The sequence below is a fragment of the Vibrio sp. YT-16 genome, assembly GCF_033337405.1.
GTDB lineage: Bacteria > Pseudomonadota > Gammaproteobacteria > Enterobacterales > Vibrionaceae > Vibrio > Vibrio alginolyticus.
Genome location: NZ_JAWOQQ010000024.1, coordinates 1 through 48,913, shown reverse-complemented (window position 1 = coordinate 48,913; position 48,913 = coordinate 1). Strand labels below are relative to the sequence as shown.

At 45.9% G+C, this 48,913-nt stretch carries 46 protein-coding genes; 34 read left to right on the top strand and 12 right to left on the bottom strand.

What is annotated here, in order from left to right; genetic code table 11:
* Window positions 1-696: 696 nt before the first annotated feature.
* Entirely contained in the window at window positions 697-1,824 is a 1,128-nt protein-coding gene (gene queG / locus R7F07_RS23235; RefSeq protein ID WP_017633726.1) for a tRNA epoxyqueuosine(34) reductase QueG, read from the bottom strand.
* A 276-nt stretch (window positions 1,825-2,100) separates the two neighbouring features.
* Here queG and tsaE point away from each other — a divergent pair, with 276 nt between their 5' ends.
* The 8 genes from tsaE to hflC all read left to right on the top strand — a co-directional run bounded on the left by tsaE (window position 2,101) and on the right by hflC (window position 11,248).
* Window positions 2,101-2,565 carry a tRNA (adenosine(37)-N6)-threonylcarbamoyltransferase complex ATPase subunit type 1 TsaE gene (tsaE, locus tag R7F07_RS23230; protein WP_005381372.1) on the top strand — a complete coding sequence of 155 codons (465 nt, stop codon included), beginning with the start codon at window positions 2,101-2,103 and terminating at the stop codon, window positions 2,563-2,565.
* Window positions 2,559-4,268, top strand: coding sequence for an N-acetylmuramoyl-L-alanine amidase (locus R7F07_RS23225; protein ID WP_005381374.1), 1,710 nt, complete (start codon window positions 2,559-2,561; stop codon window positions 4,266-4,268). Before tsaE ends, R7F07_RS23225 begins: the two co-directional genes overlap by 7 nt.
* 18 nt (window positions 4,269-4,286) lie before the next feature.
* Window positions 4,287-6,299 (top strand): DNA mismatch repair endonuclease MutL, encoded by a 2,013-nt coding sequence (gene mutL, locus R7F07_RS23220; RefSeq protein ID WP_171343383.1) that lies wholly within the window; start codon window positions 4,287-4,289, stop codon window positions 6,297-6,299.
* Window positions 6,296-7,228, top strand: a complete 933-nt coding sequence (gene miaA / locus R7F07_RS23215) for a tRNA (adenosine(37)-N6)-dimethylallyltransferase MiaA (protein ID WP_054577180.1) — start codon at window positions 6,296-6,298, stop codon at window positions 7,226-7,228. The genes mutL and miaA overlap by 4 nt, the downstream gene beginning before the upstream one ends.
* A gap of 194 nt (window positions 7,229-7,422) precedes the next feature.
* Entirely contained in the window at window positions 7,423-7,686 is a 264-nt protein-coding gene (gene hfq / locus R7F07_RS23210; protein ID WP_005381379.1) for an RNA chaperone Hfq, read from the top strand.
* 38 nt (window positions 7,687-7,724) lie between these two features.
* Window positions 7,725-9,014, top strand: coding sequence for a ribosome rescue GTPase HflX (gene hflX, locus R7F07_RS23205; protein WP_005381380.1), 1,290 nt, complete (start codon window positions 7,725-7,727; stop codon window positions 9,012-9,014).
* Between the two features lie 45 nt (window positions 9,015-9,059).
* Complete coding sequence (gene hflK, locus R7F07_RS23200; RefSeq protein WP_017633728.1) at window positions 9,060-10,265, top strand: FtsH protease activity modulator HflK; 1,206 nt, start codon at window positions 9,060-9,062, stop codon at window positions 10,263-10,265.
* A gap of 2 nt (window positions 10,266-10,267) precedes the next feature.
* The gene (gene hflC, locus R7F07_RS23195) at window positions 10,268-11,248 is read left to right on the top strand and encodes a protease modulator HflC (RefSeq protein WP_005381382.1); all 981 of its coding nucleotides are present in this window, start codon (window positions 10,268-10,270) and stop codon (window positions 11,246-11,248) included.
* A gap of 63 nt (window positions 11,249-11,311) precedes the next feature.
* On the opposite strand, the gene R7F07_RS23190 is transcribed toward hflC, so the two are convergent.
* On the bottom strand, window positions 11,312-11,497 hold the full coding sequence (locus R7F07_RS23190) for a DUF2065 domain-containing protein (protein ID WP_005381383.1): 186 nt from the start codon (window positions 11,495-11,497) through the stop codon (window positions 11,312-11,314).
* Between the two features lie 172 nt (window positions 11,498-11,669).
* On the opposite strand from R7F07_RS23190, the gene R7F07_RS23185 reads away from it, so the two are divergent.
* Both R7F07_RS23185 and motX read left to right on the top strand, forming a co-directional pair.
* Window positions 11,670-12,986, top strand: a complete 1,317-nt coding sequence (locus tag R7F07_RS23185) for an adenylosuccinate synthase (RefSeq protein WP_005381385.1) — start codon at window positions 11,670-11,672, stop codon at window positions 12,984-12,986.
* A 216-nt stretch (window positions 12,987-13,202) separates the two neighbouring features.
* Window positions 13,203-13,838 carry a flagellar protein MotX gene (gene motX, locus R7F07_RS23180; RefSeq protein ID WP_005381388.1) on the top strand — a complete coding sequence of 212 codons (636 nt, stop codon included), beginning with the start codon at window positions 13,203-13,205 and terminating at the stop codon, window positions 13,836-13,838.
* A gap of 80 nt (window positions 13,839-13,918) precedes the next feature.
* On the opposite strand, the gene hmpA is transcribed toward motX, so the two are convergent.
* The gene (gene hmpA / locus R7F07_RS23175) at window positions 13,919-15,103 is read right to left on the bottom strand and encodes an NO-inducible flavohemoprotein (RefSeq protein WP_054730009.1); all 1,185 of its coding nucleotides are present in this window, start codon (window positions 15,101-15,103) and stop codon (window positions 13,919-13,921) included.
* Window positions 15,104-15,260: 157 nt separating this feature from the next.
* Here hmpA and nsrR point away from each other — a divergent pair, with 157 nt between their 5' ends.
* From nsrR to trpS, 5 genes are all read left to right on the top strand, one after another.
* The gene (gene nsrR / locus R7F07_RS23170) at window positions 15,261-15,686 is read left to right on the top strand and encodes a nitric oxide-sensing transcriptional repressor NsrR (RefSeq protein WP_005381392.1); all 426 of its coding nucleotides are present in this window, start codon (window positions 15,261-15,263) and stop codon (window positions 15,684-15,686) included.
* Window positions 15,687-15,801: 115 nt separating this feature from the next.
* Window positions 15,802-18,309 (top strand): ribonuclease R, encoded by a 2,508-nt coding sequence (gene rnr, locus R7F07_RS23165; RefSeq protein WP_017821742.1) that lies wholly within the window; start codon window positions 15,802-15,804, stop codon window positions 18,307-18,309.
* Window positions 18,310-18,379: 70 nt separating this feature from the next.
* Complete coding sequence (gene rlmB, locus R7F07_RS23160) at window positions 18,380-19,123, top strand: 23S rRNA (guanosine(2251)-2'-O)-methyltransferase RlmB (RefSeq protein ID WP_005381395.1); 744 nt, start codon at window positions 18,380-18,382, stop codon at window positions 19,121-19,123.
* 122 nt (window positions 19,124-19,245) lie between these two features.
* A complete protein-coding gene (locus R7F07_RS23155; RefSeq protein WP_017633734.1) occupies window positions 19,246-19,932 on the top strand; it encodes a phosphoglycolate phosphatase in 687 nt (228 codons plus the stop codon).
* A 116-nt stretch (window positions 19,933-20,048) separates the two neighbouring features.
* Entirely contained in the window at window positions 20,049-21,065 is a 1,017-nt protein-coding gene (gene trpS / locus R7F07_RS23150) for a tryptophan--tRNA ligase (protein ID WP_005381398.1), read from the top strand.
* Window positions 21,066-21,122: 57 nt separating this feature from the next.
* Here the strand turns inward: trpS and R7F07_RS23145 are convergent, their stop codons facing one another.
* Window positions 21,123-21,497, bottom strand: coding sequence for a hypothetical protein (locus R7F07_RS23145; protein ID WP_005381401.1), 375 nt, complete (start codon window positions 21,495-21,497; stop codon window positions 21,123-21,125).
* Window positions 21,498-22,041: 544 nt separating this feature from the next.
* Between R7F07_RS23145 and R7F07_RS23140 the strand changes: the two genes are divergently transcribed.
* The 6 genes from R7F07_RS23140 (at window position 22,042) to R7F07_RS23115 (ending at window position 31,001) form a co-directional block, all read left to right on the top strand.
* Window positions 22,042-24,996, top strand: coding sequence for an ExeM/NucH family extracellular endonuclease (locus R7F07_RS23140; RefSeq protein ID WP_171343384.1), 2,955 nt, complete (start codon window positions 22,042-22,044; stop codon window positions 24,994-24,996).
* 189 nt (window positions 24,997-25,185) lie between these two features.
* Window positions 25,186-25,773, top strand: a complete 588-nt coding sequence (locus R7F07_RS23135) for an aminodeoxychorismate/anthranilate synthase component II (protein ID WP_031780782.1) — start codon at window positions 25,186-25,188, stop codon at window positions 25,771-25,773.
* A gap of 361 nt (window positions 25,774-26,134) precedes the next feature.
* On the top strand, window positions 26,135-27,346 hold the full coding sequence (locus tag R7F07_RS23130) for an aspartate aminotransferase family protein (RefSeq protein WP_171343385.1): 1,212 nt from the start codon (window positions 26,135-26,137) through the stop codon (window positions 27,344-27,346).
* 109 nt (window positions 27,347-27,455) lie between these two features.
* Window positions 27,456-28,475, top strand: coding sequence for an arginine N-succinyltransferase (gene astA / locus R7F07_RS23125; RefSeq protein ID WP_005381422.1), 1,020 nt, complete (start codon window positions 27,456-27,458; stop codon window positions 28,473-28,475).
* A gap of 28 nt (window positions 28,476-28,503) precedes the next feature.
* Complete coding sequence (astD, locus tag R7F07_RS23120) at window positions 28,504-29,961, top strand: succinylglutamate-semialdehyde dehydrogenase (protein ID WP_171343386.1); 1,458 nt, start codon at window positions 28,504-28,506, stop codon at window positions 29,959-29,961.
* Between the two features lie 248 nt (window positions 29,962-30,209).
* Window positions 30,210-31,001 (top strand): DUF1338 domain-containing protein, encoded by a 792-nt coding sequence (locus R7F07_RS23115; RefSeq protein ID WP_005381426.1) that lies wholly within the window; start codon window positions 30,210-30,212, stop codon window positions 30,999-31,001.
* A 136-nt stretch (window positions 31,002-31,137) separates the two neighbouring features.
* On the opposite strand, the gene crp is transcribed toward R7F07_RS23115, so the two are convergent.
* The 6 genes from crp to R7F07_RS23085 form a co-directional block, all read right to left on the bottom strand.
* Entirely contained in the window at window positions 31,138-31,770 is a 633-nt protein-coding gene (gene crp / locus R7F07_RS23110; RefSeq protein WP_005381432.1) for a cAMP-activated global transcriptional regulator CRP, read from the bottom strand.
* A gap of 240 nt (window positions 31,771-32,010) precedes the next feature.
* On the bottom strand, window positions 32,011-32,880 hold the full coding sequence (locus tag R7F07_RS23105) for a phosphoribulokinase (RefSeq protein ID WP_005381434.1): 870 nt from the start codon (window positions 32,878-32,880) through the stop codon (window positions 32,011-32,013).
* Window positions 32,881-33,005: 125 nt separating this feature from the next.
* Window positions 33,006-33,218, bottom strand: a complete 213-nt coding sequence (locus R7F07_RS23100) for a YheU family protein (RefSeq protein ID WP_005382815.1) — start codon at window positions 33,216-33,218, stop codon at window positions 33,006-33,008.
* Window positions 33,219-33,251: 33 nt separating this feature from the next.
* Entirely contained in the window at window positions 33,252-34,259 is a 1,008-nt protein-coding gene (locus R7F07_RS23095; RefSeq protein WP_033907159.1) for a hydrolase, read from the bottom strand.
* Between the two features lie 87 nt (window positions 34,260-34,346).
* On the bottom strand, window positions 34,347-34,835 hold the full coding sequence (locus R7F07_RS23090; RefSeq protein WP_033907158.1) for a TIGR02444 family protein: 489 nt from the start codon (window positions 34,833-34,835) through the stop codon (window positions 34,347-34,349).
* The gene (locus R7F07_RS23085) at window positions 34,832-36,751 is read right to left on the bottom strand and encodes an ABC transporter ATP-binding protein (RefSeq protein ID WP_042523641.1); all 1,920 of its coding nucleotides are present in this window, start codon (window positions 36,749-36,751) and stop codon (window positions 34,832-34,834) included. Before R7F07_RS23085 ends, R7F07_RS23090 begins: the two co-directional genes overlap by 4 nt.
* A 209-nt stretch (window positions 36,752-36,960) precedes the next feature.
* Here R7F07_RS23085 and kefG point away from each other — a divergent pair, with 209 nt between their 5' ends.
* From kefG to R7F07_RS23060, 5 genes are all read left to right on the top strand, one after another.
* Entirely contained in the window at window positions 36,961-37,554 is a 594-nt protein-coding gene (gene kefG, locus R7F07_RS23080; protein WP_005381444.1) for a glutathione-regulated potassium-efflux system ancillary protein KefG, read from the top strand.
* Window positions 37,538-39,334, top strand: coding sequence for a glutathione-regulated potassium-efflux system protein KefB (gene kefB / locus R7F07_RS23075; protein WP_053307379.1), 1,797 nt, complete (start codon window positions 37,538-37,540; stop codon window positions 39,332-39,334). The genes kefG and kefB overlap by 17 nt, the downstream gene beginning before the upstream one ends.
* Before the next feature lie 33 nt (window positions 39,335-39,367).
* Window positions 39,368-39,568 carry a YheV family putative zinc ribbon protein gene (locus R7F07_RS23070; RefSeq protein WP_005381449.1) on the top strand — a complete coding sequence of 67 codons (201 nt, stop codon included), beginning with the start codon at window positions 39,368-39,370 and terminating at the stop codon, window positions 39,566-39,568.
* Between the two features lie 92 nt (window positions 39,569-39,660).
* Window positions 39,661-40,212 carry a peptidylprolyl isomerase gene (gene slyD / locus R7F07_RS23065; protein ID WP_005381451.1) on the top strand — a complete coding sequence of 184 codons (552 nt, stop codon included), beginning with the start codon at window positions 39,661-39,663 and terminating at the stop codon, window positions 40,210-40,212.
* A gap of 130 nt (window positions 40,213-40,342) precedes the next feature.
* Window positions 40,343-41,284, top strand: coding sequence for an isoaspartyl peptidase/L-asparaginase family protein (locus tag R7F07_RS23060; protein ID WP_053307404.1), 942 nt, complete (start codon window positions 40,343-40,345; stop codon window positions 41,282-41,284).
* 83 nt (window positions 41,285-41,367) lie between these two features.
* Here the strand turns inward: R7F07_RS23060 and R7F07_RS23055 are convergent, their stop codons facing one another.
* Together R7F07_RS23055 and R7F07_RS23050 are read right to left on the bottom strand one after the other, a co-directional pair.
* Window positions 41,368-41,595 carry a SlyX family protein gene (locus R7F07_RS23055; protein WP_005381455.1) on the bottom strand — a complete coding sequence of 76 codons (228 nt, stop codon included), beginning with the start codon at window positions 41,593-41,595 and terminating at the stop codon, window positions 41,368-41,370.
* On the bottom strand, window positions 41,592-42,578 hold the full coding sequence (locus R7F07_RS23050; protein WP_005381457.1) for a WD40 repeat domain-containing protein: 987 nt from the start codon (window positions 42,576-42,578) through the stop codon (window positions 41,592-41,594). Before R7F07_RS23050 ends, R7F07_RS23055 begins: the two co-directional genes overlap by 4 nt.
* Before the next feature lie 128 nt (window positions 42,579-42,706).
* On the opposite strand from R7F07_RS23050, the gene fkpA reads away from it, so the two are divergent.
* The 8 genes from fkpA to fusA all read left to right on the top strand — a co-directional run bounded on the left by fkpA (window position 42,707) and on the right by fusA (window position 48,682).
* On the top strand, window positions 42,707-43,489 hold the full coding sequence (gene fkpA / locus R7F07_RS23045) for an FKBP-type peptidyl-prolyl cis-trans isomerase (RefSeq protein WP_017821751.1): 783 nt from the start codon (window positions 42,707-42,709) through the stop codon (window positions 43,487-43,489).
* Between the two features lie 143 nt (window positions 43,490-43,632).
* Entirely contained in the window at window positions 43,633-44,355 is a 723-nt protein-coding gene (locus tag R7F07_RS23040; RefSeq protein WP_005382804.1) for a transcriptional regulator, read from the top strand.
* Window positions 44,352-44,747, top strand: a complete 396-nt coding sequence (tusD, locus tag R7F07_RS23035; protein ID WP_017821752.1) for a sulfurtransferase complex subunit TusD — start codon at window positions 44,352-44,354, stop codon at window positions 44,745-44,747. The genes R7F07_RS23040 and tusD overlap by 4 nt, the downstream gene beginning before the upstream one ends.
* Window positions 44,744-45,100, top strand: coding sequence for a sulfurtransferase complex subunit TusC (gene tusC / locus R7F07_RS23030; RefSeq protein ID WP_053307378.1), 357 nt, complete (start codon window positions 44,744-44,746; stop codon window positions 45,098-45,100). Before tusD ends, tusC begins: the two co-directional genes overlap by 4 nt.
* 7 nt (window positions 45,101-45,107) lie before the next feature.
* On the top strand, window positions 45,108-45,383 hold the full coding sequence (gene tusB, locus R7F07_RS23025) for a sulfurtransferase complex subunit TusB (RefSeq protein ID WP_005382799.1): 276 nt from the start codon (window positions 45,108-45,110) through the stop codon (window positions 45,381-45,383).
* A 177-nt stretch (window positions 45,384-45,560) separates the two neighbouring features.
* Window positions 45,561-45,935, top strand: a complete 375-nt coding sequence (gene rpsL, locus R7F07_RS23020; protein ID WP_004399892.1) for a 30S ribosomal protein S12 — start codon at window positions 45,561-45,563, stop codon at window positions 45,933-45,935.
* A gap of 101 nt (window positions 45,936-46,036) precedes the next feature.
* Window positions 46,037-46,507 (top strand): 30S ribosomal protein S7, encoded by a 471-nt coding sequence (rpsG, locus tag R7F07_RS23015; RefSeq protein ID WP_005382796.1) that lies wholly within the window; start codon window positions 46,037-46,039, stop codon window positions 46,505-46,507.
* A 75-nt stretch (window positions 46,508-46,582) separates the two neighbouring features.
* Complete coding sequence (fusA, locus tag R7F07_RS23010; protein ID WP_005382794.1) at window positions 46,583-48,682, top strand: elongation factor G; 2,100 nt, start codon at window positions 46,583-46,585, stop codon at window positions 48,680-48,682.
* Window positions 48,683-48,913: the final 231 nt, after the last annotated feature.

Here is a 48,913-nt window from a genome sequence, read left to right as displayed (position 1 = left end):
GCGGGGTGGAGCAGCTTGGTAGCTCGTCGGGCTCATAACCCGAAGGTCGTCGGTTCAAATCCGGCCCCCGCAACCAAATACAAGACGATAGATTGAGTACTTATTTAGTATACAATTGTTAAGTCGTCTACGGATGCGCCGCTTGATTCAACGCCTGCTTCTCGCAACCAATCACATCGCTCTTTTCATAATGCTGCGAAGCATGAATCCCCAAAAGCTAAACTTTTATCCGCATCATATGATGTCGGACGATTTCGTTTGTGTTTAAAACACGATATGAATCGGCTGACGTACAAGTATGATGAGGCTTCGCGTGTTTTATCTACTTTAATTAACAGAGTTATCCACATACGTCGTTCTGTGGATAAGTTGGTTGATAAAGTGTTTTTAGCTTGACTTTTTATGATGGGGAAGAAAGATCTTTTCTCTAAAGTGAAGTGGAAACAACAAAGAAACATCAATTAAATCTTTGTTATATAAAGAAAAAATAAGTTTTTTGTCGGATCGAGTACGTTAAAATACGATCATTAACTGGTATTTTTTTGATCCTAGTCATTTCTCCGAACTGTGTTTAACTTTTTTCTGCTAGCTTGTTTTTCTTGAATCTCAAATTTTTTTCCACATTACAAAATTGAGAACAAGGTCATGAATTGAACATGCAAAAGTACTTTCAATCTCTTGCATATAGACTACGCTCTATGCGTCTCTCGGCAGTCCCTTCTCGACTATCCTTATTAAGCGTTGCTTTTTCGTCTCTATAGATGAATTACTCTCAGTGGGGAGTTGATTCAGTTGCTCTGTCAAAGCCCATTTAATGTGCTCATCAAGTAATTTATTTTCACCTTGCCGACTTTCCAGCGCATCTATGATTCGCTGACTATATTCTGCATTACCAAGTGCGACAGCGATGTTACGTAGCCACTGTATATGACCAATACGACGGATAGCGGAGCCTTCCATATTTTTTAGAAAAGTCGCTTCATCCCAGTTAAACATGTCGACGAGGTCAGGGTTTTTGAAACTGTCACGACGGTGGAAATCATCTTGTTCCGTTATGTCGGCGTAGCGGTTCCATGGGCAAACCAATTGACAGTCGTCACAACCATAAATGCGGTTACCCATTGGCTTTCGAAACTCTTCAGGAATCACGCCATCGAACTCGATGGTGAGATAAGAGATACAACGCCGGGCATCGACAACTTTGTCTTCAATGATGGCTTGTGTTGGGCATGATGTAATGCATGCTTTGCATTTACCGCACTGATCAACGCTTGGCTCATCAACGGGTAGTGGTAAGTCGATAAGTAGTTCACCTAAAAAGAACCACGATCCACAGTCTTGATCTAAAATCAGGGAATGTTTCCCGGTCCAACCTAAGCCCGCTTTTTGGGCGAGAGGTCGCTCTAATATTGGTGCGGAATCAACGAAAGGTCGGTAACCATATTGACCAACCTCTTGTTCAATAAGTTTGCCGAGCTTATTTAGCTGCTTTCTGACGAGCTTGTGATAATCGCGCCCTAGTGCGTAGCGGCTAATATAGGCATGACTTTTATTCGCGAGGTTCGAAGCGAATTGAGCCTCTGGTGGCAGATAGTCCATCCGGACGCTGATAACACGAACGGTTCCCGGGAGTAGCTCATGGGGTCTAGCACGCATCATACCGTGACGAGCCATCCAATCCATTGAGCCGTGATAGCCTGCATCAAGCCATTTTTGTAGTGCTGCTTCATGTTCACTCAGATCAACGTCGCAGATCCCAACTTTTTGGAAGCCGAGTTCTTTTCCCCAAACTTTGATTTGTTGTGCGAGTTGTTCGTAGTTCATATTAACCACCGGAATAAAGGGGGGCGGATCTTAACGGATCTCTGGCTTTGGTGCTACCCAGTTAGGTACGTTTTTGATGTTGTGAATACTGCTTATTGAAGTCATTTGCATATATTCTAAATCTAGGTCGATACTAAGATGATTAAGATACCGTTTATTGGATACTTTTTTCGCACATATGACATTTGAAAGCTTGTCTCTCAAAACCAACACGGTTTACTATTCCTGTTCTTTTGATTTTTATATAGTCAACGATCATTAGTTAGAGAAGCATCAATGAGCACGAAACAATTCAATTTAAAAGATGAGCATGAAACGGTTGCACTAGGCACCGCTTTGGCTCAGCTTTGTTCCCAGCAAACCACAATTTATCTGCATGGTGATTTGGGTGCAGGTAAAACAACCTTTAGTCGTGGTTTTGTCCGTGCTCTTGGTCACCAAGGTAACGTGAAAAGTCCAACTTATACTCTAGTCGAACCGTACCAGTTGGATCAGTGGCAAGTATATCACTTCGACCTTTATCGTCTTGCGGATCCTGAAGAGCTTGAGTTTATGGGGATTCGAGACTATTTCACAGACGATGCGATTTGCTTGGTTGAATGGCCTGAAAAAGGGCATGGCTTACTGCCACAACCGGATCTTGATGTAAACATTCGCTACCAAGGTGAGCAACGTGTAGCCGAACTAACAGCTAATAATGATTATGGTGTGCAGTTACTCAGTCGATTGGAGCTATGTTGAGTTTTTCTAATTTTAGAGTAGTGGCGACGTTTGTCGCCACTTTTCTCCTTCTCATCCCCAATTTAGCATTTGCTAACGTCGTTAAGAGTTTTCGAGTTTGGCCCTCACCTGATGAAACACGTGTTGTCATCGATTTAGGCTCGGAAGCTGACTATTCCTATTTCTCTTTATCAGGGCCGGATCGCCTTGTCGTGGATTTAAAAAGCACGACGATGCAGGCCAAACTGCCTGTTACTGTTACGGATAGCCCTGTTTTAAAACTGGTACGAAAAAGCTCGCCTCCAGAGAAGGGCACTTATCGTTTGGTGTTTGAACTAAAAAAGAGCGTTCAAGCGGAATTATTTAAATTAAGCCCAACACCAGGTGGGCAGTATGGTCACCGCTTGGTGATTGATTTACCGCACGGTAAGAAGGCATCGACCTCTAAACCGAGTAAGCCAGCGGCGGCCAGCAAAGACATGAGTTCAGTTCAACGAGCTCAAGAAGTGTTAATTGTTATCGACCCTGGTCACGGTGGGGAAGACCCTGGCTCTATTGGCCCTTCACGTCGTAAGTACGAGAAAGATGCGGTATTGAGTATCTCAAGAAAAATTGCTGCTCAGCTCGATGCGACTCCTGGTATTAAAACGCGCATGACTCGTACGGGAGATTACTTTGTAAACTTAAACCGTCGTGTCGCGATTGCTCGTGAAAATGATGCACACTTACTGATCTCCATTCACGCTGATGCGTTTACCTCACCGAAGCCTCGCGGTGGTTCGGTCTTCGTACTAAATACTCGTCGTGCAAATACCGAAATTGCTCGTTGGGTCGAGAACCATGAGAAACAGTCTGAGTTATTGGGCGGCTCGGGTAATGCGTTCTTCACGAAGACAAAAGATCGTAACGTGAACCAAACTTTGTTGGACTTGCAGTTTAGTCATTCACAAAAAGAAGGCTATAAACTGGCAACAGAAATCCTAGGTGAGATGGGACGTGTTGCGCACCTGCATAACACCAAACCGATCAACACCAGCCTTGCGGTTTTACGCTCTCCACAGATTCCGTCTGTGCTAGTGGAAACGGGCTTTATTTCTAACCCAACAGAAGAGCGTTTACTGTTTCAACGAGCGCACCAAGATAAGTTAGCTCAGGCTATCACTAAGGCGGTCGTCAAGTACTTAAAAGATAACCCACCAGAGGGTACGGTGTTCTCGCCTTCAGCGAAGCCAATGGTACATATTGTAAAGCGTGGCGAGTCATTATCGGTGATCGCGAACAAATATGGGCTTAGCTCTAAAGCGCTGATGTCGGCAAACAACTTGAAGTCGACAGGCTTGGCAATTGGTCAGAAGCTCAACATTCCTTCTGCTGGTACGATTAAAGTGCCAAGTAAACCGATTACTGTTGAGACAGAAACCATTACGCACAAGGTTAAGTCTGGTGAGTTCTTAGGTAAGATTGCGAATCACTATAAAGTGAAGGTTTCAGATATCCGCCGAGAGAATAACTTGAAGTCAGATACCTTGTGGGTAGGGCAAAAGTTGAAGATAACGGTCGCGGTAAAAGATAAACCGATTCGTAAGCACAAGGTTTCTCGGGGTGAGTTCCTTGGCAAAATAGCGTCCAAATACGGCGTTAGCGTATCGAGCATTCGTAAAGCGAATAACTTACGCTCTGATCAGCTAGCGGTTGGGCAAGTCCTGATCATTCCAAACAAGTAGGTGAGCTTCTAACTCATTATGACGATTAAAATTTTGCCAGCCAGACTTGCAAACCAAATCGCCGCAGGGGAAGTGGTCGAAAGACCTGCTTCTGTGATTAAAGAGCTGGTTGAAAATAGTCTTGATTCTGGCGCAACTCGAATCGATATCGATATCGAGAAAGGAGGCGCAAAGCTGATTCGTGTTCGTGATAACGGAAAAGGTATCGCGAAAGATGAACTCGGCTTAGCGCTCAGTCGTCATGCGACATCTAAGATACATACCTTAGATGATCTCGAAGCCATTATGAGTCTAGGTTTTCGCGGTGAAGCGTTAGCCAGTATTAGCTCAGTCTCGCGTTTGACGCTCACGTCGCGTCCTGCGGCACAAGAAGAAGCCTGGAGTGCCTACTCCGAAGGGCGTGATATGCAGGTGAAGCTTAAGCCAGCAGCGCACCCGATTGGCACTACCGTTGAGGTGTTGGACTTATTTTTTAATACTCCAGCGCGTCGCAAGTTTCTTCGTACGGAGAAAACCGAATTTGCTCATATTGATGAGTTATTGAAACGCATTGCGTTAAGCCGCTTTGATGTCACCATCAATGTGCGTCATAACGGCAAGATCATCCGTCAATATCGCGCGGCGAAAAATCAGCTTCAAACCGAAAAGCGTATTGCTGCTGTCTGCGGTAATGCGTTTGTGCGGCATATGCTCAGAATCGAGCTTGAGCATCAAGGGTTAAAGTTACATGGGTGGATTACCACACCAGAGGGAGCAAGGCAGCAAAGCGATTTACAATATTGTTATGTGAATGGCCGAATGATGCGTGACAAATTAATCAATCACGCGATTCGTCAAAGCTATGAAATGAGCTTAAAGCCAGATCAGTTTGCTGCGTATGTGCTCTTTATTGAGCTAGATCCGCACCAAGTAGATGTGAATGTTCACCCTGCTAAGCATGAAGTGCGTTTCCACCAAGCTCGTTTGGTGCATGATTTCATCTATCAAGCTTTGACGGATGCACTTTCACAAAGCGCCGTGATTGATAAACCACAGGTGAATGAATCGGCATTTCATCGCGTGGAACCGACTGAATCTGAAGAGATTGAGCATTCGCCAGAGCCTGAAAAAGTACAAGAGCCAGCATCTTCACCAGTACCAGAACGGGTTTATCAAGCGATAGAGAGTACACCGGCTTATCCTGGACGCAGTGATTATGAAGTGAAGCCTCGTAATAGCGGTCCTAGTGAAACCTCCGTGCGAGAGGCGCGCGTAGTGGAGTCATTCAAACGTAATGATTGGGTGGAATCCAAACCCGCACCAAAGCCAAGTCACAGTAAAGAGCGCCACGTAGAACCAGCGCCAACTAAACAAGAAGTACGCGCTTATCACGAGCTGTTGAAAACGCCAGAGTTTGAGGCTCAGGCAGTCACTCCAATAGCGCCCCAAACGATAACTTCGCACACATCAATGCCATCGATTACTGCATTAGGCAAAGCGCTGATGGTGGTCGATGAACAATTTGTTTTGATGAGCAGTGACAGTGGGGCGGCGTTAGTCTCGTTACCTAGAGCAGAATTTTATCGTGTAAAAGGCCAGCTCACTCCAAGCGATGGTGCACTCAAGGCACAACCTCTGCTTGTTCCTCTATCTATTAAGTTAGAGGCCGAATTAGTGAGACTGGCCCAAGATTATCAACAAGATTTGGCATTGCTTGGTATTCAATTGAAAGCGAGAAACGAGCACGCCTTAATGGTGATGGGCGTCCCAGCTCCGCTGCGTCAACAAAACTTACAAAATTTAGTACCAGATCTGTTATCTTACGCGCAATCTTGTGTGAACGAAGGTATAGCAGCGGCTCAGATGCTGTCTGAGTTGATAGATTGGCTCGCATTACAGGTCACGACAGTGAAGAGTCACTATACTTTTTCTGAAGCCATTCAAATTATTGCGGAACTTGAACAGCTAAGACATGGTCAATTGCCATTAGAAGATACAAAATTCGTATCCGCTGTTGATTTCTCTGCCACGATAGCCAAATTAAAACCATGACAGATAAACTACCTTTGGCGCTATTTTTAATGGGGCCAACTGCATCAGGCAAAACTGAGCTGGCGATTCGTCTTCGTCAAAAATTTCCGGTTGAGATCATCAGTGTTGATTCTGCTTTGATCTACAAAGGGATGGATATCGGTACGGCGAAACCGGATGAAAAAGAGTTAAGTTTGGCGCCTCATCGCTTGATAGATATTTTGGACCCAAGTGAATCTTACTCTGTCGCCGACTTTCGTCGAGATGCATTGAGAGCGATGGATGATATTGTTGCAGAAGGAAAAATTCCACTTCTTGTGGGTGGAACAATGCTGTATTACAAGGCGTTACTTGAAGGTTTATCACCACTTCCTGCTGCAAATCCTGAAATTCGTCAGCAAATTGAACAAGAGGCATTGACTAAAGGTTGGTCAGTGTTGCACGATGAACTCAAAGAGGTTGATCCTGTGTCAGCCGCGAGAATCCATCCCAATGATCCCCAACGTTTATCTCGGGCATTGGAAGTTTTTCGCATTTCAGGTAAAACTTTGACTGAATTGACTCAAACGAAAGGTGAAAGCCTACCATACCGAGTCAAGCAGTTTGCAATAGCTCCCAAGGATAGGGCAGAACTTCACCGTCGGATTGAACTCCGTTTCGAGAAGATGATGGAAGCGGGCTTTGAAGAAGAAATGAAAGCGTTACATTCGCGAAAAGATCTTCACCCCGATCTTCCTTCCATACGATGCGTCGGTTACCGACAGATGTGGGAGTATTTAGATGGGGAGTGTACACGTGACGAAGCGGTATTTCGTGGCGTATGCGCGACTCGTCAATTGGCCAAGCGTCAAATCACCTGGTTACGCAGCTGGGATGATTTAACTTGGTTGGATAGCGAGAACATTGAACAGGCATTAGAAACGATGTCGGAAGCAATAGCATCTGATTGACATAGCTGTGTATAATGTGATCGTTTTTGCGTGAACGCACTCTCAAAGGATCTGTTGTTGGCGGTTTTTATACTATGCTGCTAATTACTTAGAGTGCATTTTTGATTCGTTTAGCTCAGATGCAAAAGCCGTATCTTTTGCATTGCACCACTAGCTAAATAATTACAACTACAAATTAAATAAGGAAAATAAAAATGGCTAAGGGGCAATCTCTACAAGACCCATTTCTAAACGCGCTACGTCGTGAGCGTATCCCGGTATCTATCTACCTTGTGAATGGTATTAAACTACAAGGTCAGATCGAATCATTCGATCAATTTGTGATCCTGCTGAAGAATACTGTTAACCAAATGGTGTACAAGCACGCGATCTCAACAGTTGTGCCGGCTCGTCCAGTGAGCCATCACAGCGGTGAACGTCCACAAGGTGAGCGTCCACAAGAGAAATCTGAAGATTAATTCTTCATCGAGTATTTTTAAAATAAGGAGTTGATTGCTTGTTTGACCGTTATGAATCCGGTGAGCGAGCCGTACTTGTTCATATCAACTTCACGCAAGAAGGTGAATGGGAAGATCTGGCTGAGTTCGAAATGCTGGTTTCTTCTGCTGGGGTAGAGGCGCTACAAGTGGTAACTGGTAGTCGTCAATCCCCACACCCGAAATACTATGTCGGAGAGGGTAAGGCCCAAGAGATTGCTACAGCGGTACAATCAACGGGTGCCGAAATTGTGATTTTTAATCACGCCCTCTCTCCTGCCCAAGAACGTAACCTCGAAGCACTGTGCCAATGTCGAGTTCTCGACCGCACTGGTCTTATTCTCGATATCTTTGCTCAACGAGCTCGAACACACGAAGGTAAGCTACAGGTAGAGCTGGCTCAACTTCGTCATATCTCTACTCGTTTGATTCGTGGTTGGACACACCTTGAAAGGCAGAAAGGTGGTATCGGTTTACGTGGCCCGGGTGAAACCCAGCTGGAAACCGACCGTCGCTTATTGCGTGACAGAATCAAAGCCATCCTGCGACGCTTAGACAAAGTAGCGAAGCAGCGTGAACAAGGGCGCCGCGCCCGAAATCGAGCTGAAATCCCAACGGTTTCACTTGTGGGTTACACCAACGCGGGTAAGTCGACACTCTTCAACCGTATTACAGAAGCTGGCGTGTACGCGGCTGATCAATTATTTGCTACTTTGGACCCGACTTTACGTAAGATAGAGTTAGCAGATGTTGGTCCTGCCATCTTGGCAGACACGGTTGGTTTTATTCGACATTTGCCACACGACTTGGTTGCGGCCTTCAAGGCAACCTTGCAGGAAACGCAAGAAGCTGACATTTTGTTACATGTTGTTGATGCCAGTGATGAGCGTTTTCGTGAGAATATTCAAGCTGTTCATGAAGTACTAGAAGAGATCGACGCGCATGAAGTGCCGACTCTGGTTGTCATGAACAAAATCGACAATCTAGATTCGCAGAAACCACGTATAGAACGAGACGAGGAAGGCGTACCTCGCGCAGTTTGGGTTTCAGCAATGGATGGGTTGGGCATTGATGTCCTGTTTGAGGCTCTGACGGAACGTCTGGCGTCACAAATGGTCGAGCATCAGTTGCGAATTCCTCCACAGTATCAAGGACGATTCCGTAGTACCTTCTTCCAAATGAAGTGTATTCAACGTGAGGAATATGACCAGGATGGTAACTTGTTGATCGATATTCGAATGCAGCAAGTAGATTGGTCTAGACTTGAAAAAAGAGAAGGGGCAGTTTTGACTGGCTTTATAGTCACTTAAAGGACTGCTACAGTATAACGTCATATCAAATGATGGAGCTTTCTAATGGCGTGGAATGAGCCTGGAAATAACAACGGCAACAATGGCCGCGATAATGACCCTTGGGGTAATAATAATCGTGGTGGCCAGCGTCCTGGTGGCCGAGATCAAGGTCCGCCAGATTTAGATGAAGTGTTCAACAAACTGAGTCAAAAGCTGGGCGGCAAGTTTGGTAAAAAAGGCGGCGGTGGTTCTCCAATCGGCGGCGGTGGTGGTAGTGCAATTGGCTTTGGCGTGATTGCTCTGATTGCTGTTGCGGTTTGGTTTTTCGCTGGTTTTTACACCATCGGTGAAGCAGAGCGTGGTGTTGTACTGCGTTTAGGTAAATACGATCGTATCGTAGACCCAGGTCTTAACTGGCGTCCTCGCTTTATTGATGAGTACGAAGCGGTAAACGTACAAGCGATTCGTTCACTACGTGCATCTGGTCTAATGCTGACCAAAGATGAAAACGTTGTAACAGTTGCGATGGATGTTCAGTACCGAGTGACTGACCCATACAAATACTTGTACCGTGTAACCAATGCAGACGACAGCTTGCGTCAAGCAACGGATTCTGCACTACGTGCAGTAATTGGTGACTCATTGATGGATAGCATTCTAACCAGTGGTCGTCAGCAAATTCGTCAAACTACGCAAGAAACACTGAACCAAATCATTGATAGCTATGATATGGGTCTGGTACTTGTTGATGTGAACTTCCAGTCTGCTCGTCCACCAGAGCAAGTGAAAGATGCGTTTGATGATGCAATCGCAGCACGTGAGGATGAAGAGCGTTTCATTCGTGAAGCTGAAGCATACAAGAACGAAATCTTGCCTAAGGCAACGGGTCGTGCAGAGCGTTTGAAGAAAGAAGCACAAGGTTACAATGAGCGTGTCACTAACGAGGCTCTTGGTCAGGTAGCACAGTTCGAAAAACTACTACCAGAATACCAAGCAGCGCCTGGTGTAACGCGTGATCGTCTGTACATCGACGCAATGGAAGAGGTGTACTCAAGCACTTCGAAAGTGTTGATTGACTCGGAATCAAGCGGCAATCTTCTTTACCTTCCAATCGATAAGTTGGCGGGACAAGAGGGCAAAGCAGATACCAAACGTAAATCGAAGTCATCTTCAACCTATGATCAAATTCAACTTGAGTCAGATCGTACACAAGAAGACACTTCGAACACGCAGTCTCGTTCAACAGGTTCACGTCAAGGGAGATACTAAGAATGCGTAAGTTAATGATCCCTGTACTGGTAATCGCACTGGCATTAATGTTGATGTCTTTGTTTGTGATTCCTGAAGGTGAGCGCGGTATCGTGGTTCGATTTGGTCGTGTCTTGAAAGACAATAACGACATCACTCGAATTTACGAGCCTGGTCTGCATTTCAAGATGCCTTTGTTTGACCGTGTTAAACAACTTGATGCACGTATCCAAACAATGGATGGTCGTGCCGACCGTTTCGTAACGTCCGAGAAAAAAGACGTTATCATTGATACCTACGTGAAGTGGCGTATTGAAGATTTTGGTCGCTACTACCTCGCGACAGGCGGTGGTAACTCGCTAACGGCAGAGGCACTACTTGAGCGTAAAGTGACGGACGTGCTTCGTTCTGAAATCGGTGCTCGTGAAATCAAACAGATCGTATCTGGTCCACGTAACGATGATGTGCTACCAGAAGACGCAAGTGCTGATGTTGTCGCAACTGAAGCGGCTCGTGAAGCGCTTGAGATTGATGGTGAACGCGACCTAATCATGTCTGAAGTATTGAAAGACACGCGTGAAAGCGCAATGAAAGACTTGGGGGTTCGTGTCGTTGATTTCCGAATGAAGAAAATCAACCTGCCTGATGAAATCAGTGAGTCTATCTACCGTCGTATGCGTGCGGAGCGTGAGTCTGTTGCTCGTAAGCACCGTTCTCAAGGTCGTGAAAAGGCGGAAGTTATTCGTGCTCAAGCAGAACTAGAAGTAGCAACTATTCTAGCTGAAGCTGATAAAACTGCGCGTGTGACACGAGGTGAAGCGGATGCTGAGGCTGCGAAGATTTATGCTGAAGCGTACAACAAAGACCCTGAGTTCTTTAGCTTCCTACGCTCGCTACGTGCGTATGAGAAGTCCTTCAGCTCTAAGAGCGATATTCTGGTGCTTGATCCGAAGAGTGAGTTCTTCCAATACATGAACCAGTCGAAGGGCAGCATGGAGAAATAATCTCCGCGTCTCATTGAAATAAAAGGCTCCTTAGGGAGCCTTTTTTGTATCTGATGCTAAGTGCTAGCTCATCATGATGGCGATGACGGCTCCAGCAACTACTAGGCAGCCACCGATGCGTCGTAGCTGATTGTTGGGTTGTTCACTTAATTGAGCCACCATATTCCGCCAACCGTTAGGAGCAATCAGTGGCCCAATGCCTTCCACGATCAAGACGAGCCCAATCGCCAACCATATGGATTCAGACATAGCGCTTTCCAGTCGAATAGAGAAAGCTAAATACTATCAGTGATATGCTGATTTCAAAATGAACAAAGCGGCAAGATGACATTCTGGTAGCAACTCTGTGAACAAAAAATGACTGCAAGAAGCGTGATTCGGTGCTAGAATCCATTTTTAACTAGCAATCAGACTTGGAAAGATGGGAAATAACGTAGTCGTTCTAGGCACCCAATGGGGTGACGAAGGTAAAGGTAAAATCGTAGACCTTTTAACTGAAGATGCAAAATACGTGGTACGCTACCAAGGCGGTCACAACGCAGGTCACACTCTCGTAATTGACGGTGAAAAAACCGTTCTTCACTTAATTCCATCAGGTATCCTTCGCGATAACGTAAAATGTGTTATCGGTAACGGTGTTGTACTATCACCTGAAGCTCTACTTAAAGAAATGAAGCCTCTTGAAGAGCGCGGTATTCCAGTACGCGAGCGTCTTTTCATTTCTGAAGCATGTCCGCTAATTCTTCCTTACCACGTTGCAATGGACCAAGCTCGCGAAATCGCTCGCGGTAAAAAAGCTATCGGTACTACTGGTCGTGGTATCGGTCCAGCATACGAAGATAAAGTTGCTCGTCGTGGTCTACGCGTTGGCGACCTATTCGATATGGCGACTTTCGCAGAGAAGCTAAAAGAAGTCATGGAGTTCCATAACTTCCAACTAGTTAACTTCTACAAAGCGGAGCCAGTAAGCTACGAAGAAGTACTTGAGCAAGCTAAAGGCTACGCTGAACTACTAACGTCAATGGTTATCGACGTAACTGACGAACTAGACGCAGCACGTAAGCGCGGCGACAAGATCATGTTCGAAGGTGCACAAGGTACACTACTTGATATCGACCACGGTACTTACCCGTACGTAACGTCTTCTAACACGACTGCTGGTGGTGTTGCTGCAGGTTCTGGTTTTGGTCCTCGTCACATCGGTTACATCTTGGGTATCGCGAAAGCGTACTGTACTCGCGTTGGTGCTGGTCCATTCCCGACTGAACTATACGACGGTTTAGATAAGCAAGATCCAATTGGTAAGCACTTAGGTGAAGTTGGCCACGAGTTCGGTGCGACAACTGGTCGTCTACGTCGTACAGGTTGGTTCGATGCTGTTGCTATGCGTCGTGCAATCCAAATCAACTCTGTATCTGGTTTCTGTCTAACTAAACTAGACGTACTAGATGGTCTAGAAGAGCTAAAAATCTGTACTGGTTACAAGATGGAAGATGGCTCTGTGCTAGAAGTTTCTCCGATGGCTGCTGAAGCATTCGAAAAAGCAACGCCAATCTACGAAACAATGCCTGGTTGGTCTGAGAACACATTTGGTGCTAAGTCACTAGATGCTCTACCACAAGCCGCTCTTGACTACATCAAGCGTATTGAAGAGCTAACTGGCGTTCCAGTAGACATCATCTCTACAGGTCCTGACCGTAACGAAACTATCATCAAAGTTCACCCATTCGAAGCTTAATTGATAGCCGTTAAAGATTGCAAAAGCCGACCTTCTGGTCGGCTTTTTTGTATCTGAACAAAAACAGCGTGACTCTCATATGGCAAGCTTTTGCCGCTGAGCCTAAATCAGAGGCAAAAATTGTCTAAAGCTTAGCTGTTTTTTGCCGATAAGGTTATCAAGCAGAGGAGATCCTTCACCGATCTTTGGTTTCTTAGATACCTTAAGGGTACGTTTATGAAGTTACGAACAGTGGCTGCTTCACTGTTGTTGACCTTGGTTGCTACCACAGTGAAAGCCAATGTTGCTGATGTGGGGGCACCAGTTCCGATCTATACCGAAGCAGAGCTGATAAAGCTTATTGAGCAAAATAAGCACTTACAACGTGTGCGCGCTGATAACTGCCAGCTGGTGGAGGATATCGTAGCTCGTGCGACTCGAATTAACTTACCCGCTTATGAATTTCTGTACGGAGATATGTTGGCTTGGGGGGTGTGTGTCGAGCAAGATGTCGAACTGGGTCTTTACTACATCGAAAATGCAGCGCATCAGGGGTTACCAGCTGCACTAGAGCAGATTGGCCGATACTATTCGCGTGGCACTTTAGTACAGCAAGATAAAGAACGTGCAATTCCATATTTGCGAGAAGCTGCGTCAATGGGAAACCTAAACGCGCGTATTCATCTGGCCGAGTTGCTTTTACGTGATTATGGCAGTCCACTCGATTACGAAGATGCGTATCGTTGGTTATATAACTCTGTCACAGCAGATAAGCGGCAGCATAAGCGCATAACTGTATTGAGAAACGGCCTTGAACAGCGCATGCCACAAAACGTTATTGCTCGAGCTAAACGGCGAGACACCTTTTGGTAACGCTTCAATATTGCAAACAACTTCATACAACAAAGCCCACGTCACGTGGGCTTTGTTGTTTTCCCGATAGTTGGTAGCGCTTAAACCACTTTGTGTGGACCGAAGCATTCGTAATGGAATTGCTCTTCTGGTACGCCAAGTTCTAATAGCTGTTTCGCTACGTGCTGCATAAATCCTACAGGACCACAGAAGTATACCTGCACGTTATATTGCTTTAATGCAGCTTCAATTTCATACAGATTGACAAAGCCCGTGAAGTGGAAGTCTTCGCCTAGCTTGTCTTCTGCCGTTGGTTGGTTATACCAAACGAGCGCGTTCATATTTTCTTTTTCTGCAACGAGTTGGTTTACGTGTTGCTTGAAAGCATGCTGTTGGCCATTTTCGGTTGCATGAACCCAAGTTACAGGTGCTTGATGTGCTGAGAGACTTTCTAGCATTGACAGCGTTGGAGTAAGTCCCACACCAGCAGAAATTAGAACAACGGGTGTTTGTGGTTCGGCATCCATAAAGAAATCACCGGCAGGGGCTGCAAGCTGCACTTTTTCGCCAATGTTCAGGCTATCGTGCAGGTAGTTCGACACTTTTCCGCCTTCTTCACGTTTTACTGAGATACGGTAGGTGTTCTCTTGGACCGCAGAAGACAGGCTATATTGGCGAATTTCTTGGTTTTCTAACTGGTCACTGTTGATGTAGATGCCAAGGTATTGTCCCGGTTTATACGGCGCCACTTTTTGGCCATCGGTTGGCTTGAACACAAAGCTGCAAATGTGTTTGCTCTCAATCTTTTTATCGACTAATTCAAATTCGCGTAGACCGCGCCAGCCGCCTTCCGAAGCTTCATTTTGTTGGTAAATTTGTTCTTCGCGCTGAATAAATACATTCGCAAGTACGCCGTAAGCCTCAGCCCAAGCATCCAACACCTCTTGACCTGGATTAAAAAGCTCATCGATTGTCGCAAGTAAATGCTTACCAACGATTTGGTACTGATCTTCTGTGATCAAAAAGCTCGTGTGCTTATGCGCAATTTTCTCTACTGCGCCAAGCAGAGCTGGCAAATTTTCAATATTGGCAGCATAGGCACAGATAGCGTTGAATAATGCTTCACGCTGATCGCCGTTACGCTGGTTACTCATGTTAAAAATATCTTTCAACTCAGGGTTATGAGTAAACATACGCTCGTAAAAGTGCGCGGTCAGTTTTGGTCCTGTTTCGGCGATGAGTGGTGCGGTCGCTTTGACGATCTCGATAGTTTGATTGCTGAGCATAAGGGCTTCCTACTTTAAGTTGTATTTATAATGCATGTTTAAAGTTGTATCTCAAATGTATCTTTCGATCAAGAAAAGATTTACACTTTTATCGATAGCTCAAGTTTGGGGTTTTAGCACCACCAGCGGGTTATTGAGTCGCACTTTGGGAGAGAATATGCAGTTAACTAGTTTCACTGATTATGCGTTGAGAACCTTAATTTTCTTGGCTTCGTTGCCGGAAGATGAGTTAACCAGCATTACCGAAGTGACGGATTTATTTGGTGTGTCGCGCAACCATATGGTTAAAGTTATCAATCGGTTAGGGCAGTTGGGTTATGTCCATACCGTGCGCGGAAAAAACGGTGGTATCCGGCTGATGAAGCCAGCGTCTGAAATCACAGTCGGTGGTGTTGTGCGCGATTTAGAGCCGTTAGATTTAGTCAACTGTGGTGTGGATTTTTGCCATATTACCCCTGCTTGCCGCCTCAAAGATAAATTGGCGAAAGCAAAAAGTGCCTTCCTGGCGGAGTTGGATGATTGCACGATTGAATCCTTGCTCAGTGACAATTCTGAACTTTTGATCTTGCTGGCTCGTCCTTAACTCATTTGCATGCCTAGAGTCGATCTCGATCATTCTTTTTTCAAAGCAATTCTGTAGCTTATCGAGAGACTCAGATATACTAGCCATATACCTTCCTTGCTAGATAGGCGTGCCTATGTCAGACAATATTCCAAACGATCCTTTTGCAGATCGTGAATCCAAAAATTACGAAAATCCAATTCCAAGCCGAGAGTTTATCATCGAGTTTCTAGAGCAAGCGGGCGTTCCAATGAATCGTAACGACTTGTTTGAGGCACTAAAGCTTGAGGGCGAAGAGCAATACGAAGGGTTGCGTCGTCGGCTACGTGCGATGGAGCGAGATGGCCAACTGGTGTTTACCCGCCGTCAGTGCTATGCATTGCCTGAAAAACTTGAAATGGTGAAAGGTTACGTGATTGGTCATCGTGATGGCCATGGTTGGGTACGTCCAGAAGGCAGCGTCGGCAAGGATGATGATATTCTGTTACCGCACCATCAGATGAAGAACATCATCCACGGTGATTTTGTCTTAGTGCAACCTACAGACAACAGCAAGCGCGGCCGCCGTGAAGGACGTTTGGTGCGTGTGCTAGAGGAGCGTAATGATCAAATCGTCGGTCGTTTCTTCCTTGAATATGGATACTCCTACGTTGTCCCAGATGACTCGCGTATCAGCCAAGATATCCTGATCCCAAATGAGCACAAAGCGGGTGCACGCATGGGTAACGTAGTCGTAATTGAAATTACTGATCGTGGCTCACGCTCACGCGGCATGATGGGTAAAGTGGTTGAAGTCCTTGGTGAAAACATGGCACCAGGTATGGAAACACAAATTGCGATTCGTACACACCAAATCCCTCACGAATGGCCAGAAGCCGTCGATAAACAAATCGAAAACTTAGGCGAAGAAGTACCAGAAGAAGCGAAAGTTGGTCGTGTGGATCTACGTGATTTGCCACTAGTGACTATTGACGGCGAAGACGCACGAGACTTTGATGATGCCGTTTACTGTGAAAAGAACAAAGAAGGTGGTTGGCGTTTATGGGTAGCGATTGCTGACGTCAGTTACTACGTTCGTCCTGACTCTGCGTTGGATAAAGAAGCGATCAATCGTGGTAACTCAGTATATTTCCCTTCGCAAGTTGTGCCAATGTTGCCAGAAGTACTGTCGAACGGTCTATGTTCGCTTAACCCGCAAGTAGATCGCTTGTGTATGGTGTGCGAAATGACCATTTCCGATACAGGTAAGCTGTCTGGTTACAAGCATTACGAGGCGGTGATGAACTCGCACGCTCGTCTCACATATAGCAAAGTGAGCGCGATTCTAGAAGGGGATGAAGAACTACGTGAGCGCTACCAGCCGCTTGTTTCTCATCTAGAAGAGTTGCACAAGATGTACAAAGTGCTGAAAGAAGCACGAGATCAACGCGGTGCAATCGAATTTGAAACCGTTGAAACCAAATTTATTTTCAATGCGGAACGTAAAATCGAAAGCATTGAGCCAGTAATTCGTAATGACGCGCATAAGATCATCGAAGAATGTATGATTTTAGCCAACATTGCTTCGGCATCGCTGGTAGAAAAAGCGAAAGAGCCCGCGCTTTATCGTATCCACGAATCTCCAGGTGAATTACGCCTGCAAGGTTTCCGTGACTTCTTAAGTGAACTTGGTCTTGAGCTAAAAGGTGGTTTAGAGCCTTCACCAACGGACTATGCTGATCTCGCACGTCAAATCTCCGGGCGTCAAGATCAAGAGTTGATTCAGACCATGCTGCTACGCTCAATGAAGCAAGCGGTATACAACGCAGATAACGCGGGGCACTTTGGGTTGGCATTGAAACGCTATGCGCACTTTACGTCGCCAATTCGTCGTTACCCTGACTTGTTACTTCACCGTGCAATCAAGTATCTGATTGCTAAAGAAGAAGGTCGTAATCAAGATCGCTGGACACCAACAGGTGGCTATCATTACTCGTTTGACGACATGGATTTTTACGGCGAACAATGTTCGATGACAGAGCGCCGTGCTGATGATGCAACACGTGATGTTGCGGATTGGCTGAAGTGTGAATATATGCAAGACCACGTCGGTGACGAACTAGACGGTGTTATTGCTAATGTCACTAGCTTTGGCTTCTTTGTACGTTTAACGGATTTGCACATCGATGGTTTGGTACATATTTCTACCCTTGCGAACGACTACTATCAATTTGACCCGATTGGTCAACGACTTATTGGTGAAAGTTTCGGTAACATCTACCGCTTAGGTGATGCAGTAAAAGTAAAAGTACTGGCTGTTAACCTCGATGATAAGCAAATTGACTTTGAATTGGTCGAAACAAGTCGTAAGCTACGCGGCGAAGGTAAGACTGCGAAGAAACGCGCAGCGGAAGCAAAGCGCAAAGCGAAAGATAAAAAACGCGCTGCGACTCGCTCTTCATCGAAGGAAGGTGGCGCGGCTCGTGCAGTTCCTGCGATAGAGCCAACTAAACGCCCAGAAGAAACGGGCGCAACGAGTAAGCGTAATGGCCCAAAACGTGGTGACGCCGAAGGCAACGAGAAGCCTAAAGTGAAAAAAGCACGTAAAAAGAAGCCGCACAGTAAGCCGAAGAAAACCAAGCGCACTAAAAAAGAAGCGCAGTAGTAGGTTGAAGCGCCAACTTAGTTCAAACTTGGTTGGCGCAGGCAATACGACCAGAACAACAGGTTAAACAATGAGTAACGAATTTATCTACGGCATTCACGCAGTGAAGGCGGTATTGGAGCGCGAACCAGAGCGTTTTATCGAGGCGTACGTTTTAAAAGGTCGTCAAGATGATCGCCTAATGCCAATCCTAAATGATCTTCAGGTTTGTGGTGTTTCTATTCAGCAGATGACACGTAAAACTTTGGATGACAAAGCGCGCGGTGCAAATCACCAAGGCATCATCGCTCGTGTGAAACCAGCGAAGCAGCTGAATGAGAACGATATAGATGACATCCTGGCGCAGCACGAATCACCACTGCTATTAGTGTTAGACGGAGTGACCGATCCACACAATCTTGGTGCGTGTTTACGTAACGCAGATGCGGCAGGTGCTGCGGCGATCATCGTACCGAAAGATCGTTCTGCGCCAATGAATGCGACGGTAAGTAAAGTCGCTTGTGGTGCAGCTGAAGTCGTACCATTGATCCGAGTAACGAACTTGGCTCGTACTATGCGTACATTGCAAGAGAAAGGCATCTGGTTTGTTGGTACTGCGGGTGAAGCAACGCACGACATCTACCAAGCCAAACTGACTGGACCCCTTGCTATCGTAATGGGGGCAGAAGGTGACGGTATGCGTCGTCTGACTCGTGAAACCTGCGACGATTTGATTAAGATCCCAATGGCTGGTAGCGTTTCAAGCTTGAACGTATCTGTGGCATCCGGCATCTGTTTGTTTGAGGCAGTTCGTCAGCGTATTGCTGCAAAGTAAGTGCTAAATAAGTTAATAAACAAACAGTTACTGCAAAGTTAGACATAATGATAAAAACAAAGGATGGGGTGCCATCCTTTGTCGTTTTCACCGATTTATAAATAAAAATCCTCAGGGAAGTTATGACTCAACAAGACATTAAATTCATCGCCTTCGATCTAGATGGTACTTTGCTTGATAGCGTGCCAGATCTAGCTGTCGCGGCAGACCAAGCAGTACAGGCGCTTGGCTTTCCATCGGTTTCAGAAGAACAAGTTCGTGATTACGTGGGTAACGGTGCAGACGTGCTTATTGGTCGCTCATTAAGCCAAAGCCTGACCATCAACCCGGAGCTGAGTGAAGAGCTTCGTGCTAAAGCGCGTGTATTGTTTGATGATTACTACGAGCAAAGCGGTCACAAGCTAAGTCATCTTTACCCAACGGTAAAAGAGACACTAGCAGAGCTGCACAAAGCGGGCTTTGTTATGGCGTTGGTGACCAACAAACCTTCAAAGTTTGTGCCTGACGTTTTGGAAAAGCACGACATCGCAAAATACTTCGTTGATGTCCTTGGCGGTGATGCATTCCCAGAGAAAAAACCAAACCCAGTAGCATTGAACTGGTTGATGGAAAAGCACCAAACCCAACCAAGTGAAATGCTGATGGTTGGCGACTCGAAAAACGATATTCTCGCAGCAAAGAATGCAGGCTGTGCCTCATTTGGTCTGACATATGGTTACAACCACGGTGAACCTATTTCAGCATCAAATCCAGATTTCGTCGCTGACAGTTTGGCAGAATTATTGGACGTTGTAGCGGTTTCTGCATAACGGCTACAAAAGAGCTTCCAAAATACTCGTTAATGAGTACACTGAGTAAACCGTGCACCTATTACTGCACGGTTTTTTTCATTTAATTAGATTAAGAAGTCAAAGGAATCATTCTAATGAGCAAACCCATTGTATTGAGTGGTGTTCAACCTTCAGGTGAACTAAGTATCGGTAACTACTTGGGTGCTCTACGTCAATGGCAGCAGATGCAAGACGATTATGATTGCCAATATTGTGTGGTAGACCTTCACGCGATTACGGTTCGTCAGGACCCTAAAGCGCTGCATGAAGCAACTCTAGACGCACTGGCAATTTGTCTGGCAGTTGGTGTTGACCCGAAGAAGAGCACGCTATTTGTTCAGTCACATGTACCAGAGCATGCTCAATTAGGTTGGCTTCTTAACTGCTACACTCAAATGGGTGAGCTGAGCCGTATGACTCAGTTTAAAGACAAATCGGCACGTTACGCGAATGACGTAAACGTCGGCCTATTTGACTACCCGGTGTTGATGGCGGCTGACATTTTGCTTTACGGTGCACACCAAGTACCTGTAGGCAGTGACCAGAAGCAACATCTAGAATTAGCGCGCGATATCGCAACGCGTTTCAACAATATTTACTCGCCAGAGCAGCCAATCTTCCAAGTTCCAGAGCCTTACATTCCGACAGTAAATGCGCGTGTAATGAGCCTTCAAGACGCAACGAAGAAGATGTCTAAATCTGATGACAACCGTAAGAACGTTATCACGCTGCTGGAAGAGCCTAAGTCGATCCTTAAGAAGATCAACAAAGCGCAAACCGATACCGAAACGCCACCAAGTATCCGTCATGATATCGAGAACAAGGCGGGCATTGCTAACCTAATGGGTCTGTACTCTGCGGCGACAGGCATGAGCTTCGAAGAGATTGAAGCGAAGTACCAAGGCGTAGAAATGTATGGCCCATTTAAGAAAGATGTTGGTGAGGCAGTTGTAGCAATGCTTGAGCCAATTCAAGCAGAATATCACCGTATTCGCGCTGATCGTGCTTACATGGACGAGGTAATGCAGCAAGGCGCTGAGAAAGCCTCGGCACGAGCGGCTGAAACGCTTAAGAAAGCATACGAAGCAGTAGGTTTTGTAGCTCGCCCATAGTTGCTAAGAACGAATACGAAAAAGCTCCACTTTGGTGGAGCTTTTTTTATGCCTGTATTACTGAAATGGTGTGTCTTTCATACAGCGTTCCATGTCGTAATATTCAACACGTCCTCGAGCCCCTAGAAAGGCAGACTTCACAACCATGCCTCTATCAATGAAGTAACTAAGCTGTACGCATGATATATCGTAGCTGAGTTCTTTAATTCTCGCTGGAATCCAGTAGGTTCCTGGCGTTCTTAGACGCTGAGTAAAGGTAATAACACCCTCGTCACTGACTTCTAGCTCTTCAATACCATCCAGTTCATTTTTGGCTGATTCGATGATGTCTTGATTCGCCGTAGGTTGAAGTGGCTCACTGGCGGTCAACTGACACCCCGCTATCAAGCCAAGTAGGGAGAGAGCTAGCACACTGCGTTGAATTTTTTTCATTTGTCGTTCCTGGGTTTACAGCTAATGAGATCTTATTGTCTCGCGCAGGTGTTATATCTTTTGTGTATGTTTTTGGCTAGTGAGTAATGAAAAGTTATTGAATAAATCATGAAAACTTTGAAGTATGAGAGGCCTGTATAAGAGAGAACGAAGCGAGTAATAGATTCTTGGGCTTGAACAGTGATACAAGTGAAAATTAAAGCATTCTAAATTAGTGACTAATTATATTTTTTATTTGTAACAGGAACGGTTGGGTTAATAAGCAACTCAACAAGTGATGTATTTTCTACTCCTTAACATGAATTGAAAAAGTAAACTGAGTAATCAATCTAAATTCTGATTTGTTTATCAATAGCGCTCTGTATTTATTACAAAAAATGTTTGAATGGGATGCTCTGGCATATTTTCTTATATTCACATGTGATTCATTTCACGGCTTTAATTACTCATTCTTATTTATTTCATAAATAAACCTGATATTAGACGCAAATGGCAGGCTCTAACCAGAGCTAAGTTTGCATTTACATAAATATCAGGTATGACAATGGACACGTTAATCAAACCCTCAATACTCGCATTAACCATCGCCAGTGCACTTAGTGCAAACGCGAACGCAGAGATTATTATTTCCCAATACGTAGAAGGCGGCGCTTATAATAAAGCGGTAGAGATCGCTAATACGGGTGATACTGCGGTGACACTCACTGGCTACGAGTTGGCGAAATCATCAAACGGTGGTGGTACTTGGGGTAGCACATTCGACCTTAGCCAAGTGATGCTACAAGCTAACCAAGTGTATGTACTGGCGCATGGTGACGCGAGCGATACCATCAAAGCTATCGCGGATATTACAGATAAAAGCGTCGCGAACTTTAACGGTGATGACCCGATCGCACTGCTTAAAGATGGTGAAGTACACGACATCATCGGTGTGATGGGTGACGTAGATTTTGGTAAAGACACCACATTAGTTCGTAACAGTGATGCACTAACCCCTTCTGCTACTTATGATGCATCTCAGTGGACGGCATTTGAGAAAGACAACATTGACGGCCTTGGTGAGCTAAATGCGACTGAGCCACCAGCACCATTCGCTTGTGAAGTAGACGGTCAGCAACCTAACTTCACTACCATCCAAGATATTCAAGGTGAAGGCGATACGTCTCCATTCATTGATGGTTACCCATACATTACTGACGAAGATCATTTCGTAACTGGTGTCGTGACTGCTGTTACCACTGGCCTAACCAAAGGTTTCTACCTACAAGCACTAGAAAGTGATAACAACGACAAGACCTCAGAAGGTTTGTTCATTCATACCGATGCGGCAGACACGGAGCTAAAAGCTGGTGACGTTGTTTGTGTGAAAGGTAAAGTTCAAGAGTACTACAGCAATACTCAGCTAGCTTCTGATGCTAACAGCTATGTGAAAACAGGCACCTCTGAAACCCCTCGAGTTACCGATCTTGTTATCAAAGAAGGTGAGACACTACGTGATGCGCTAGAGCGTCATGAAGGCATGCAAGTTGAGTTGACCTCGGCAAGTGACTTGTTTGTAACTCGAAACTTCTCTTACGACTACGATTCACGTCGTAACAATATGATGCTCTCTCATGAAGCGCCATTGTTAAAGCCGACTCAATTACACGCGGCAGAGAGCGATGCAGCCGTTGAGCTAGCAAAAGACAACGCAGCGAACCGCGTATACCTAGAATCAGATGGCAAAGCACCAAACGGCCAAGTCCCATACTACCCAGATTTTGCTAAAGATGCAGATCAAGATGGCTCTTCAGAGCAGCACATTCGCCTTGGTTCTCGAGTAGAAGGTCTACAGGGTGTCGTGGCTTACAGCTACAACGAATACCGCCTGATTGCGACAAATGAAGTCAATAACACCAACTTCGTGACTTCAGGTGAAGGCTTCGACGTGGCTCGTAAAGATGCCCCAGCGATTGCGGACTCAGATTTGCGTATTGCAAGCTTCAACGTACTGAACTACTTCAACTCCGTGGCTGACAGTGGTCATGAAAACCCAACCGGACAAAACCGTGGTGCGACTAATCTAGACGAATTCCTGATCCAGCAAGCGAAAATCGTTGCGGCGATGAACAAGATGGACGCAGACGTTATTGGTTTGATGGAAGTCGAGAACAATGGCTTTGGTGATGGCAGTGCTATCCAAAACTTAGTTGATGCCCTAAATGCTGAGATTGATGACGCTGAAGATCATTACACGTATGTCGAAATCGAAGAGCAAGACAAATACCAAGACGAATACTTTGGCAGTGATGCGATCATGGTGGCGATTTTATATCGTGCTAACGCAGTAACGCCAAAAGACGCTGCAAAAGTGATCATCACGCCAGAGCAGCACATTGCAGAAAACACAATTACTCGTAAAGAGGGCACAGAAAGTAACCCTGCTTACGATAAGTACCAACGACACAGTCTACTTCAGACCTTTACGGTGAAAGAGACGGGTGAAGATTTGTCTATTGTCGTAAACCACTTTAAGTCGAAAGGCTCTGAGTGTATTGAAGAGTGGATTGCTGGTGTAGAAGATTCTGAGCCAGCGGATCTGCAAGGCAACTGTAACAACTTCCGCGTTTCTGCTGCGCACGCAGTGGGTGAAGCGTTGAAAGAGGTGAAAGGCGATGTATTGCTCATGGGCGATCTCAATGCTTATGGCATGGAAGACCCACTTCTGACACTGACTGATTACTCGAAAGAGAAATACGGCCGTGACATTTATACTGCTGCTTACACAACCATTGGTGATGGTGAACTTCAAGTAGAGAAGACCAAAATTGAAAAAGGTTACGGTCTGCACAATTTAAACACGTTGCTGCACGGCACTGATACGTTTTCTTACACCTATTCGGGCGAGCTGGGTAATTTGGACCACGCATTGGCAAGCAGTAACCTAGCGCAAAAAGTGGTAGCAATTGAAGATTGGCACATCAACTCACTAGAGAGTAACTTGTTCGAATACAGCAGCAAGTACACCGGTGATATGCCGAAGTACAAAGATGCGTTCTCTGCCTCTGATCACGATCCAGTGATCATCGCGATTGATTTACCAGATGATGACATCGATTTACCGAAAGCAGGTGACAACTTAGCCGTCGATGTCCGTTTACCACCAACGGCGGTTGTAGGTGATATTGTTACGGTGAACTTAACGCCATCCACACAAGCGGCTGCGGCAAGCAGCGATACGAAAGCTTACTCGGCTAGCCAAACCTTAGTTCAAGCTGATATTGATGCGCGTAGCGTGAATATTGAGTTTGAACAAACGCCAGAGCAAGGTAATTATCAGTTAGAAGAGAAAGTGACTGACTCGACAGGTAATATCGTGAAGTTTAGCTCTGTTCGTGATGTTTCAATGACGCAAACTGAAACTGGAACAGAAGGGTCGAAGGATTCAGATGGTGGTTCGTTTGGTTTTGGCGCGCTATTTGCGCTGCTAGGTCTCGGCTTATTCCGCCGTCGCCGCTAAGCGAATTTATTTCCTGATAAACCTTTCCTAAATAGCTGTAAAGACCAAAGGCCAGCCTATGCTGGCCTTTTTATTCAGCAAAAACTTGCCTTTCTTGCTTGGTATAGCAAAATACCGCCCTTGATTGTCACGAACGTGGCGATTCACTACGTAAGCATTGCCAAAACGGATTGGAGCAACCGACCCTTTATGTTGTTGATCATCGATAACTACGACTCTTTTACCTACAACCTTTACCAATACTTCTGCGAGCTTGGTGCAGACGTAAAGGTGGTGCGTAACGATGAAATCGATATCCAAGGCATTGAGGCGCTCAACCCAACTCATTTGGTGATCTCGCCAGGGCCATGTACGCCGAACGAAGCAGGTATTTCACTGAAAGCGATAGAACACTTCGCTGGTAAGCTTCCAATATTGGGTGTTTGCCTTGGCCATCAAGCGATAGCGCAAGTGTTTGGGGGTGAAGTGGTACGTGCACGACAAGTGATGCACGGTAAGACCTCACCGATTCGTCATAACGGTCGTAGTGTGTTTAAAAATCTGAATAACCCACTCACGGTAACCCGTTATCACTCTCTTGTGGTGAAAAACGGTACTTTACCCGACGTGTTTGAACTGACTGCATGGACAGAACTGCCGGACGGAAGCATGGATGAAATAATGGGTTACCAACATAAAGCCTTGCCAATTGATGCGGTGCAGTTCCACCCAGAATCAATCAAAACTGAGCAAGGTCACGAGTTGCTTGCGAACTTTTTAGCACGCAAAGCGATCTGATCGCGATCACTTTTCTTAACAAATCATTCATCTTTTTGCTGAGGTGAGCGGATTGCAAAACTATGCGATTCTCTCGAGTCTCTTTGTCTATTCATGTCTTTTTAAACCTTCTATCCCCTGTATTACATAACATTTATAAAAAATCACTTCTCTATTTTACTTTCTTGATGCATAAATAGTCATAAGCAGTGATTAATGGAAGTTGCTTTCGAGAACGAAAAGAATAAATCACTATTGAAATGGTTAATTAAATGTAAATACAATGCCGCAATAGCTTAAATGCAAAACATTATTTGCTGGCAAAGAGAGCCGGTTAAATTCGCTTATCTGCTACGCATGCGGTATCAAGAAGGAATGTGCAATGACAACGGAAATTAAAGTAGAGCGCGGTTTATTCGATGAGGTAATGGTACCTTGCTATAACCCGATGGAAATGATCCCTGTTAAAGGTGAAGGTTCACGTGTTTGGGATCAGGAAGGTAATGAATACATCGACTTTGCTGGTGGTATTGCAGTGAGCTGTCTTGGCCATTGTCATCCAGTAATGGTAAACGCACTAACAGAGCAAGCTAACAAGCTTTGGCACTTAAGTAACGTTATGACGAACGAACCAGCCCTTCGTCTGGCGAAAAAGCTAACAGAAGTGAGTTTTGCTGAGCGTGTGTTCTTTGCTAACTCTGGCGCAGAAGCAAACGAAGCCGCTTTGAAGCTGGCACGTCGTTATGCAGCAGACGTTCATGGCACTGAGAAATCTGAAATCATTGCATTCAAACAAGGTTTCCACGGTCGTACATTCTTTACCGTAACGGTTGGTGGCCAAGCGGCATACTCTGACGGCTTCGGTCCTAAGCCAGGCGACGTGACACACCTTCCTTACAACGATATCGAAGCTTTACAAGCACACATGTCTGATCGTACTTGTGCGGTCATGATGGAGCCACTACAAGGTGAAGGCGGCATCGTGCCACCAACGCCTGAGTTCGCTCAAGCGGTTCGCGAGCTGTGTGACAAACACAACGCCTTACTGATCTTCGATGAAGTGCAAACTGGTAATGGCCGAACAGGTAACTTCTACGCTTACCAAGGTTTAGGTATCACGCCAGATATTCTAAGTACTGCGAAATCACTTGGTGGCGGTTTCCCAATCGGTGCAATGCTAACGACAGCAAAATTGGCAGAGCACATGAAAGTGGGCACTCACGGTTCTACATATGGCGGTAACCCACTAGCGTGTGCGGTTGCAGAAGCGGTTGTAAATGAAGTCACTAAGTCAGAGGTTTTGGCTGGTGTACTAGAACGCGAAGCAATGTTCCGTGAAGGTCTAGAGAAGATCAACGCGAAGTACAACATCTTCTCAGAAGTGCGCGGTCAAGGCCTATTACTTGGCGCTGCACTAAATGAAGAATGGCAAGGCCGTGCGCGTGACGTGCTGGTTGCTGCAGGTAAACAAGGTCTCATGGTATTGGTTGCGGGTGCCAATGTCGTACGTTTCACACCATCACTCGTTATCACACAACAAGAAATTGAAGAAGGCTTGGCGAAACTGGATAAAGCGATCGCGACTTTAGTTTAAGCGCGATATCAGTTTAAACGTCAACGCAGACACCCCCGTCAAGGATCTCTGATGGGGGAATTGTTCCTACAATATAGTTAGGATCTTCTTGCATCTGGAGGGAGTATTGATGCTAGTAGTTCGCCCTATCGCGATGTCGGATTACGACGCACTGCACACTTGTGCGGTGGAGTCTGGTCACGGATTTACATCTCTACCGGTTAACGAAGAACTGTTAACCAATCGAATCAAACATTCAGAGTACAGCTTTGGTAAGCCAGATGTGGCAGAACCAGGCGATGAAGGCTACCTGATGGTTGGCTTTGACTCTGAAACGGGTGAGGTTGCGGGTACCACCGGAATCGAAGCATCTATCGGCTGGGATGTCCCATTTTACTCATATCACATTAGTAAAGTTGTGCACTCGTCGCCAAAGCTTGGCGTTAACAACGTCGTTAAACTGCTTACTTTTGGTAATAACTACACTGGTAACAGCGAAATTTGTACCTTGTTCTTGCGTGAGAAATTCCGCCAAGGTCTGAATGGTCGTCTAATGTCGAAGTGTCGTTTCCTAATGATGGCAGAGCACCCAGAGCGCTTCTCTGAAACGATCTTTGCGGAGATGCGTGGCGTTTCAGACGACGAGGGTAATTCACCATTCTGGCAATGGCTTCAAGAGCATTTCTTCTCTATCGATTTCACGCTTGCAGATTACCTGACAGGTATCGGCAAGAAAGGCTTTATCGCCGACTTGATGCCGAAACTGCCTATTTACATCAATCTGCTCAGCCCAGAAGCGCAAGCCGTGATTGGTCAAGTACATGACAACACGCGTCCTGCGCTGAAGCTGCTTGAGCGTGAAGGTTTTACCAACCGAGGCTACGTCGACATCTTCGATGGTGGCCCAACGGTTGAGTGTGATCTGCGTAATATTGAGTCGGTACGTCATTCATTCCGCGCGCAAGTCAAAATCTCTGAACATTCCAGCACACAAGACTTCTTGATGTGTAATTCATCTTTCGAGAACTTCCGTGCGACAGTCACTAAGGCGGCGTATGACGCAGAGACACAGAGCGTAATGATCGCACCAGACGTTGCGGATGCACTTTCGGTTGAAGAAGGGGATTTCGTTCGCCTTCTTCCGCAGTAACAGACGACAGAATTTAAGGATAGAAACAATGACACATTGGATTGCAGGTGAATGGGTACAAGGTCAGGGTGAAGCATTTACGTCTCTGTCGCCGTACAACCAAGAAGTGATCTGGCAAGGCAAAGGTGCAACGGCAGAGCAGGTGAACCAGGCGGTATCTGCAGCGCGTGAAGCGTTTATTGACTGGAAAAAGCGCCCATTTTCAGAGCGTGAGGCAATCGTGTTGGCTTTTGCGGAGAAAGTAAAAGAGAACAGCGAAAAAATCGCCGAAGTCATTGCCAAAGAAACCGGTAAGCCAATTTGGGAAACGCGCACTGAAGCAGCAGCCATGGCAGGTAAAATTGCCATTTCGATTCGCGCTTATCATGACCGTACTGGTGAGGCGAGCCGTGAAGCAGCAGGCAACCAAATCGTATTGCGCCACCGCCCATTGGGCGTGATGGCGGTGTTTGGTCCTTACAACTTCCCAGGCCACCTACCAAATGGTCACATTGTGCCAGCGCTACTGGCTGGTAACACGGTAGTCTTCAAACCGTCTGAGCAAACGCCATGGACGGGTGAATTGGCAATGAAGCTATGGGAAGAAGCCGGTCTGCCGAAAGGCGTGATTAACCTTGTTCAAGGCGCGAAAGAAACTGGTATCGCCCTCGCTGACGCTAAAGGCATTGATGGCGTACTGTTTACGGGTAGCGCGAATACGGGGCATGTATTACACCGTCAATTTGCTGGTCAACCGGGCAAGATGCTCGCACTAGAAATGGGTGGTAATAACCCGATGGTGATCTCTGATAAATATGGTGATTTGGATGCCACGGTTTACACCATCATCCAGTCAGCGTTTATCAGTGCTGGGCAGCGTTGTACGTGTGCTCGTCGTTTGTATGTGCCATTGGGTGAAAAAGGCGATGCGCTTATCACTAAGCTCGTCGAAGCGACACGCAATATTCGCGTAGACCAACCATTTGCAGAACCTGCGCCATTTATGGGACCGCAAATTTCGGTCGCGGCAGCCAAGTTTATTCTTGATGCACAAGCTAATCTACAGTCTCTTGGCGGTGAAAGCTTGATTGAAGCGAAAGCAGGAGAGGCGGCGTTTGTTTCTCCTGGCATCATTGATGTAACGAACATTGCTGAGTTACCAGATGAAGAATACTTCGGCCCACTTCTGCAAGTGGTGCGTTACGAAGGGTTAGGCAAAGCCGTGGCGCTAGCAAACGATACGCGCTTTGGCTTATCTGCTGGTTTGGTCTCAACCGACGACCAAGAATGGGAATACTTCGTTGACCACATTCGTGCAGGTATCGTGAACCGTAACCGCCAGCTCACTGGTGCAAGTGGTGATGCGCCATTTGGTGGTCCGGGAGCGTCGGGTAACTTGCGCCCAAGCGCTTACTACGCAGCAGATTACTGTGCGTACCCAATGGCATCAATGGAAGGTCAAGAGACTGTCTTGCCTGCAACATTGAGTCCAGGTGTAGCGCTATAAGTTTTAATAATAGAGTCGCAACTATGCATTGCGGCTCACCTTGCCGGCGCATCATTTAGGTATGGGTTGTAGTGATCGTTGGCAGAACACGAAAAGTGAGCAAAGACTCGGAAAAGCGTGTTGACTGACTGGCATTTACCGTCACAGGTTGATGGTTGCTCGTTCATTATTCTGGACAACTTTTGTTGTGAACGAGCAGCCAACTTCCGCTTACCTTTAAACTCTACATCTCGTAACAAGGAGTCGTTATGACGCCCGATGTGTTATTTGAATCGCTATGGCAAGATTACATTCAACGTCTTTGCCCTTCGGCTGCTAAAGTGCATCAGCTGCTTCAAGAAGATGAGCCTCTGATTAATGATCATATAGCTTTACGTACCTTCAATATCGCGCCTCTTGGTATTGAAACTCTAGCTAAGCCATTTGTAGCTATTGGTTACAAGGCGTGTGGTGATTACGTTTTCGAAAGCAAAAAGCTGGTTGCTAAGCACTATGAGCACCCAGATCCGAAGCAACCTAAAGTCTTTATTAGTGAGCTAAAAGTTGAAGAGTGCTCGTCTGAGCTACAAGAGATTGTGAAAAATTTGGTGGCACAAGTCGATGCTGACAAGCTGAACGATAGCGCATTCTTACATGGTGGACGCTTGTGGGATTTAAGCTTTGCTGATTACCAAACGTTGGCTAAAGAAAGTGAGTACGCATCTTGGCTTGCGGCGCATGGTTACGGAGCAAACCACTTCACGGTGAGCGTTAACCAGCTCAATGAATATGAAGAAGTGAAGCAGGTAAACGATCATCTGCGTACCGCTGGGTTTACCATTAATGAAAATGGTGGTGAAGTGAAGGGCACTCCTGAGGTGTTGCTAGAGCAGTCATCGACCATGGCAGATAAAGTAGCGGTTCGTTTTAGCGAAGGCACTGAAATTATCCCTGGCGGGTTTTATGAATTTGCTAAGCGCTATCCGATGGAAAATGGTGATTTGTACCCAGGTTTCGTGGCCGCTTCAGCTGACAAAATCTTTGAAAGTACGAATGGCTAAGTTTTAGGGTTAACCTGTTAAGCTTACTCATTAGTGTTCGCTGCACCCTATCTCATTTGGTCATGAGCAAATAAAAAGCCACCAATGTTGCCATTGGTGGCTTTTATAATTTTGTTCGTGTCACTCTAGTTTGAGATTAACGAGTACCGTAAACCACGATGGTTTTACCGTGAGCAGAGATTAGGTTCTGCTCTTCTAGCATCTTCAAGATACGACCTACTGTCTCACGAGAACAGCCAACAATTTGACCGATTTCTTGACGAGTGATCTTGATTTGCATGCCGTCTGGGTGAGTCATTGCGTCTGGTTGTTTTGCAAGGTTCAGAAGCGTCTGAGCGATACGACCAGTTACGTCTAGGAACGCCAGGTCACCCACTTTTTGGCTAGTTACTTGAAGACGACGAGCCATCTGCGCAGAAAGACGCATTAGGATGTCTGGGTTTACTTGGATAAGCTGACGGAACTTCTTGAAAGAAATTTCAGCAACTTCACAAGGAGATTTAGCACGAACCCAAGCTGTGCGCTCTTGGTCTTCCTCGAATAGACCAAGTTCACCAATAAAGTCTCCTTGGTTTAGGTAAGAAAGGATCATCTCCTTACCTTCTTCGTCTTTGATAAGAACCGCAACAGAACCTTTAACGATGTAGTACAAAGTTTCTGCCTTTTCGCCCGCGTGAATTAGCGTGCTCTTTGAAGGGTACTTATGAATATGACAGTGTGAAAGAAACCACTCTAATGTTGGGTCGGTTTGAGGTTTACCTAGAACCATAATATCTCACTTCCTCTGCAGGGTACGCTTGCGCTATCCATATTTTAGCTAAGCCTGAATTAGGCCTACTAGAATAAGAGCACTTTTTATATGCTGCAAGCTCTCTTGTGTTTCGGTAAGAAATAGTATCCTTTTTCGAAAACGATTTCTTGATTTTAATCGTGCCATGATTGAGATTTTGTAAGCAAAACTGTGCACATGATCACGGTATGAAAAGTAAACATCTTCGCAGGCAGGTTTTTAGCCAATTTTCCCTGTTTCGATGAGCTGTTGTAGGATAGGCCGAACTATGAGCTCCATTGCAAAGCTCATCTTACCGCCGGGTACGACAATCGTGTTGTGGCGTGACATGAATGAGCCATCAATCATGGCCAGCAGATATGGGAAGTCGACATTCTTGATACCGCGTAGGCGAATCACCACAAAACTCTCATCCAAACTAGGGATGCCTTTTGCATTAAGTGGGTTGGAAGTATCAACGGTCGGTACGCGCTGGAAGTTGATGTGAGTACGAGAAAACTGCGGAGTGATATAGTTGAGGTAATCGTCCATGGATCGCACGATTGAGTCCATTACCGCTTCACGCGAATGGCCGCGATCGCGAGTGTCACGTACGAATTTTTGGATCCACTCTAAGTTCACAATCGGCACCATGCCAATTAAGAAATCCACATGTTGAGCAACATTAACATCGCCATCGACCACGCCACCATGTAACCCTTCATAAAACAGCACGTCGCTGTTTTCGGGTAAGTCTTGCCACGGTGTAAACGTGCCTGGCATTTGATTGTAGGGAACCGCTTCGTCAAACGTGTGCAGATAACGGCGCACGCTGCCAGTACCGTCATGCCCGAACTTACGGAAAAACTCTTCTAATCCCGGGAAGTCATTAGCTTGTGGGCCAAAGTAGCTAATGTGTCGACCTTGCTCGCGGGCTTTGCGAATTTCGATGTCCATTTCTGGGCGAGTAAAGCGATGGAAGCTATCGCCTTCAACCCATGCGGGTTTAACGTTCATCATATTGAACATTTTACGGAAGGCTTCAGATGTAGTGGTCGTGCCGGCACCGGACGAACCAGTAACCGCAATAATTGGGTGTTTAGCTGACATGACAAACCTTGTCGAAAATTACTTACCTGTAATGTGCAGTAGAGTTACTACTGCACGGTCGATATCCCACTATAGCACGTAACAATACCTTGTCATCGAGTGGGATACGGTAAAATGTGAAGGGTCTAAAATTTTGTTTTATGCTGAATATCGACGGTTTCGTGTAGCTCAGAGAACACGATAACCGCTTCACCTTTTTCCAATTGAGCTTTAACTTGATCAATTTTGTCTTGCAAAGAAACCTCGACGGTTCCGTAATCCGTTCCTTCGCGTAAGACGAATTCACGAATTAAGTTTTCCAATGTTTCCGGCGCAATGTCTTGCCATGGAATGATCATAAATACCTCTAACTTTTATGATGAGCGGCTAGTTTACTGCGTTCGTTGCTTGGATACAGCAGAAAGGTAATCTGCGGCGATACTTTCGTAATACGCGGGCAGCGCTTCCTCCAACCAAAACTTAGGTTTTAACGCCGTTCCTGTCAGGAAACCAACATGGCCACCGTGTTCAAAGAGACGGTAATCAATGTTATCTGGCAGAACAAATTTCGGGATCACATCGTCGGTCATGAATGGATCGTCTTTGGCGTGAATGATCAGTGTCGGTAGCGTGATCTGTTGTAATTTACTTAAGCCAGAACATTGATCGTAATAATCTTGTGCGTCTTTAAAACCGTGCAGTGGTGCCGTGATCAAATCATCGAATTCATACAGCCGTGTGACACGTTTTATTGAGTTGTAGGACAGCGCAAGCTCACCATGCAGTAGATGATGCTTTTGTAACGCGTTACGTTTCAGTGAAGAAAGCAGGTAACGGCGATACACTTTTGAAAAGCCTTGTTCTATACGGTTCGCACACGCCGCTAGGTCTAAAGGCGCTGAGATAATAGTCGCTGCATTCAAAATAGGGTGGTCTTTATATTGGGCTAAATAATTCGCCAACATGTTACCGCCAAGAGAAATACCAACTGCAACTTTGGGATTATCAGGAAAACGTTGTTCAAGGTGCTCTAGGAAGTAACGAGCATCCGTCACTTCACCCGAGTGGTAAGCTCGTGCTTTTTTGTTTGGTTTACCGCTGCAGCCACGAAAATGCATCATCACCGACAGCCATCCAGATTGAGCAAATGCATTCATTAACCCATTGGCATAAGGGCTATAGAAGCACCCCTCTAACCCATGAAATAAAACAAAAATCGGCTTTTTTTGTGCAGGCTCTTGGGTTGGGTCCTCGCTCCACGCGAGATCGAGAAAGTCGCCATCGGATGTATCGAGGGTTTGCCAAATCGGCGTAAATAACGCTTTTTTGCGAATAAAACGCGGCAAAAGCGTTTGGAGATGCGGGTTTTTGATCCCGGCGGCTGCGAAAAATTGTGTCATACCTAACTGCTCTTATGCGGTCCTTCGGTGTCCGTTGAAGAACTTATTAATATAATCCTTTATAAAGATTATAGGTATTCTACAGATTTATGGGCGTTTTGGTGGTTGAATGTTTGGCACCGGAATAGCAAAGGCTTGCTGCAAATGCTCCCCACCGAGTTGACGACAGTATCTCAACGTCAGTGGGTCACCATCATTTTTGAGTAGTGCAAGTGAGTTAATGCAGTCCACCAAATCCGCTTGTTGCTGCTTTTCTAGTTGCAGCTCAAACTGCAAGGTCTCACGATACAAAGCGTCATTGACTTGAGACTTAAGGTGGCGACGAAGGTCGCGAAAGGAGTGAAGTAAAGTTTCGCTTCTACCTAGACAGTCTTGCACCAAGGGCCAGTCTTTTTCTTGGAAAATGAGTTGCTGCTCATCGAGCCATCTGAGCAGCAGGAGTAGGTTCACGTTACCGTGATAATTGTTCTGTAATGATAAACACGCCTCTTTCACTTCTCGCACACCATAAAATTGCAGACTAAACTGCCAAAGGTGTTCTAGGGTGAGTGTGTATTCAGCGTGTTGATTACTCATTGATTAAACTCTAGCTCCATCTGCTCCAATGTTTCTTGAGCAGACATCCATTCCATTTCAATTTCTTCGAGCTCAGCCTTACTAGAAGCTTGAAGTGCCAGCACTTGGTTAAGTTTAGCTTTATTTTCGGCCGCATACAGTGAGTTGTCCGCCAATTGTTCTTCAGCTTCGGCCAGTGCAGCACCTAACTTATCCATTTTATTTTCTAGTTGTGTCAGCGTTTTGCGAATTGGCGCTGTCTGTTTTCGAAACTCTGCATCGCGACGTTTTTGCTCTTTCTTCGCAGCTGCGCTGTTGGCCGTATCTTTGCTTGGCTGCGCAGCCTGCGCTTCTTTGCGTTCCGCTCTTTGTTGTTCGGTTAACCATTTATAATAGTCATTTAAATCACCGTCGAACGGAGCAACTTGTCTATCATGCACTAAATACAAGTCATCGGTCGTAGCGCGCAGTAAATAGCGGTCGTGCGAAACAATCACCATCGCACCTTCGAATGTTTGCAGTGCCATCGTCAATGCCTGACGCATGTCCAAGTCTAAGTGGTTGGTCGGTTCATCAAGTAGCAACAGGTTTGGCTTTTGCCACACAATTAAAGCCAATACCAAACGGGCTTTTTCGCCACCAGAAAACGGCGCAACTTTTTCTAGTGCTTTGTCACCTTGGAAGCCAAAGCTACCTAGGTAATCACGTAGCTGCTGTTCGGTTTGATCGGGTGCGATTTGCATCATGTGTTGCAGCGGCGTTTCTTCAGGATGAAGCGTTTCTAACTGGTGCTGAGCGAAGTAACCAATTTTCACGCCTTGTGAGTAAGTTAGGTCACCACCTTGCGCGTTAAGTTCACCAGAGAGCAGCTTGATTAAGGTCGATTTACCCGCACCATTACGGCCGAGTAGACCAATACGACTGCCAGGAACCAAGTTCAAGCGGATCTTCTCTAAGATGAGGTTGTCACCGTAACCTGCAGATACTTCATCCATCATCATGATTGGGTTTGGCAGCGCAGCTGGCTCACGGAATTGGAAGCTAAATGGGTTATCGAATTGAGCTGGCAGTACTTTTTCCATGCGCTCCAAAGCTTTGATACGGCTTTGGGCTTGGCGTGCTTTTGATGCTTTATAACGGAAGCGGTCGATGTAGCTTTGCATGTGCGACATCTGCTTCTGTTGCTTTTCAAACATCGCTTGTTGTAACACCATCTTTTGTGCGCGTTGGTTTTCGAATGACGAGTAGTTACCCGTGTATTCGTTCAGCTGCTGATTCTCGATGTGAATGATGCGACCAACAATTGGATCAAGGAAGTCTCGGTCGTGCGAGATCAGAATCAGCGTGCCAGGGTAGTTTTGTAGCCAACGCTCTAACCACATTACCGCGTCCAAATCCAAGTGGTTGGTTGGTTCGTCGAGTAGCAGTAGATCAGAACGACACAATAGCGCTTGAGCCAAGTTAAGACGCATACGCCAACCACCCGAGAATTGGGTCAAACTCCAACTCATTTGCTCTTGGCTGAACCCTAAACCATCGAGCAGTTCTGCCGCGCGAGCGCGAATGCTGTAACCACCAATGGTTTCAATTTTACCGTGTATCTCGGCAACTAGGGTTCCGTTGTCCTGCGTTTCTGCTTCTGCTAACTGCTTTTCGAGAGCGCGGTATTCGCGATCACCATCAATGACGTATTCCAGTGCAGTGCGCTCTAGCGCAGGCGTTTCCTGTGCGACCCAGGCCAACTCCCAGTGTTGAGGCTGGCTAAATGAGCCAGCATCAATTGACAGTTCATCTTTCAGTAGGGCAAACAGCGTTGATTTACCGCAGCCGTTTTTGCCCACAAGACCGACTTTATCGCCAGGGTGAATAGTCGCAGAAGCTTGGTCTAAAAGAGGTTTACCGCCACGCAGTAACTGAATATCAGAGAAGGTAATCATAAAGTTTTCATTCACTTTGCGCAGTGCGCGTTGCTTGGTTACATAGCGAAGTGGTTTCAATCGTTTTTAAAGCCACTTGGGTATATATCTAGCGGTGAATAGTAGGGGTATTGGCCGGAAAAGTCGATTGATTCGCTTTAATTGCATTATGCTGTACAAAAAAGTATAACAATTTGATAACGGATAAAAATAACCACAAGGACGACCATTTGGCTGTTGCACCGTCTATTCTCCCAAAAGTTCTGGTCATTTATGCTCATCCAGAGCCACATAACTCGATTGCCAATCAAGTGATGATAAAAAAAGCTCAGTCGCTTGATCACGTCACTGTGCACGATCTTTACGGTGTTTATCCTGATTTCTTTATTGATGTGAATTACGAACATGAGTTGTTACTCGCTCACGATGTGATTGTATTTCACCACCCACTTTATATGTATTCATGTCCAGCCCTGTTAAAAGAGTGGCTAGACCGAGTGTTAGGTAAAGGCTTTGCGTTTGGCGGAGGTGCGGCGCTAGAAGGAAAATACTGGCGCAGTGTCATTACAACAGGTGGTAAAGAAGAAGCCTTCAGTGCGAAGGGGTACAACAAATACCCACTTGAGCAAATCTTGCAACCGTTTGAACTGACGGCAGCTCTATGCCAAATGCACTGGATTGAACCTCTGGTGTTGTATTGGTCAAGAAATGTTTCGGATATTGAACGCTACGAACATGCCGAGTTATACCGTGGATGGCTGAGTAACCCACTTGAAAACTGGCAAGCGGCAGATCGAGGAGGTCAGTATGGCGATCACCAGTGAGTTTCTTCAAAGCAGTGTGGTCTTTCTTTCGGCTGCGGTTATTGCGGTGCCGATTGCTCAGCGCCTTGGGCTTGGCTCGGTTTTAGGTTATTTACTCGCTGGTGTGTTGATTGGCCCATGGGGGCTTGGCTTAATTAGCGACGTTGATGCCATTTTGCATTTTGCCGAGCTTGGGGTTGTGTTGTTACTGTTTTTGATAGGGCTGGAATTAAACCCTAAAAAATTGTGGCAGATGCGAGGGCCGATTTTAGGTTTAGGCGGTGCGCAGGTTGTGGTCACGACCGCCGTGATTGGTAGTGTCGTCAGTATGTTTGGCGTAAGCATGCAAGTGAGTTTGGTGATCGGGATGGGGTTGGCGCTGTCCTCGACGGCGATTGCGCTTAAAGTCATTGAAGAGCAAGGGCTTAATGGTACCGAAACGGGGCAATCTGGTTTTGCGGTGCTGCTCTTTCAAGATATTGCAGTGATCCCGATGCTGGCGATGTTGCCCTTGCTAGCAGGCGGGCATAGTGGTGGAAGTTGGTTGGATGTCTTCACTATTTTAGGCAGTGTGGTAGCACTGTTGATTGGTGGTCACTTTTTACTACGTCCGCTATTTCGTTTTGTCGTGATGAGCGGCGTTCGTGAGCTCTTTACCGTTGCTGCACTTTTAGTCGTGCTTGGCATTTCGGTCGTGATGCAAAAGCTCGGCCTTTCGATGGCATTGGGGACTTTTTTAGCAGGCGTTTTGCTTGCAGAGAGTGAGTATCGCCATGAGCTGGAAATCGCTATCGAGCCATTTAAAGGTCTGTTGTTGGGGTTATTCTTTATTGCGGTGGGCATGGCGGTAAACTTGGGGTTATTGGCATTACACCCTTTAGAGATTCTCGGTGCGGTGGTGGCTTTGGTCGTGGTTAAGGGTTTGGTTTTGTATGCATTGGCGAGAGCTGCCCGTGTCGGAGCCAAAGCGAGAAGCCGTATGGCTGCAATTTTGAGCCAAGGCGGTGAGTTTGCCTTTGTCATATTTACCGCGGCGAGCCAAGAGGGCATTTTGTCCAAAGAGCAAGTGGCGTTTCTGTTGGTGGTGGTCAGTCTATCCATGGTGACGACTCCTCTTTTGCTGATGGGACAAAAGAAGTGGTTTGCTCATACCCTGAATCAAGAAGAAGAGGGCATGACCACGAAAGTCGTGGATCGCCGACCACGCGTTATCATTGCAGGCTTTGGACGTTTCGGTCAGGTCGTCGGACGTTTAATGTATGCCAATAAAATCAAAGTGACAGTATTAGAAAGTGATGCCAGCCAAATCCACCTATTACGTAAGTATGGTTACAAAGTGTTTTATGGCGATGCTACACAAATTGACCTATTGAGGGCAGCTGGCGCTGATAAAGCGGAAGCATTGGTTATTTGTACTGATTCACCTGATGAGGTGATGGCCATCGTGGACATTTGTCGCGTGCACTTCCCGAAACTTAAGTTGTTAGCTCGAGCAAGAAGCCGTGTCGAGGCTTACCAGTTAATGAGTCATGGTGTAGAGAATTACTCTCGTGAAACATTTTTAGGGGCGCTAGATCTCGGTCGCCAAGCGCTCGTAGAACTGGGTATGCATCCTTATCAAGCAAAGCGGGCAGAAGCACATTTTCGCAAGTTGGATAATGCTATGCTTAAGGACTTATTGCCTCAACACAATGAAGATAAGAAATTAGCTCAAAGGGCGAAAGAGGCCCGCAAAGAGCTAGAAGAAATATTTGGTCGTGAAATGGAGAGCGACCATCAGTCACCTAATCATTGGAAGTAGTACTTGAGCCAAGACTCAAGCTAAGGAAATAGCGTGAAAATCAAGAAACGTTTTATTGCCGGCGCTAGCTGCCCAAATTGCAGCCAGCAAGATACCCTGCGCTGGTGGATTGAAAATAACATCGAATTAGTTGAGTGTGTCGAGTGTGAGTTTACAGAGCAGCGTAAACCACAATCTGTAGAGAAAAATAAACACTCAGATCAGGAAATGATCGGAATTTTTAAGCCGGAGTAATTGAACTTCGATAATTGATCCCCATAATACACCCAGATATCTCAGTACTTAACCCCATTCAGGTTAAGTCAATTAATCTCCCTGGAGTTAGTATGAAAATTGAAAAGAACGTTGTTGCAAGCCTTGCATACAAAGTAATGATGGAAGACGGTGTCGTTGTTGATCAATCAACAGCAGAAGCACCCCTAGATTACCTTCACGGTCACAACAACCTAATCACAGGTCTTGAAAAAGAACTTGAAGGTAAAGTGGCTGGCGACAAGTTCTCAGTTACGGTAGCTCCTGAAGAAGCTTACGGTGAGCACAACGATGCGCTAGTACAGCGCGTTCCTGCGGACGTGTTCCAAGGCGTTGAGCAAATCGAAGTGGGCATGCGCTTCCTAGCTGACACTGACCAAGGTCCAATCCCTGTTGAAGTAACAGAAGTTGACGGCAACGAAGTGGTTGTTGACGGTAACCATATGTTAGCTGGTCAAACACTAACTTTCGAAGTAGAAGTTATGTCTACACGTGAAGCAACAGCAGAAGAGATCGAACACGGTCACATCCACCAAGGTGGTGGCTGTTGTGGTGGTCACGATCATGACCACGATCACGAAGAAGAAGGCGGCTGCTGTGGCGGCGGTAGCTGTGGTTCTCACTAATCATAAGCTCCTTCACTAGATAATCTTATCTAGCAAAGCTTTGAAAAGCGCAAGTTGAGTTTCAACTTGCGCTTTTTGTTTATCTAAGGTGTAGTGCCAACCATACAAGGAATAACAGTTGGACAAAGCGATGACGAAACCTTTCTCGATTGCCATTCATGGCGGTGCAGGCACCATCTTGCGTGAACAGATGAGCGATGAGCTGCAACAATCCATCTTGGCGGATTTAGAAGCTGCGGTAAAAGCGGGACATCAAATTCTAGAAACGGGCGGTGAAGCCTTAGATGCAGTCGTAGCGGCAGTGAAAGTATTGGAAGACTCTCCTAACTTTAATGCGGGTAAAGGCTCAGTGCTGACCAACAACGAAATGGTTGAAATGGACGCTTCTGTGATGGATGGGCGAAACCTTGCAGCAGGTGCGGTCGCAGGTGTTCGTCATATCAGAAACCCAATTGAACTCGCTCGTGACGTGATGCGAAACAGCAATCATGTGTTGTTGGTGGGTGAGGGCGCAGAGACGTTTGCTTTTGAGCAAGGCCATGAGTACACCGAGCAAGATTACTTCTTTACTGATCGCCGTTATGAGCAGTTGCTGTCTATGCGTGAGAAAGGACTGTTTGCTTTGTCGGAATCTCGTTACCCAGATGACCGTAAGCACGGTACGGTTGGTGCGGTGGCATTGGACCAACAAGGCAACTTAGCCGCTGCCACCAGTACGGGTGGCGTGACGAATAAGAAATACAACCGAGTCGGAGATTCGGCTCTGATTGGTTGTGGTACGGTGGCCGAAAATGGCGTTGTGGCAGTTTCCACTACGGGTGTCGGTGAGTTCTTTATTCGTAAACGTGTTGCGGAAGACGTTGCAGCACGTATGCGTTACTTACAAGAAGATATTCATACGGCTTGTGAACACATTATCCAAGGTGATCTCAAACAGATGGGCGGAGAGGGCGGTTTGATTGCCATTGATGCTAAAGGTGAGATGCACTTTGCGATGAACAGTTCTGGCATGTACCGAGCAGGCATTAATACGCAAGGCGAGCTGAGCGTTAAAATCTACGCCGACGAATAGCTTCCTCTTGAGTACCTTCTTAAGTAATTAATACAACAAAGCCCAGAACATGTTCTGGGCTTTATGCTATTTGAGCCTGCATTTTAATAATGCGGTGGTGGGGTTTCTTCTGACGGATCGGCTAAATTCGACGAGTCCATATTTTTTACTTTACCTACCACATATTTCATCTGATCGAGCATCTTGGTAATTTGCAGTTGTTGCTGCGATAAAGCGCCGTTCAGATCTTCAATAGTCTGTTCTTGGAACGCAAGCTGACATTCTAAGTCATTAATGCGTGCTTCCAATTGCTGAATGATTTTTTCTGTCATGATCCGTTCTCTAACTGCCAAGCTTGGGCAATACCTGCTGAAGTAGCAGTAATTACGCGTTGTTTTGAATCAAAGGCTGCATCATACACGACCGCACGGGGAGGGCGAGTGTCTTTTTTGGGCTCCACTTCAAATCCACTCATTCGTTTTCCGGTTTGAGTATCCCATATTGACACACGGCCAGAAGGGCTTCCTGTGACTAGTTGAGTCCCGTCGTCAGAAAATCGTGCGGTAGAGAAAATTAATTGGCGTGACCAACTGCTCAACTGTGTGACTTCTTGTCCAGTTTTTAAATCCCAAACAATCGCTTGGTTTCCGCCATCAGATGTCATTGCTAATTTTCCATCTCTTTGCAGGGCCACGCGAACAATTCGTTGTTCATGTTCGAAGGTTCGTAGTACTTGTCCGGTTTCGGTGTCCCACAGATACGCTTTATAGTCATTACCTCCGGTTAGGGCGAAGCGCCCATTAGGAGAAATGGCCACGGAATTGACTTTTTCACGATGCGCAAGGAACTCCATGCGACGCCCGGTGACTAAGTTGACATAAATTGCTTTACCGTTGGATAACCCAAGCAGAACTTGTTCACCATTACTGGTGATATCAACGTCGCGAATGAGCGCATCAGAGATAGACCAAAGGCCTTCGGATTGCGTCCAGCCTAGGTCCCAAACTGCGAAGTTCATTTGGCTTGCTGTAATTGCGTAGCGACCATTGTCAGATATGCGGATATGGGAAACCACATTGGCATCGGCATCGAGTTCACCCAGATTGGCTAGTTGTTCATTTTGCTCTAGGTCCCACAACATCAAATGACGTTGTTGAGAATAGAGCAGAGCAAACCGTCCATCTCTGCTAAGTGCGAAGCTCGTCGCACCTTGAGGTTCTATCGGCCAACGCTGCACTTCACGCTCGGCGAAAAAGCAACCATTTAACGTGGTGATGACAATTAAATATAGGAATAAATGAAAAATTCTTTGCATCACATCTAATAATCCGGTTTGTGTCTTAAGACATATAGCTAGTATATTGGTATAACGATTGTCTTCACTAGTCTCATAGAAGATTTGTGCACAACAACCAATGGCAGAGCCATTATTGGGAGAATTTAATGAAATCAGTTTTAAAAGTGTCGCTACTTGCTGCAACAGTTATGCTAGCGGTAGGTTGTCAGAAAGAAGAAACTAAAACAGAAACCGCACCTCAAGCAGAACAAGTTCAAGCAGAAACCGGCAAAGCGGTTCACTTTAAAACCGACGACGACAAAGCGGCATACGCAATCGGTGTTTCATTTGCTAACTACCTAAGCACAAGCATCGACAAGCCAAGCGAAATCGGCATTAATCTTAACAAAGATTTGGTACTAAAAGGTATCGAAGACGTCTTCAAAGGCAATGCTGAATTGAATGAAGAAGAAACACGTGCAGCACTAGAATCTCTAGACAAGCGTGTTGCAGAAAAGATGCAAGCACAAGCGGCTGAGAAAGCAGCTGAAGCGAAAAAAGCTGGCGATGATTTCCGTGCTGAGTTTGAGAAGCAAGAAGGCGTAGTGAAGACAGATACAGGTCTTCTATACCAAGTAATGACACCAGCTGAAGGTGAGAAGCCAAAAGACACTGATACGGTTCAAGTACACTACAAAGGTACTCTGATCGACGGTACTCAGTTCGACAGCTCATACGATCGTGGTGAACCTGCAACGTTCCCACTTAACCGTGTAATCCCAGGTTGGACAGAGGGTGTTCAGCTAATGCCTGTGGGTTCTAAATTCAAATTCGTTATCCCGCCAGAGCTAGCATACGGTGACCAAGACACACCAAGCATTCCTGCTAACTCAACGCTAGTATTTGAAGTTGAGCTGCTAAAAGTTGAGAACGACAACGCAGAGCAATAACAATAAGCTGCGATAAGTTATTGAAAAAGGTCCGTTTAACGGGCCTTTTTTGTTCTAGGTCACTAGTTGGTGAGTTTGCTAGGTTGCTTTTCAAATTTTCTGATAAACTTACACCAATTTGTTGATTTTTCGCTCGAAGGCTTATGACAACTACAGAAACAATAAACGCGGAGATGTTGCTCGAAATGGAATCCGTTAACGTGATGCCGTTTACCGAGCACGACAAAATCATTTTAAGATCTTATGAGGCGGTCGTGGATGGTATCGCCAGCCTGATAGGTCCATTTTGTGAAATCGTTCTTCACTCTCTAGAAGACTTAAATACCTCTGCAATTAAAATCGCTAACGGTGAAAACACGGGGCGCCAAGTCGGCTCACCAATCACTGATTTAGCGCTTAAGATGCTAAAAGACATCGAAGGCTCGGAGCGCAACTTCTCACGTTCGTACTTTACCCGTGCAAAAGGTGGCGTGTTGATGAAGTCGATTACTGTCGCCATTCGTAATGGCGAAAATCGCGTGATTGGTTTGTTGTGTATCAACGTCAACTTGGATGCGCCTTTCTCGCAAGTCCTTCAGTCTTTCATGCCGACGCAAGAAGCGAAAGAAGCGGCTTCCTCGGTCAACTTTGCTAGTGACGTAGAAGAGCTGGTGGACCAAACTGTTGAACGCACCATCGAAGAGATCAATGCGGATAAATCCGTGTCTAACAACACCAAAAATCGCCAGATCGTGATGGAGTTGTACGACAAAGGTATCTTCGATATTAAAGATGCCATCAACCGTGTCGCGGATCGCCTTAATATTTCAAAACACACCGTTTACTTGTACATTCGTCAACGTAAAACCGAGGATGATGAAAGGTGAGTAAACTGACTTACACGTTAGTGGTGAATGGTCCCGTTTATGGCAGCCAGTCAGCGCGCAGTGCTTATCAGTTCGCCAAAGCGGTGATAGAGCAAGGCCATCAGCTAGTGAGCGTCTTCTTTTATCAAGATGGTGTGACTAATGGTACTGCTTTGAGTGTGCCAGCCAACGATGAATTTGATCTCAATAAGGCGTGGCAGTCTTTGGCTAAAGAGCATGGTGTTCGCCTAGAAACTTGTGTCGCGGCCGCTTTGCGTCGCGGGATTGTAAGTGAAGAAGAAGCGAATCAACATGGTTTGGTTCAGAACAATCTAGCCGATGGTTTTGAACAAGCAGGCTTAGGTAGCCTAGCTGAAGCGATGTTAACCCAAGACAGAGTGGTACAGTTTTGAGTCAGTTAACTTATCTATTTCGTAGTGCGCCACATGGCTGTGCAGCTGGTCGTGAAGGTGTGGATGCACTGTTAGCCGCGTCGGCTTACTGTGAAGATATCAGCGTCATTTTCATGGGTGACGGGGTATACCAGCTTCTACTCGGGCAAGACCCCAACAATATTTTGAGTAAAGATTACGCGCCGATGTTAAAGCTTTTCGATTTATACGACATCGAACAAGTCTTTGTGTGTTCAGAGTCGTTAACCCAGCGAGGTTTGGCGCAAGCGGATTTAGTCATTGAAGCCCAAGCGTTAAGCTCAGAACAGCTCAAAGCTAAGTTACAACACGCTGGCAAGCTACTGTCTTTTTGAGGAAGTTATGTTACACATCATAAAAACAGTCTCTGCTCTAGAAGACGCTATGCCTTTATGCAGTGAACAGGATGACATCTTACTTATAGAAGATGCAGTGTACGCTGCTAACTCGCAACATAAAGCATTTTCCCATCTAAAAAATCGCAGCGTATTTGTGTTAGAGAGCGATGCGCAAGCTCGCGGTATTGCAAATCGTATCAGTCCATCGCTGACGATTGTGAATTACTCAGGCTTCGTTGAACTAACAGCAAAACAGGATAAATCCCTAACTTGGGATTGAACAAGATTTGCTGTCGACAAAGCTTTACGGATGAATTGTTCTAATTGAACAAAAAAGATCCGTATATTTCTTGACACACCTCTCACTGCTGCATAGAATTTTGCGTCCCTAACTGCATTGGCAGTTGGGGATAGATTTTTCACAAAGCTTACTTTCAAGTAAATCAGGAGCTAGTTAATGGCAACTATTAACCAGTTGGTACGTAAGCCACGTGCAAAGCAAGTTGTTAAAAGCAACGTGCCTGCACTAGAAGCGTGCCCACAAAAACGTGGTGTATGTACTCGTGTTTACACTACTACACCTAAAAAACCTAACTCAGCACTTCGTAAAGTTTGTCGTGTACGTCTGACAAACGGCTTCGAAGTTACATCGTACATCGGCGGTGAAGGTCACAACCTTCAAGAGCACTCAGTTGTTCTAATCCGTGGTGGTCGTGTTAAAGACCTTCCAGGTGTGCGTTACCACACTGTTCGCGGCGCACTAGACTGTGCTGGCGTAAATGACCGTAAACAAGGTCGTTCTAAGTACGGTGTGAAGCGTCCTAAGTCTTAATGGATTCCGTTAAGTAAGGCCAAACACTAAATTATTTTTAATTTTTTGAAAAAACTGAAAAGTTTTGGATAAAACCTGAAGAAGACAACGGAGATAAATCCATGCCACGTCGTCGCGTCATTGGTCAGCGTAAGATCCTTCCAGATCCAAAATTCAAATCTGAATTGCTGGCAAAATTCGTTAACATCCTAATGGTTGACGGTAAAAAATCTACTGCAGAGAAAATCGTTTACACTGCACTAGATGCTATGGCTGAAAAGTCTGGTAAAGACCACTTAGCTATTTTTGAAGAAGCTCTTGAAAACGTTCGCCCAGCGGTAGAGGTTAAATCTCGCCGTGTTGGTGGTTCAACTTACCAAGTACCTGTAGAAGTACGTCCGGTTCGCCGTAACGCACTTGCTATGCGTTGGTTGGTTGAAGCTGCGCGCAAGCGTGGTGAAAAATCTATGGCTCAACGCCTAGCTGCTGAAATGCTAGACGCGTCTGAGAACAAAGGTACTGCGGTTAAGAAACGTGAAGACGTTCACCGCATGGCTGACGCAAACAAAGCGTTCGCTCATTACCGTTGGTAATACCTTCTGTGCTGCGAGGTTCTCTCGCAGCACTTTTCTATACTCTAAGGTACACCTTAGTAAGAGGATACAATCGTGGCTCGTAAAACTCCTATTGAGCTATACCGTAATATCGGTATCTGTGCTCACGTAGATGCAGGAAAAACAACCACAACTGAGCGTATTCTGTTCTACACTGGCCTTTCTCACAAAATCGGCGAAGTTCACGATGGTGCAGCAACCATGGACTGGATGGAGCAGGAGCAGGAGCGTGGTATCACTATCACATCCGCTGCGACTACTACATTCTGGCGTGGTATGGAAGCACAGTTCCCTGAGCATCGCGTAAACATCATTGATACCCCTGGACACGTTGACTTTACTATCGAAGTAGAGCGTTCTCTTCGTGTACTTGATGGTGCTGTGGTTGTGTTCTGTGGCTCATCTGGTGTTGAACCTCAGTCTGAAACTGTATGGCGTCAAGCAGACAAATACCACGTTCCACGTTTGGTATTTGTAAACAAGATGGACCGTGCGGGCGCAGACTTCCTACGCGTTGTGAACCAAATTAAGAATCGTCTTGGTGCGACTCCTGTTCCAATCCAGCTGAACGTTGGTGCGGAAGATGAGTTCAGAGGTGTCATCGACCTTATCAAGATGAAAATGATCAACTGGAATGATGCCGATCAAGGCACTTCGTTTACTTACGAAGACATCCCAGCTGACATGATTGAACTTGCTGAAGAGTGGCGCAACCACATGGTTGAATCCGCTGCTGAAGCTAGCGAAGAGCTGATGGACAAGTACCTTGAAGAAGGTGAATTGACTGAAGCTGAGCTCAAACAAGCTTTACGTACTCGCACACTAAATAACGAAATCGTACTGGCTACTTGTGGTAGTGCGTTTAAGAACAAAGGTGTTCAAGCGGTACTGGATGCAGTAGTTGAGTTCTTGCCATCGCCAGTTGACGTACCTGCAATTAAAGGTGTCGACGAAAGAGAAAATGAAGTTGAGCGTCATGCTGACGACAACGAACCTTTCTCTGCGCTAGCGTTTAAGATTGCGACTGACCCATTCGTGGGCACGTTAACTTTCATGCGTGTTTACTCCGGTGTTGTAAACTCGGGTGACGCTGTTTACAACTCAGTAAAAGAGAAGAAAGAGCGTTTCGGTCGTATCGTTCAGATGCATGCGAATAAGCGTGAAGAAGTGAAAGAAGTTCGCGCTGGTGATATTGCAGCTGCTATCGGTCTGAAAGACGTAACAACAGGTGACACACTGTGTGATCAGAACCACAAAGTGATTCTAGAACGCATGGAGTTCCCTGAACCAGTTATTCAGATTGCTGTAGAGCCTCGTTCTAAGGCAGACCAAGAGAAAATGGCTATCGCGCTAGGTAAACTAGCAGCGGAAGATCCATCATTCCGCGTGGAAACGGACGACGAATCAGGTCAGACTCTGATCTCAGGTATGGGTGAACTTCACCTAGACATTATCGTTGATCGTATGAAGCGTGAATTCAGCGTTGATTGTAACGTTGGTAAACCTCAGGTTGCTTACCGTGAAACCATTCGTGGTAAAGCGGAAGTTGAAGGTAAGTTTGTTCGTCAATCAGGTGGTCGTGGTCAATACGGTCATGTTTGGGTCAAACTTGAGCCTTCTGAGCCTGGTGAAGGTTTCGTATTCGTAGACGAAATCGTGGGCGGTGTGATTCCTAAGGAATACATCAGCTCGGTATCGAAAGGTATCGAAGAGCAAATGAATAGTGGTGTTCTAGCGGGTTACCCTGTACTAGATATTAAAGCTACACTATTTGATGGTTCTTACCACGATGTAGACTCAAGCGAGATGGCGTTTAAGATCGCTGGCTCGATGGCATTCAAGAAAGGTGCACTAGAAGCACAACCTGTGATTCTAGAACCTATGATGAATGTCGAAGTAACCACTCCGGAAGACTGGATGGGTGACGTTGTTGGTGACCTAAACCGTCGTCGCGGTATCATTGAAGGCATGGACGAAGGTGTGGCTGGTCTTAAGATCATCCGTGCTCAAGTACCACTATCCGAAATGTTCGGTTACGCAACTGATCTACGTTCTGCAACTCAAGGCCGTGCGTCTTACTCTATGGAGTTTCACGAGTACGCTGAAGTGCCGAAAAACTTCGCAGATAAAATTATTGCAGAGCGTGGTTACTAATTGACGATTGAACTGCAAAAAGTTTACGACTTTTTGCGAGATCAGGGCGTCCAAATATTGCGCTAACGGGCGTTGGCGCATAAAATAACAATTTCTGGCGCGTCGTCGATCAATAATGATCACGACGAATCATAACTAGGAAGGAACACGATCGTGTCTAAAGAAAAATTTGAACGTACGAAACCGCACGTTAACGTTGGTACTATCGGCCACGTTGACCACGGTAAAACA

Bases quoted from the DNA above. Each gene is read 5' to 3' on its own strand.
- queG (WP_017633726.1), bottom strand. From the start codon at position 1,824: ATGAACTACGAACAACTCGCACAACAAATCAAAGTTTGGGGAAAAGAA.
- tsaE (WP_005381372.1), top strand. From the start codon at position 2,101: ATGAGCACGAAACAATTCAATTTAAAAGATGAGCATGAAACGGTTGCA.
- R7F07_RS23225 (WP_005381374.1), top strand. From the start codon at position 2,559: ATGTTGAGTTTTTCTAATTTTAGAGTAGTGGCGACGTTTGTCGCCACT.
- mutL (WP_171343383.1), top strand. From the start codon at position 4,287: ATGACGATTAAAATTTTGCCAGCCAGACTTGCAAACCAAATCGCCGCA.
- miaA (WP_054577180.1), top strand. From the start codon at position 6,296: ATGACAGATAAACTACCTTTGGCGCTATTTTTAATGGGGCCAACTGCA.
- hfq (WP_005381379.1), top strand. From the start codon at position 7,423: ATGGCTAAGGGGCAATCTCTACAAGACCCATTTCTAAACGCGCTACGT.
- hflK (WP_017633728.1), top strand. From the start codon at position 9,060: ATGGCGTGGAATGAGCCTGGAAATAACAACGGCAACAATGGCCGCGAT.
- hflC (WP_005381382.1), top strand. From the start codon at position 10,268: ATGCGTAAGTTAATGATCCCTGTACTGGTAATCGCACTGGCATTAATG.
- R7F07_RS23190 (WP_005381383.1), bottom strand. From the start codon at position 11,497: ATGTCTGAATCCATATGGTTGGCGATTGGGCTCGTCTTGATCGTGGAA.
- R7F07_RS23185 (WP_005381385.1), top strand. From the start codon at position 11,670: ATGGGAAATAACGTAGTCGTTCTAGGCACCCAATGGGGTGACGAAGGT.
- motX (WP_005381388.1), top strand. From the start codon at position 13,203: ATGAAGTTACGAACAGTGGCTGCTTCACTGTTGTTGACCTTGGTTGCT.
- hmpA (WP_054730009.1), bottom strand. From the start codon at position 15,103: ATGCTCAGCAATCAAACTATCGAGATCGTCAAAGCGACCGCACCACTC.
- nsrR (WP_005381392.1), top strand. From the start codon at position 15,261: ATGCAGTTAACTAGTTTCACTGATTATGCGTTGAGAACCTTAATTTTC.
- rnr (WP_017821742.1), top strand. From the start codon at position 15,802: ATGTCAGACAATATTCCAAACGATCCTTTTGCAGATCGTGAATCCAAA.
- rlmB (WP_005381395.1), top strand. From the start codon at position 18,380: ATGAGTAACGAATTTATCTACGGCATTCACGCAGTGAAGGCGGTATTG.
- R7F07_RS23155 (WP_017633734.1), top strand. From the start codon at position 19,246: ATGACTCAACAAGACATTAAATTCATCGCCTTCGATCTAGATGGTACT.
- trpS (WP_005381398.1), top strand. From the start codon at position 20,049: ATGAGCAAACCCATTGTATTGAGTGGTGTTCAACCTTCAGGTGAACTA.
- R7F07_RS23145 (WP_005381401.1), bottom strand. From the start codon at position 21,497: ATGAAAAAAATTCAACGCAGTGTGCTAGCTCTCTCCCTACTTGGCTTG.
- R7F07_RS23140 (WP_171343384.1), top strand. From the start codon at position 22,042: ATGGACACGTTAATCAAACCCTCAATACTCGCATTAACCATCGCCAGT.
- R7F07_RS23135 (WP_031780782.1), top strand. From the start codon at position 25,186: ATGTTGTTGATCATCGATAACTACGACTCTTTTACCTACAACCTTTAC.
- R7F07_RS23130 (WP_171343385.1), top strand. From the start codon at position 26,135: ATGACAACGGAAATTAAAGTAGAGCGCGGTTTATTCGATGAGGTAATG.
- astA (WP_005381422.1), top strand. From the start codon at position 27,456: ATGCTAGTAGTTCGCCCTATCGCGATGTCGGATTACGACGCACTGCAC.
- astD (WP_171343386.1), top strand. From the start codon at position 28,504: ATGACACATTGGATTGCAGGTGAATGGGTACAAGGTCAGGGTGAAGCA.
- R7F07_RS23115 (WP_005381426.1), top strand. From the start codon at position 30,210: ATGACGCCCGATGTGTTATTTGAATCGCTATGGCAAGATTACATTCAA.
- crp (WP_005381432.1), bottom strand. From the start codon at position 31,770: ATGGTTCTAGGTAAACCTCAAACCGACCCAACATTAGAGTGGTTTCTT.
- R7F07_RS23105 (WP_005381434.1), bottom strand. From the start codon at position 32,880: ATGTCAGCTAAACACCCAATTATTGCGGTTACTGGTTCGTCCGGTGCC.
- R7F07_RS23100 (WP_005382815.1), bottom strand. From the start codon at position 33,218: ATGATCATTCCATGGCAAGACATTGCGCCGGAAACATTGGAAAACTTA.
- R7F07_RS23095 (WP_033907159.1), bottom strand. From the start codon at position 34,259: ATGACACAATTTTTCGCAGCCGCCGGGATCAAAAACCCGCATCTCCAA.
- R7F07_RS23090 (WP_033907158.1), bottom strand. From the start codon at position 34,835: ATGAGTAATCAACACGCTGAATACACACTCACCCTAGAACACCTTTGG.
- R7F07_RS23085 (WP_042523641.1), bottom strand. From the start codon at position 36,751: ATGATTACCTTCTCTGATATTCAGTTACTGCGTGGCGGTAAACCTCTT.
- kefB (WP_053307379.1), top strand. From the start codon at position 37,538: ATGGCGATCACCAGTGAGTTTCTTCAAAGCAGTGTGGTCTTTCTTTCG.
- slyD (WP_005381451.1), top strand. From the start codon at position 39,661: ATGAAAATTGAAAAGAACGTTGTTGCAAGCCTTGCATACAAAGTAATG.
- R7F07_RS23060 (WP_053307404.1), top strand. From the start codon at position 40,343: ATGACGAAACCTTTCTCGATTGCCATTCATGGCGGTGCAGGCACCATC.
- R7F07_RS23055 (WP_005381455.1), bottom strand. From the start codon at position 41,595: ATGACAGAAAAAATCATTCAGCAATTGGAAGCACGCATTAATGACTTA.
- R7F07_RS23050 (WP_005381457.1), bottom strand. From the start codon at position 42,578: ATGCAAAGAATTTTTCATTTATTCCTATATTTAATTGTCATCACCACG.
- fkpA (WP_017821751.1), top strand. From the start codon at position 42,707: ATGAAATCAGTTTTAAAAGTGTCGCTACTTGCTGCAACAGTTATGCTA.
- R7F07_RS23040 (WP_005382804.1), top strand. From the start codon at position 43,633: ATGACAACTACAGAAACAATAAACGCGGAGATGTTGCTCGAAATGGAA.
- tusB (WP_005382799.1), top strand. From the start codon at position 45,108: ATGTTACACATCATAAAAACAGTCTCTGCTCTAGAAGACGCTATGCCT.
- rpsL (WP_004399892.1), top strand. From the start codon at position 45,561: ATGGCAACTATTAACCAGTTGGTACGTAAGCCACGTGCAAAGCAAGTT.
- rpsG (WP_005382796.1), top strand. From the start codon at position 46,037: ATGCCACGTCGTCGCGTCATTGGTCAGCGTAAGATCCTTCCAGATCCA.